The organism is Croceibacterium ferulae (assembly GCF_003660445.1).
GTDB classification, from domain to species: domain Bacteria; phylum Pseudomonadota; class Alphaproteobacteria; order Sphingomonadales; family Sphingomonadaceae; genus Croceibacterium; species Croceibacterium ferulae.
In genome coordinates this window covers 57,672-115,342 of the sequence record NZ_QZVQ01000001.1, presented here as the reverse complement: position 1 = coordinate 115,342, position 57,671 = coordinate 57,672, and the positions used below count along the sequence as shown (strand labels likewise).

Below are 57,671 nucleotides of genomic sequence, written 5' to 3'. Positions count from 1 at the left end.
TGCCCACGATCCGCAACAGCGGCGTCATCCGCGCGACCGCCGCTGGCGCAAACGGTAACGCCACCGCGATCATCGATCGCAGCGGCACGGTGACGCTGCTGGAAAACAGCGGCGGCATCGCGGCGAGCGGCGCGGCGGTCAATTCGGGCCGCAACATCGCCATCGACCTGTCGGCCAACAATGGCGGCGTGACCATCCGCCAGACGCAGGTCGGTGCCGGCTTCAACGCCCCGGTGATCGCCGGCGATGTGCGCCTGGGCGCCGGCAACGACCGGGTGGAGCTGGCCGACGGGTCGCTGGCGGGCACCGTGCAGTTCGGTGGGGGCAACAATGCCCTGGCCCTGTCCGGTGACGCCATCCACGCCGGTGCCGCCAATTTTGGTAGCGGGAACGACACGCTCAGCCTGGCGGGCAGTGCGATCTTCGCCGGATCCGCCGATTTCGGTGGGGGCACGGACGCACTGACGATCGCGGACACGGCGCGCTTCTCCGGTTCGCTGGCCAATGCGGCCAATCTCTCGGTCCGCGTCACCGGCGGCATGCTCGACGTCACCCGGCCGGCGACCATCGCCTCGCTCGACATGGCAGCGGGCAGTACGCTGGGCGTCACGCTCAGCAAGGTGGCGGGCGAGGGCACGGGCCTGACTGTCACCGGCGCGGCGAACTTCGCCAAGGATGCCAGGCTGCAGCTGCGACTGGCCGATGTCGGCAATGCGGAGGGGCGCTACACCGTCCTGCAGGGGGGCAGCCTCAGCGGTGCGGGCGGGCTGGTCACCGACACCAGCCTGATCCCGTTCCTGTTCAAGGCCAGCATCGCCAACGATACAGCCGCCAGCCAGCTGGCGGTGGACATCACCCGGCGCTCCGCCATCGAACTGGGCCTGAACCGGTCGCAGACCAGCGCCTACCCGGCGGTGTTCACCGCCATCGCCGGCGATGACGAGCTGGAGGATGTGTTCCTCGGCATCACCGATGGCGCGCAGTTCCGCTCGACCGTGCGGCAGATGCTGCCGGACCATGCGGGCGGCACGTTCGAAAGCATCAGCCAGGGCACCCGCGCGCTGGCCCGCCAGATCGCCGATCCGCAGAACCCGACCTGGTCCGTCGGCGGGGTCGACGTGATCCTGAACATGTCCGGCTGGAGCACGGAGAAGAGCGAGGGCGTCACCGACGGCTACACCCAGGACGGCCTCGGCTATGGCGCGGGGGCGGAGGTCGACACCGGCTTCGGCGCCTTCGGCCTGGGCGTGAACTGGATCTGGAGCGATTACGACAATGATGCCGGCAGCCAGACCACCGGCAACACCTATGGCGCGGCGGCCTGGTGGCGCGGTGCCTGGGGCGGGTTCCAGGCGCATCTGCGCGGCTCCATCGGCCGGTCGAACTTCGAATCCGAGCGGGCCTTCGCCGGCCAGATCGGCGAGGAGCAGATCGACCGGGAGATCACCGGCGAATGGAACGGTACCGTGGTCGCCGCGAGCGGCGGCCTGTCCTACGAGCTTGGCGGCGGCGCCTTCTTCGTGCGGCCACAGGTCACTGTCGATTACACCCGCCTGAAGGAGGACGGCTATACCGAGACAGGCGGCGGCAGCCTGAACCTGATCGTGGACGACCGCACCAGCGACGAGTTGGGCGTCAATGGCGGCGTCGCCGCCGGGATCGACTTCATGGGCAAGGGCCGAGGCGACGAGACCTGGTTCCGGGTCGAAGGCGAAGGCGGCTGGCGCGAGATCGCCGGCGGGACGCTCGGCTCGACCACGGCGCGCTTCGGCGATGATGGGGAGCGTTTCACCCTGACCCCCGAGCAGATGGAGAGCGGCTGGTATGCCGGCCTGCGCGCCCTGGGGGGCGGCTCCACCTTCGAACTGGCGGGGGAACTCCGCCTTGAAGATCGCCACGATGCCAATGCCGTGGCGCTGCGCGGAACCCTCAAGGTAGGGTTCTGACGCCTACCGGCCGGCAGGACAGCGCATCGACCCCCCAGACCCCCCCGCGCACCGCCGGCCGGCACCTTCGGGCGCCGAGGATCCGAACGGACCTCGGCGCCCTGTCTTTTGCGGGCACCCCGTCAGAGATCGGCCATTCCGTCCGCCACCGCATCGGCGCGCCCGGCGGCGACGAACTGGTCCAGCAGCCATGATGCCGCCGGTCCGGGCGGTGCGTCGCGGCGCCAGATCCCGCAGAAGCGATAGATGCCGGCCTGATGGTCCGGCAGCGCGAGCCGCATCAGCGTGCCTGCGGCCAGATCCGGCTGGACCATCGGCAGCGGCATATTCCCCCAGCCGATGCCTTCGCGAAGCAGGGCGTGCTTGGAACCCAGGTCGGCCAGTCGCCAGATCCGATGGCTGGTGACGGAAAAGCTGCGCCCTTCGGTGAAGCGCGACCGGTCGGTCAGCACCAGCTGCGTATGACCGCGCGCTGCGCCCGGCGGGATCGTTCCCATGCGGGCGAGCGGGTGATCGGGCGCGGCGACCGGCACCATCGGCACCGATCCGGCGGCGCAGCTGTCGATCGCCGCCGCGCCGACCGCCAGCGGACCCGACAGGCCGATCACCGCCGTGCGGTCCAGCACCATGGCGGTCACCGCACCCAGCGCCTCGACATGCAGCCGCAGCGACACCGTGGGGTACTCCCGCGCAAACCCCCGCAGCACACGGCCCAGCCGTTCCGCCGACAGCATCACGTCGACCGCTGCGGACACCTCCGCCTCCAGCCCCTGCAGCAGGCCGCGCGCCTTGGCCCGCAGCGCATCCATTCCTTCGCCCAGCGATCGCGCCTCCGTCAGCACGGCCCGTCCCGCATCGGTCAGCCGGGGCTTGCGGGTGCCCTGCCGCTCGAACAGGGTCAGGCCAAGCTGCGCCTCCAGATTGGCGATGCCATAGCTGATGACGGACACGGCGCGGTTCAGCCGGCGCGCGGCGCCTGCAAAACTGCCCTCGTCCACGATGGCCAGGAAGATCCGCAACTGGTCGAGACTGGGGGTGCCGGGTTCGTCCACTTTTCAACTCCATCGAACAGATGGTCCGAACTTTTCACTCTGCCTTGAACAGCCGGTCAGGTCCATATCACCTGCAACGCCGGTGATCCCTCCGGCCACCAGGAGATGGCACAATGATCGACCTTCGTCCCTTCGACAGTCTCGGCGGCGCAAACCATGGCTGGCTGGATGCCAAGCATCACTTCTCCTTCGCCGACTACCACGATCCTGCACGCGTCCACTGGGGCAATCTGCGCGTCTGGAACGACGACACGATCGCGCCGAAGACCGGCTTCCCGCCGCATCCGCACCGGGACATGGAGATCATCACCTATGTCCGCGAAGGCGCGATCACGCATGAGGACAGCCTGGGCAACAAGGGCCGCACCGAGGCAGGGGACGTGCAGGTAATGAGCGCGGGCACCGGCGTCCGCCATTCGGAATACAACATGGAGGATGTGACCACCCGCATCTTCCAGATCTGGATCATACCCACCAGCACTGGCGATGCCCCGCAGTGGGGTGCCAAGCCGTTCCCCAAGGGCGTGCGTTCGGGCCAGTTCGTGACGCTGGCCAGCGGTTTTGCAGGCGATGACGATGCCCTGCCGATCCGCACGGAAGCGCGCGTGCTGGGCGCCACGCTGAAGGCGGGCGAGACGGCGCAGTACCAGCTGGGCCGGACCCGCAAGGCCTATCTGGTGCCGGCCGCCGGGGCGGTGGAGATCGACGGGGTGCGGGTGAATGCCCGTGATGGTGCCGCCATCAGCGATGTCGAGGTGCTGACCGTCACTGCGCTGGAGGATGCGGAGATCGTGCTGGTCGACGCGGCCTGATCGAAGGCCGGGACAGCCTGCGTGTGCGGCGGATCGGTCCCGCCGCACACGTTGAAGTCAGGCGCCGTCGGCGATGCTGGCGGCCAGGTCGGCCTGGCGAAACGGCTTGACCAGCCGCGGCAGGTCGGCGGCGATGCCATCCGCCTCGGCATAGCCGGACACGATCAGCACGCGTGTGGCGGGCAGACGGGCCAGCACGTCGCGCGCCAGGTCGGTACCGGTCTTGCCGGGCATCAGGTGGTCGGTCACCAGCAGATCGGGTTTCAGCCCGTTCTGCACCAGCTCCCACGCATGTTCCGCCGAGTCCGCTTCCGTGATGTGGTACCCCAGATCGGCGAGCATGTCGGCCGTGCTGGCGCGCACGAATTCCTCGTCATCCACCACCAGCGCGGTTCCGGCCTGCATGGTCGGCGCGGCGTCCTCCACCCGGTCGGCCATTTCGGGGCTGATCGTGGTGGCCGGCAGCCATAGCTGGACATCGGTGCCCAGGCCCGGCCGGCTCTCGATCGTCAACGCCCCGCCCAGCTGCGCGGCCAGGCCGTGGACCATCGACAGGCCAAGTCCGGTGCCCTGACCGATGCCCTTCGTGGAATAGAATGGCTCCACCGCCCGCCGCAGCGTCTCGGCATCCATGCCGATCCCGCTATCCGCGACCGACAGGCGCACATAACGGCCCGGCTTCAGCCCGGTCGGATGGCCGTCCTTCACCTGCACCTGGCGCGCCGTGATGCTCAGCCGGCCGCCATCGGGCATCGCGTCGCGGGCATTCACGCTCAGGTTCAGGATCGCCATTTCCAGCTGGTTCTGGTCCGCCAGCGCGGCGGGCAGGTCGTCGGCCACATCCATGGCGACCCGTGTCTGTGGGCCGGACGTGCTGGCGACCAGATCCGCCATGCCGCCGACCAGCGCAGCGATGTCCACGGCGCGCGGCTGCAGCGGTTGCCGCCGGGCAAAGGCCAGCAGCCGCTGCACCAGCGTCTTGGCCCGCTCGGCCGATTGCAGCGCGCCGCCGATCAGGCGCTGCTCCCGCTCCCCGCCCACGCCCTTGCGTTGCAGGATGTCGAGGCTGCCGATGATCGGCGTCAGCAGATTGTTGAAGTCATGCGCCACGCCGCCCGTCAGGCTGCCCATCGCCTCCATCTTCTGGCTCTGGCGCAACGCCTCCTGCGCGGCGAGCAGCTCCTGCTCCGCGCGCAGGCGTTCGGAAATGTCCTTGGCCAGATAGAACGCGCCGACGATCATGCCATCCTCGTCGCGCATGGGGGTGTAGTTGATCTCCCAGCAGGGCAGGGCGCATTCCGCGCGGCCGAACACCTCCACCGCGGTGAAACGTTCGCCGGTCAGCGCGCGGGCCATCAGCGCCTGCATCGCCTCGCGCTGGCCCGGCTCGAACAGGTCGGCAGCACATCGCCCAGCACGGCATCGAAGCCGTTCGCGCGCCTGAACTCGGCCGCGTGTGCCGGATTGAAGGCGATGATCCGGAACTCGGTATCGAACGCGCAGATGGGGGAGGTGGTCGCCTCGATGATGTCGCGGCTGAAGCGCAGCTCGGCCGTACGCTCCGCCACCTGGTTTTCCAGCTCGTCGTTCAGCTTCAGCAGCAAACGTTCGGACTGCTTGCGCGCGGTGATGTCGTTGAACAGGATGGCGACCTGGTGCTGTCCCGGCGTGCCGATGCGATAGGCGTGCACGTCGAACCAGCGGCCCATGGGGGCGGCGTGGTTTTCGAACCGGGCGGGTTCCCCTGTGGCGGCCACGCGGCCATAGGTGTCGAACCAGTGCTGCTCGAGATCCGGGATCGCCTCCCGCACCCACAGGCCCAGCAGGCCATCCATGCCGGTCTGCCGCTTGAAGGCCGGGTTCATCTCCAGCAGGCGGTAGTCCAATGGGGTGCCGGCAGCATCGAACTTCACTTCGGCGATGGTGAAGCCGGCGTCGACCGCCTCGAACAGCGTGCGGTACCGATCCTCGCTCTCGCGCAGCCGGGCTTCCGCACCGATCCGCTGCACATGCGCCCAACAGCGTTCCACCGCTGCCTCGACCAGTGCGACCTCATCTTCCCGCCAGTCGCGCGGCCGGTCTTGGTGCACGGCCATCATCGCCACCAGCCGCCCATCCTTCACCAGCGGACAGCAGATGATCGCGTCGATGCCGATGGACCGGAACATGTCCTGCCCATCGCCCGCCGCAAGTTCGCGCAGCACGTCGCGCACCACCAGCGTATGCCCGCCATGCATGTTGGCCACGGCCCGCGACCCGAACAGGTCCAGGCTGTAGATCCCGGTGGAACTGGCAATGCCGGGCGCGGTATAATCGTTGCGGATGATGAACCGGTCACTGTCGGCATCGACATCCGCATAGGCGCACCGCGACGCGTCCAGCTGCCGGGCCAGCAGCGCCGCCGCCGCCGCCATCGCTGCCGGTGCGTCGGTTGCATTCTGCAGCCCCTCATCCAGCGTGCGCAGGAAGCGCAGGCGGGCCTCGCTCTGCCGCAGGGCCTGGCTGGCCTGCTTGCGGGTGGTCACGTCGATCGCGGTGCCGACCACGCGCAGGCACCGCCCGTCGGCTGCGAAGATGCCGCGCCCCTTGGCCGCGACCCAGCGGATCAGTCCGTCCTCCTTGCCGATCGTGCGATATTCCACGTCGTACAGGGTGCGCTGGCCCGGGTCGCAGGCGCTGGCAAAGGCGGCGGTGGTGGCGGCGCGGTCGTCCGGATGCACCCCTTCCACGAAATCGCGCATGGATACCGGCACGTCGGCCGAGATACCGAACATCCGCTTCACGACCGGCGGCCAGATCAGCACGTCCTCCAGGATGTCGACATCCCAGAAGCCGACCTCAGCCGCCTCCGTGGCCAACCGCAACCGTTCCTCGCTGATGGCCAGGGCAGCGCGGCTTTGCTGCCGTTCGGTCATGTCCAGCATCGCGCCGATCATCCGCGTGGCACGGCCGTTGCCGCCGCGGATCACATGGCCGCGATCCAGGATGCTGGCATAGCTGCCATCGGCCCGCCGGAACCGGTACTCGTCCGACCAGCTGTCGGCGCCGCCGTCGATCGCTGCATGGATGCTTGTGTCTATCCGGGCGCGGTCATCGGGGTGGATGTGCGCGATCCACCAGTCCCCGGTCGGCTCCACCTCCGCCAGCCGGTACCCGTGGCTTTCCTCCAGCGCGGCATTCCAGGTGACGTGATTGGTTGCGAAGTCCCAGTCCCACACGGCATCGTTCGTCGCCCGCGCGGCAAGGCGGTAACGCTGCTCGATCTGCCGCAGCGCGTCCTGCGAATGGCCGTGCTGCCTGGTGATGGCCGTGAACGCATCGGCACGGTGCGCCTGTTCCGCCAGCGCGCGCCGCAGTTCCAGCTGCGTCATGACCTGCCGGGCCAGCACCTCCAGCACCAGTTGCTGGTGCGGCGTGATGCCATCCGGCCGAGGCGCGCGATCCAGCACGCAGACCGTGCCGACCGGCAGGCCGGCAGGGCTGCGCAGCAGGGCGCCGGCATAGAAACGCAGCCCGTGTGGCGCGGTGACCAGCGGGTTGGACGCGAAGCGTTCGTCCGCCTGCAGATCCGGCACGACGGTCAGGTCACCCCCTTCCAGGGCATGGGCGCAGATCGAGAGTTCGAGCGGAAGCTCGCGCGTGCCGATCCCCCGCTCCGCCTTGAACCACTGCCGGTCGCGCGCGACCAGGTTTATGACCGCGATCGGTGCCGCGAACGTGTCCGTCGCCAGCCGCACAAGATCGTCGAACTCCGCCTCTGCCGAGGTGTCGAGGACGGCATAGGCCTCCAGCGCTGCAACGCGCTCGTCCTCGGACCATGATGGTCCACCGGTGTCGCGGGGAGAAAGTGGCATTGATGGTGTCTCGATCGAAGCGGTGGGGCTGCACTTAGCAGAGGTGGTCCGCTCGCAAACGCTTATCCCGCGCTTTTGGTGTCAGCGCCGGGTCACCCCTCGGCCCAGCGTCGCAGCAGGTTGTGGTACACACCCGTCAGCCGGATCACCGCGGCGTCGCCTTGCCCGTTGGCCGCCGCCAGATCCTGCACCGACCGGTCAAGATCGAACAGAATGGCGCGCGCCGCATCGTCGCGGATCATGGACTGGATCCAGAAGAAGCTCGCCACCCGCCGTCCGCGCGTGACCGGCTCCACCCGGTGCAGCGAGGAGGAGGGGTAGAGCACCGCATGGCCGGCCGGCAGCTTCACCTGCTGGACGCCGAAATTGGTCTCCACGGTCAGCTCGCCGCCCTCGTAGCTGGCGGGGTCTTCCAGGAACACGGTCATCGACAGGTCGGACCGTACGCGCAGGCCGGTGCCGGCATGGATGCGGATGGCATTGTCCACATGCGTGCCGAACAGCTGCCCGCCTTCATAGGCGTTGAACAGGGGCGGGAAGATCACCTGCGGCAGGGCGGCGGCGATGAACAGCGGATTTGCGCCCAGCGCCCCCAGCACGATCTGCCCGGCCTGCTGCGCCGCCGCGCTGCCTTCGGGCAGCTGGCAGTTCTTCTTGGCCAGGGCGGATTGCGGGCCGGAGGTGACGTTGCCGTCGACCCATTCGCCCGCGTCCATCAGAGCGCGGACCTGCGCCAGCCGCGCCGCATCCAGCAGATCGGGGATCGCGATCAGCATGGCGGATCAGGTCAGCTGGAACGGAATGGCGACCACGCCCCGCACCTTTACCGGTGTGCCAGCCTGCACCGTCGGCTCCCATCGCCAGCGCCGCACCGCGCTCAGCGCCGCATCGTCCAGCCGTTCGAAGCCGCTGCTGCGGTGCACGGCGATCGTCTCCACCGAACCGTCCGTGTCCAGCGTCAGCAACAGCTCCACCGTCCCCTGTTCGCGCCGGCGGCGGCTCTGCACCGGGTAGCGGGGCGGCGGGGCTGACAGGATGCGGGCGCCGAGATCGCCGCTCTGCGCCGCCGCCGGCTGCGCGGGCGGGGCGGGGGCGGGTTCCGCCGGCTGGGCGGCAGGCGCGGCGGGTGCCGCCTGCGGCACCGCTGCCGGCTGCGCCATGGCCGGGGCGATGGCGATCGCCGGTCGGACCACCGCCACCGGCACCCTCGGCGGGAGAATGGCGGTTTCCAGCCGGCGCGGCTGCGTGGGGGAGGGCGGCGGGACCTGCTCCGGCTCCGGCTGCTCCGCCTTGCTGCCGGGGGTCAGGTTCACCGCGACGATGCGGGCACTCTCCTGATGCGTGGCCCGGATGCCCAAGCCCAGCAAGGCCAGCGCGAAGACGACATGGACCGCCGCCGTCGCGCCTATGGCCGCGAGGCGAGGGCGGGGACTGCTGCCATACCTTGCCGGAGGTGGCAGCGGCCCCCAATCTGCCCCGCAGGCCATGCTATCGGTGCGTTGCAGCAGCATGGCCCACCTTCTCGATGCAAACGGTGCGAAGCTCAAGCACTAACATGCAATCACCTCGCAATAGTAATTGAGTGCATCAATAGCTGTAGCTCAGCGTCAGCACCGCGGACCGGCCTTCGCCCGGCGTGGCCCAGCCATTGTTGCGGATGCCGGTGAAGTACCGCTCCTCGAACACGTTCTGCACATTCAGCTGCGCCGCCAGCCCATTGTCCATGGTGTAGGCAAGATAGAACCGGTGCGTCATCCAGTCGTCGGACCTGATGAACGGCGTCGCCGTGTTCGTCAGCAGGAAGCTGCCCTGATAGGTGAAGCCGTATCCCACCTGGAGGCCGAAGGGCAGGGTATAGGTGGTGAACAGGCTGCCGGAATGTTCGGGCGTGTTGGTCAGCGGGTTGCCCGCCTGCAGGTCGGTCAGCGGGCAGGTCACGGCATTGCCGCCGGTCGGCGGGGTATAGCTGGTGCCCGGGTTGGCCAGGCAGTAATTGGAGACCGACTGCAGCACCTGGCTGTCCAGATAGGTGTAGTTGGCGAACACCGTCCATTCCGGCGTGATCCGCCCCGCCGCGCCCAGCGCCACGCCGTTCACCCGGTTGCGGCCGTCATTCACCTGCAGATTGCCGATCGCCGGATCGTTGCTGGTGACGGGATAGTTGGTGCGTTCGTTGCGGAACAGGGCGGCGGTCAGCTGCAGCCCGGCATCGAACAGGTCCACCTTGCCGCCGATCTCGTAATTGACCGCTTCCTGCGGGTTTACACCGCACGGCTCCGCGCCGATCAGGATCTGCTCCGCATTCGCTGCGCCGCAGCCCCCGCGCACGGAGGCGGAGGTTGGCGTGCGGCTGTTGCCATAGGCGGCGTACAGGCTGGCATTCGGCACCGGCTTGAAGACCGCGCCGATGCGATAGCTGAACAGATTGTCCTCGCTCTCCTGCACCGCGCCCGGCGTGATGGCGCCAGCGGTGCTGACGGTATCGCTGCGGAAGCGTGCGTCGTTCCGTTCCCAGCGGATGCCGCCATTGATCTCGAACTGTTCGCCCAGTTCGACCGCGTCGAACAGGTAGAGCGCCACATTGCTGGTGGTGCCTCGCTGCCGGCCGGTGCGCACGAAGTTCACCGGGCCGCCATAGATCGCATCCGGATCGGCGATGTTGATCGGCGGCAGCGCCGGGTTGGGCGTGACGCCGCCGGGATTGCGCAGCGAGTTGCCGTTGTCGAGCCGGTAATCCTCGCTGGTATAGGCAAGGCCAAGCGTCACATTGTGCTGCACTCCGCCCGTGTCGAACGAGGCCATCAGGTCCAGCTGGTTGTGCAGCAGTTCCGTTTCGGTGAACCGGGTCGTGCCGCGCGGGCCGGAGGGGTAGTAGGTGCCGGGGATCTGGCCCGCCTCGCAGGCCGCGCCCGTCGGCAGGCTACCGCTGGCCAGGCAATAGGCGCCCTGGGGCGGATTGACGACGATGTCGGCATCGATGTGGCTGAGGCGGAACAGGTTGCGCACCGACAGCACGTCGCTGAACTGGTGCTCCACGATCGCCGTGGCCAGGTCGATCGTCTGGTCCTGGCGGTCGACATCCCTGTAGCCGTAATAACCCCCGTAATCGGCGCCCGGCAGCAGGCCGCCCAGCGCGCTGTAATAGGGCACGCCATAGACGGGCGTATTCTCGTCCTCCTGGTGCTGGTACAGCAGCGTCAGGCTGGTCGGGCCGTCGATCCCGAAGGTGACGGACGGGGCGACGCCCCACCGCTCCGCGCTTTCGAAATCGCGATCGGCGAACTCGTTGTGGTGCACCATCGCGTTCAGCCGGACGGCGATGTTCTCGGCCACCCGCACATTGCTGTCGATCGTGCCGCGATAATATTCATCGGTGCCGATGCCGCCGGACACGATCGTCAGATCGTCGGCGCGCGGCCGCTTGGTGATCAGGTTGATCGTGCCGCCGATCGAGCCCGACCCGGCATAGACCGAATTGGCCCCGTTCACGACCTCGATCTGTTCCAGATTGAACGTGTCGGACCGGTTGTACTGCGCGCTGTCACGCACGCCGTCGATCTGCAGGTCGTTGTTGGCGCTCTGCCCCCGCAGGTTGATGCTGTCGCCATAGCCGCCGCCACCTTCGCCCGCGCCGAAGGTGATGCCGGGGATGGTGGTCAGCGCCTCACGCAGCGTCAGCAGGTTCTGCTGGCGCAGGGTGGTGTTGCTCAGCACCGTGATGGTCTGCGGAATGTCGAGCAGCGGCTGCGTGTATTTGGGGGATTCCGCTTCTTCCACCTTCACGACCTCGTCATCGATGGCGGTGCTGGTGACTGTGGCGGAGCCGAGACGCTGCGGCTGTTCGCCTTGCTGCGCCTGTGCGCCAGTGCTGAAGGCGAAGGCGCTGACGCAGCCGAGCGCCAGGTATGACGGGATAGTTCGTATTGCAGACATGAGACCCCCAAGCAAAGCTGAAGGCGCGCTACTACGAGTGACTCGCAACTGCAACAGTGTTTCTGCGAGTGGCTCGCATTATTTCCGGACAAGAGAAAGGGCGCGGAACCTGCTGGTCCCGCGCCCTTTCGAAAGGTCCGGCGATGAAGCCTGGCGCTTACTGCACGGCTTCTTCCCCGTTGGTCGGAATCTCGTCCTCGTCGTCGCTCGGCAGTTCGCCCAGCTCGCGGTTGGGATCGTAGGCTTCGGTGAAGCCTTCGCCCTCGCCACGATCTTCCTCGAACATGCGGGCCATGACGTCGACGCCCTGGCTCTGCAGTTCGGCCTCATCCGCCGAACGCGCCACGTTGACCTTCACCGTCACGCGCACTTCAGGGTGCAAGGCGATCGTGATGTCGAACATGCCCAGCGTCTTGATGGGCGTCGGCATCACGACCTGGCGCTTGTCCACATCGTGACCCTGTTCCACCAGCGCCACGGCGATGTCGCGGGCGCTGACCGAACCGTACAGCTGGCCGGAATTTGACGATGCGCGGATCAGGACCACCTGGGCCCCGTCCACGGTCTGGCCGAACTTCTCGGCCTCGCCACGGCGTTCCGCGTTCTCGGTCACCAGCCGTTCCCGGTTGGCTTCGAACACGCGCTTGTTGTTGTCGTTGGCGCGCAGCGCCTTCTTCTGCGGCAGCAGGAAGTTGCGGGCGTAGCCGTCCTTGACGGTCACGACGTCGCCGATGGCGCCGAGCTTCTCGATCCGTTCGAGCAGGATGATATCCATGGTCGTCCGCTCCTTACTTCACGACATAGGGCAGCAGGCCCAGATGGCGGGCGCGCTTGATCGCCTTGGCCAGCTCGCGCTGCTTCTTGCCGCTGACGGCAGTGATACGGCTGGGCACGATCTTGCCACGCTCGGACATGAAGCCTTGCAGCAGGCGCGTGTCCTTGTAGTCGATCGCGGGGGCGTCCTTGGCCGAGAACGGGCAGGACTTGCGGCGGCGGAAAAACGGACGGGCCATCAGTTGCTATCCCCACGGCGCTTGCGGTCGCGCTCGACCTTGCGCAGCTGCGCAGACGGGCCTTCCTCGTGCTCTTCAACGGCGATGGTGATCCAGCGGATCACGTCTTCGTTGATGCGGTTCTGGCGCTCCAGTTCCATGACCATGGCGCCCGGACCCTCGAGGTTGAGGAGCACGAAATGCGCCTTGCGGTTACGGTCGATCTTGTATGCCAGGGACTTCAGGCCCCAGCTCTCGGTCTTGACGACCTTGCCCTCGTTCGCTTCCACGATCTCCGTGATCGAGGCGGCGAGCGCATCGACCTGAGCCTGGCTCAGATCCTGACGCGCGAGGAACACATGCTCGTAAAGAGCCATGTCAACGCTTCCTTTCACTTCCTGCCGATCGCTGGCTGTCCGCCATGCGCGTGACACGCGCTGGCATCGGCCCCTCCGGCTTTCTGCTGACCCATCGCGGCGCGGTTCGCCGGCGCGGGAAGCGGCGGCCTTAGCCGAACGCGGCCACAATGCAAGCGCGCTGATCCGCTCGCTCCCGGCCGGCGATCTGCTACGCACCGGCTTTCGCGAATCTGTGACGGAGAATGCCTGTGCCCGGTGGATTGGTCGCCTTGCTGGACGATGTGGCGGTGATCGCCAGAGTTGCGGCCTCCTCCCTGGACGATGTGGGCGTGGCCGCGGCCAAGGCGGGCAGCAAGGCGGCGGGCGTGGTGATCGACGATGCGGCGGTGACCCCGTCCTACGTCACCGGCTTCACGCCTGATCGCGAACTGCCGGTGATCGCGCGCATCGCCAAGGGCAGCCTGATCAACAAGCTGGTGTTCCTGCTGCCCGGCGCCCTGCTGCTGAGCGAGCTGCTGCCCGCCGCGATCACCTGGCTGCTGCTGGCTGGCGGGCTCTACCTCGCTTACGAGGGCGCCGAGAAAGTGATGGAGAAGCTGGGCGGCGCCAAGCATGGCGAGACGCTGGAGGATCCTATCGAGGATCCCGTCGCCTTCGAGAAGGCCCGGGTGAGCGGCGCGGTGCGCACCGACCTGATCCTGTCGGCGGAGATCATGGCGATCGCCCTGGCCGAGGTGGCGGACCAGACGCTGGTGACCCGCGGGGTCACGCTGGCGCTGGTGGGGATCGTGATCACGGTGGTGGTCTATGGCGTGGTGGCGCTGATCGTGAAGATGGATGATGTCGGGCTGCACCTGACCAAGCGGGACAGTGCCGGCGCACAGAGCCTGGGCCGCGGGCTGCTGCTGGCCATGCCGCGGGTGCTGGTGGCGCTGTCGGTCATCGGCACGATCGCCATGCTGTGGGTCGGCGGCGGGATCGTTTTGCATTCGGGCGAGGTGCTGGGCATTCCCGGTCCGGCGCACCTGGCGCATGATGCGGAGCACTGGCTGGCGGCGCATGGCGGCGCGGGTGGCGGCGTGCTCGGCTGGCTTGGCTATGCCGGCATTTCCGCAATCGTCGGCCTGGTACTGGGCACGGTCATCGCGCTGTTCCTGCACAAGGTGCTGAAGGTGGGCGCGCACTGAGGCGCGCCCGCCCGGGTCAATTATACCGGCGCAGCAGCCCCGCCAGCTTGCCCTGCACCAGCACATCGCCGGCGGGGTAGAGCTGCGGGTCGTAGGCGGCGTTGGCGGGGTCGAGCCGGACCATACCGCCCTTCTCGCGCCAGAGATATTTCAGCGTCGCTTCCTCCCCCCGGATCAGGGCGACCACGATCTCCCCGTCGCGCGCATCGTCGGTGCGCTTCACCAGGGCGTAGTCGCCATCCAGGATGCCGGCCTCCACCATGGAATCGCCGGACACCTCCAGCGCATAATGCTCGCCCGCGCCGAGCAGGGCAGCGGGGACGGGCAGGACCTGGTGGTCCTCCATCGCCTCGATCGGGAGGCCGGCGGCGATGCGGCCGTGCAGGGGCACCTCCACCACATCATTGGCCGGCGGCGGCACGAGGCGCGGGGTGCGCGCGGACACCACATCCTTGGCCGGAGCGCGATCGTTTGCCGCGACAACAGGGGGGGTGACACGGGTGACATTGTCCGGCTGCCGCAGAACTTCCAGCGCGCGCGCCCGGTTGGGCAGGCGGCGGATGAACTGGCGTTCCTCCAGCGCGGAGATCAGGCGGTGCACGCCGGACTTGCTGCGCAGGTCCAGGGCTTCCTTCATCTCCTCGAACGAAGGCGAGATGCCGGTCGCCTCCAGCCGCTGCTGGATGAACTGGAGCAGTTCGTGCTGCTTGGCGGTGAGCATCGGGCGCCTTTCCCACATTTGACCGGCCGTTTCGTGAACGGATAAGGAACAAGTAGGCAACTCGCGCCGCATCGTCAAGCGAGCAGGTGCACCGCCACCATCTCGCCCGCACGGGCGGCCACGCTGCCGGCCGGCCGGCGGATCAGCGCGTCGCTGCCGGCCAGGGACAGCAGCGCGCTGCTGTCCTGTTCGGACGCGGGCAGCACGCCAGCGTCGGTCAGCCGGGCACGGACGAACTCCGTCCGGGTGCCCGCCGCCGGCAGCGGCGCGGCGAGCGGCAGGTGCAGGCTGCGCGGCAGCGGATCGGCTGCCCCGGCCAGCGCACGCAGCAGCGGCAGCAGGAACAGCACGGCGGTGACGTAGCTCGACACCGGATTGCCCGGCAGGCCGATGATCCACTGGGGGCCGCGCCGCGCGACCAGCAGCGGCTTGCCCGGGCGGATCGCCACGCGCCAGAAGGCGATCTGCGCACCCCAGGCTTCCAGCGCCGGGCGGATCAGGTCGTGATCGCCGACGGAGGCACCGCCACTGGTGACCAGCACGTCGGCATCCTCCGCCCCGGCCAGGGCCGCGGCCAGCGCCTCCAGCGTATCCGCCACCGGCCCGATGCGGGTGATCGCGCCGGCATGGGGCGCGGCCATGGCGGCGAGCATGGCGCCGTTGCTGGCTGGGATCTGGTGCGGGGCGCAGGCGGCAGGGTCGCGGGCCAGTTCGTCCCCGCTGTCGAGCACCGCCAGCCGCGGCAGGCGGCCGACGGGCAGGGTGGCGTGACCGGCGGAGAGCGCCAGCGCGATCTGGCCGGCGCCGATCCTGGTGCCGGCGGGCAGCAGCGGGGTACCGGCGGCGAAGTCGAACCCGGCGCGGCGGATATGGCGGGGGCTGCACGCCCCGTCGGCCAGCAGGGTCAGGCTGTCGCCATCACGTGCGGCCTCCTCCTGCAGCAGCACGGCGCTGGCATCGGCGGGCAGCAGCGCGCCGGTGGCGATGCGCACGGCCTGCCCCGGCGCAAGCGGACCACCGAACGGGCGGCCCGCGGCGCTGCGGCCGATCACGGACCACGGCCCGGCGAGATCGTCACCGCGCATGGCATAGCCATCCATGGCGGACAGATCGGCGGCGGGCTGGGTGCGGCGAGCCACCAGCGGGGCGGCCAGGTGGCGGCCCGCGGCAGCTTCGGTGGCGACCTCTTCCATATTCAGCGGAGTGACGCCGGAAAGCAGCCGGTGCTGCGCCTCCTCCAGCGGGATCGGCGGGGTCATGCGGGCATGTCCGGGGCCGCGCGCCAGTGGCCGCTCTTGCCGCCGGTCTTCTCCAGCAGGCGGACCCCGTCGATCACCATGCCCTTGTCGATCGCTTTCGCCATGTCGTAGATCGTCAGCAGGGCGATCGAGGCGGCGGTCATCGCCTCCATCTCCACGCCCGTCCTGCCGGTGAGCGAGGCGCGGGCGGTGACCGCCAGCGTGCAGTCATCGACGAAGGCGAAGTCCACGCTGACACTATCCAGCGCCAGCGGATGGCATAGCGGGATCAGCTCGCCCGTGCGCTTGGCCGCCATGATGCCGGCGATGCGCGCGGCGGCAAGGACGTCCCCCTTCGGCCCGCTACCGTCGCGAATGGCGGCCAGCGCCTCTGTCGACATGCGAATGCGGCCGGTGGCGGTGGCGGAGCGTGCGGTCTGCGCCTTGCCGCCGACATCGACCATCCGCGCGGCGCCGGTCTCGTCCAGATGGGTGAGGCCGGTCATCGGACGACCCCGCCGGCATTGGGGGGTGACACAGGTGACACTGTGCAGGGAGTTGCTTGAACACGGAGGAGAAGCTGTGGCGTTGCCCCCGTCCTGCTGGCCGGATTCCGGTCGCCGGCTGGATATCGTACCGGGGCGAAGTTGACACAACTGACACTGTTCACGCGGCGGGTGGACGGGGCCGGGAAGAGGGCACCTGTGCGGCGGTGCAGAGGGGCGGCAGGGAGGCGGGAAGGCGAGATCATCCCGGCTTCATGGCACAGGGCAGCGGTGTAGGACAGGCCCGGGCCGAGCGGGAAGTCGGGAAGGGCGGATGGGTCGCGTTCACGCTTGTCGTTCGTCCGGCGCTGGTTGTGCGAGCACTTGCGCAAGGGCGCCAAATGCGGCCTGGCGGAGATCGTCTTGCGACAGGGTGAGGGTCAGCGATCCCGGTGGCCGTGAAGGGTGGAGAGCGGACATTGCGACGAAGCGCAAGTAAGCTAAGACAGTGACGTGGATGATGAAGCGCACCTGCTAGACAAGTACAAGCAAGCCCTTCAGGGTATCTCGGTTTCGCACGCTTGGCGTGGACATGGATCTGCAATCTTTCTTGAGTTTGGCAAGCTGACGCCGAAGCTCCGAGAGGATGGAACAACCGGCAATCCCGACGGGGAACTCTCGTTGATGATCGAGTGGAGCTGGCGGATTGAAGAAGCAGACTACATCGCTTGCGGGAGTAGCAGCGAGGAAAAGGTCTGGAGACCTTGGCTAGCGAAACTGATCGGTAAGGTAGTGCTGGATGTGACTTTATTTGGGCGGCTACCGGAACTTATGCTAACGCTTACCGATGATCTTTATCTTTCTTCCTTCATGACCGCCGAAGGTCATCCCGAGTGGGCCTTGATAGATCATCGGAACGGAGGGCTGCCAGCACTTGTAAGCTTGCACGGTCGCATAGGATCTGAAGACGAACTTTCCCCTTAGTCACGAATGCGCAGAGAAAGCGCGCTAGTGTCTGCTATGGGGCGAACTGTTCGTCAGGGGGCGCCCGGGTGATTGTGCCGGGCCTAAGTGGCCGCCGCATCGCATCTGCTGCCCGTTTGTCCGACCTCGACGATCGCGCATGAGTGGCCCGCACTGCGCTGAATGGCCGTGCAAGACAGCTTTGATCTGCATGTGATCAAAGCCCGCTGCCGAGTTGCCGCATTTGACCTGGAGAGCCGATGCGGCAACACAACCGGACATGTCGCCCAAGCGGCCTTCGCCCCAACTGACGCGAAAAGCTGGCGGGCCCGCGCTGCTATGGGTCAAGTCGTCGGCGGCGCCGTATTACATAGGTTTCAGTCCTCCGTTCCAGCATCTGCCGAACCATCTTCCTTGTCTGGAGATTTCTTCTTGGAAGATGAGGGCTTGCCCCGGCCGTTATTGCCGCCGCCGCGACCGGTTCCGGTGCTGCCGACTGCGCCATCGCCGCCTTTGGTGGTGACTGCGCCCGGGTTACCGCCTGCACCCTTTACTGCCATGTTCATTCTCCTCTGTTCAGATGCAAAGACTCCCTTGCTTCGATGCGAACCTGCCCATCGGGTTCGAGTTCCGAAGAACATGGAGTAACCCAATAGAAAAGGTGAGCGCTTTGCGAGGCGCACAGGTCATCTCAATCGGTTGGCACATCGGCTAATAACAAATGACATCATGAAGCCGCCCGCTGGACCATGATTTGCAGAATGACTGTTATCATAGATTAACTATGTTCGATAAATATCAACTTAGGAACGGGTGCAATCAGCCACCGTTCGCCAGAAAGATCTGGCTTAAAGGGAGGAATGCATTGTCCCCTCGTCCTGTGACCACGAAGGAGCTGGCGTTTCAGGAGGGCGGCGATCGCCGACAGGCACTGCTGGCGCTGCTTCGGGAACTCGACGCAACAGGATACGAATTTGTCACCGCGACGCCGAGCACGCATGCCCGCGTGATCTCCCGCCCCGATCGGCATCTGGCAAGGTCGCTGCGCGACGTACTTGGCTGGAGCCTGCCGTTCACCACGAACATCGTTGCCGCCGAAATCCTCCACCTGATGGATGCAGCCGGGGTGATCGAGCAGCGGAGCGACGGCCTGTTGTCGAGCAGCGTGCGGGTGTCCTCTGCCAGGGGCACCTTGTTTCTGCATTCGGCATACCCGACGGTGGAGCAGGACGCGGTGTTCTTCGGTCCGGACAGCCACCGCTTTGCCGACCTGATCGTGGCCCGCTCGCCCGCTCTGGCGCCGGGCGCCCGCATCCTCGATTATGCGGCAGGCACCGGGGTCGGCGGCATCACGGCTGCAACATCGCAGCCGCAGGCCCAGCTGACCCTTGCGGACATCAATCCCAAGGCGTTGTTCCTGGCGTCCATCAATGCGGAACATGCCGGCTTGCAGGCCCAGACCATACAGGCGACCACCCCCGCCGATCTGCCGGACACCTTCGACCTGATCGTGACGCATCCACCCTTCATGATCGATACCGAAAGCCGGGCCTATCGCGATGGCGGCGACCTCTACGGCGCCCGGCTGTCGCTTGACTGGGTGGTGGCCGGCGCCAGGAAGCTGGCGCCCGGCGGCCGGCTGATCCTGCATACCGGCGTGTCGATCGTGGACGGCCAGGATGTGCTGCGCCCGCATCTGGAGCAGGCGCTGCCGGGGCTCGGCTGCTCCTTGTGGTACCATGAACTGGACCCCGACATCTTCGGCGATGAACTCGACAAGCCCGCTTATGCCGATGTCGAACGGATCGCGGCGGTCGGTGCGTGCGTGACAAGGATCGACGAACGGTGAGCCCCGGGACCAGGCGCCTTTGACCGGTCTGTCCGCCCGCATCCCTTTTCGCGCTGATCCTCGGCCTGGTTGCCGGAGCGCTTCTTGCAGGCAGCGCCGCGGATGCGTCGATCCTGCTTGTCGCCAGCCCGGTGGGCAAGCTGTGGCTTGATGCCCTGACGATGACGGTCGTGCCGCTGGTGTTTTCGTTGCTGGTGACGGGCGTGATATCGGCGGCGGACAGCGCGGCCGGCGGACGAGCGGCACCACGGGCGCTGACGTTGTTCGTGGTCCTGCTGCCGGCGGTCTGCCTGTTCAGCGCCCTGCTGACGCCGCTGGCGCTGGAGGTCTGGCCGGTACCTGCAGGCGCGGTTTCGTTGCAGCTTGCAGGCGGGGAGAGCCCGGTCATCGCATCCGCCGCAGACTGGCTGGAGAACATCATTCCCGCCAACCCGCTGAAGGCCGCCGCCGACACCGCGATGGTGCCGCTGGTCCTGTTCGCGCTGCTGTTCGGACTGGCCGCAAGCCGGATCGAGCCGGAGCTGCGGGCCAGCATCCAGACCTTTTTCCGGGCGATCGTCCAGGCGATGCTCAAAATCGTGCACTGGGTGCTGCTGGTGGCGCCGCTTGGCGTGTTCGCCCTGGCGTATGCGGTCGGATCACGGACCGGCATGGGCGCGGCAGGCACGCTGCTGCACTACGTGGCGTTCGTGGCGAGCGCCTGCATCATCACGGCCCTGCTTGCCTGTGTGATCGCGGCCCTGGCCGGGCGGATGTCGCCGCTGGCTTTCGCCCGCGCCGCGCTTCCGGCGCAGGTGGTGGCGGCCAGTACCCAGTCATCGCTCGCCTCGCTTCCTGCCATGATCGAGGCGGCCGGCCCGTTGCAGGTGGACCGCCAGGTCGCCGGCGTGGTGCTGCCGCTGGCCGTTGCGATCTTCCGCGCTGCCAGCGCCGCCGCCAATGTCACGGTGGCGGTCTACCTGGCGCAGCTGCATGGCATGTCACTGACCGCTGCCGACCTGATCGCCGGCGCGTTCGTGGCCGCGGCCGTCAGCATCGCGGCCGTCGGCCTGCCCGCGCAGGTCTCGTTCTTCGCGATCATCGGACCGGTCTGCCTCGCGATGGGCGTGCCGATCCAGCTGCTGCCGCTGCTGCTGGCGGTGGAGACCATTCCGGACATCTTCCGCACGATCGGCGATGTCACGGCGGATCTGGCGGTCGTGCGGCTGGTGGCGGGTCGGCCGAAGGCGGAAGCTCAGCCGGTCCGCAGCTGAGGGAGGACGTGGCTGCCGAATGCGTCGATGAAGGCGGCCTGGTTGCTGCCGACATTGTGCAGGATCAGCGCGTCCAGTCCGGCCTCGGCATATTCGTTCAGCCAGGCGGCGTGGCGCTGCAGGTCGGTGGACACCCGTACCGAGCGGTCGAGGTCCTCGGGCCCGAGCAGCCGCGCCACTTCGTCGAATTGCGCAGGCGTGGGGATTTCCCACACGACCTGCCCCTGCACCAAGTTGGTGCCCCATTGCCGGAACGCGTCCTCGCGCATCTCCGGCTCCGAGGGGCCCCATGCCAGCTTCGCCTGCGCCAGCACCGGCTTGCCGTCGCCACCGCCTTCGCGGAATGCCGCGATGATCGCGCGCAGCTGGGCAGGTGGCCCGCCGGCCACGGTGATCATGCCGTCTGCCCAGCTCCCCAGCCAGCGCGCAGTCCCGGGCGTGGTCGCCGCGCCGATTGCCAAGGGTGGCCGCCCGGGTCTGGTATAGAGCTTCGCTTCCTGAACGGTGACCCGCCCCAGATGGGTCACCGTCTCGCCAGCCCACAGCGCCCGCATGATGGCGACGCATTCCTGCAGCAGGGCCTGACGCTCCTGCTTCTGTGGCCAGGGTTGCCCGGTAATGGCTTCGTTCAGCCGCTGCCCCGTGCCGACGGCCATCGACAGCCGGTCCGGGTACATGGTCGCCAGCGTGGCGCCAGCCTGTGCCAGGATGGCGGGATGGTAGCGATAGCCGGGTGCCGAAACGGTGCAGAAGGGGATATGCGTGCGCTCCATCGCCGCGCCCAGCCACGACCAGACGAAGCCCGACTGCCCCTGCTGCTCGCCCCATGGATGAAAGTGGTCCGAGGCTGTCGCGCAGGTGAAGCCGGCCTGCTCGGCCTGCACGACCCGGTCCAGCAATTCGCGCGGGCCGAACTGTTCATGCGAGCAATGATAGCCGTAGCGCGTCATCGGCCGGCCGGCCCGGTCACGCCCGGTTGTTCGAGGTGCGGCTCGGTCCAGAACGGGACGCCGGGCGTGCCCGCAGCCTCGCCCGCACAATCCACCTGGATGCCACCATCACAGACCGTCACCCGGACAGCCCCGCCGAACGTAGCAAGATCGATCTCGAAGGCACATCCGGGCATGACCTTGGCATCGCCTGCCGCAAGGTCGCCGATGATCTGCAAGGACCTGGAACCTTCGTTCCGCAACAGCAGGACACGTGACGGGTGCCCTTCCGGACCAGAAGCGAAAGGCTTGGTGGCGGTGTCGTTCACGACCTTGATCAAGTTACGGGTCTCCGCGGACTATGCTTGCGAAAGCGGCCGCGGACAGATGCCGCTGCCACCTTCTTCAATGCGGCAGGTGCCTGCATGTTCCTACGCCCCGTATTAAGTGATGATCTTGGCCGACATGCTGATAGATGTTATAAATACATGTTCTGTCCAACCGACCACATGACATTTGATCATTTAGAAACCACCTTGTGGGGGGTGGGTTAGGACGTTTCCTTTGGCGCAGTATTACACCGAGAACTCTCATGACCGAAACCGTGCTAGAACCGCACGACTTCAAGGAGCCGGCGATCACTTTGACCGGCCCTGTCGATCAAGTGATGTATTCGAACTTTCGCGACCAGTTGAGTTACTCCCCAGACACCGGCCTGTGTGTCGTCGAGCTGTCGACATTGGGCGGCGATCCGGAAATCGCCCGCCTGATGGGGGAGGATGTGCGCTTCAACAGCGATCTCTACCCCAACCGACGAATAGTTTTTCTAGGAAAAGCAGCGATCTACTCGGCCGGGACGACCTTCATGAGCTTCTTCGCCCGAAGCAACCGCTATCTCACCCGCGGAACCCGGCTGATGGTCCATGAGCGGCTGATGTCGTCCTCGCTCCAGCTGGATGGCCCGCTCACCACCTGCATCGCCTCGGTCCAGGCCAAGCTGAACGAGCTGGAGGCGTCCATCGCCATCCAGAACGAAGGGTTTGCCTCCCTTGTGCTCGGGTCGCAGGTCTCGCTGGAGGACGTGCTTCGCCGCGCGACCTCCAACTGGTACGTGGAAGCCAACGAAGCTGCCGAGCTCGGGCTGATCGAGGCAGTGATCTAGATGCCGCGATCCGCCATGCCTGTATCCGGCCATTCCCCATCCCCTGAAGCGCATGGCCGGAGCTGAACAATGTGCCGCTTGCCTCAACCGCTGCCGCAGCCTGATCCCGTCATCGCGCCGCAGGACACCGACTATCCTGGTGTGATCACGCTGACGGTCGACGCGACGGACACCGAACGCCGCATCTTCAACGCGTGCGAGACGATCCCGGTGGAGCGGGGAGGGCCATTGTGCCTGCTCTACCCGCAATGGTTGCCCGGCTATCATGCCCCGCAGGCGCAGATCGAGCTGGTTGCCGGGTTCAGCTTCACCGCGGCGGGCCAGGATCTTGCGTGGCGGCGGCACCCAACCGAAGTCTATGCCCTGTTCGTCGATGTGCCGGACGGTTGCGCCGAGATCGAGGCCCGCTTCCAGTTCCTTTCGCCGACCAGCACATCGCAAGGGCGCGTCGTCGTCGCACCTGACCTGCTGAACCTGGAATGGAACATGGTCGTGCTGTACCCTGCCGGGCACTTCGCGCGCCGCATCCAGGTGAGGCCGACCTTGCAGCTGCCGGACGGATGGCAGGCGGGCTGCGCCTTGGAGCTGGCGAACCGGACTGGCGGCACCTGGGAGTTCGAGACCGTGCCGCTGGACATCCTGGTCGACTCACCGGTTTTTGCGGGCAGGCATTTCCGCCGGATCGACCTGGACGAGGGCGGCACAGTGCGACTGAACATCGTCGCGGACGAACCCGAGCAACTCGCAGCGACGGAGGAGCAGATCGCGCCGCATCGCGAACTCGTCCGGCAGGCGGATCGGCTGTTCGGCGCGAGGCATTTCGACCATTTCGACGTGCTGCTGGCGTTAAGCGATCAGATCGCCGGCAAGGGCGTCGAGCATCACCGGTCATGCGAGGCGGTGAGTGTGCCCGATTATTTCACCGGCTGGGATGCGAGCTTCGTGCGCCGGGACACGATCCCGCATGAGTACATCCACAGCTGGAACGGCAAGTACCGGCGGGGCGCGGACTCCTGGACCCCGTCCTTCGACCAGCCGATCCGCAACAGCCTGATGTGGGTCTATGAAGGGCAGACCCAGTACTGGGACCGGGTGCTCTCCGCCCGATCGGGACTGTGGCAGAGCGACCATGCCCTGCAGGCGCTCGCCCATATGGCAGCGACCCAGGATGTGCGGGAAGGAAGCCGCTGGCGGCCGGTCAGCGATACCACGCGCGACCCGATCATCGCGGCACGCACCGCGCTGCCGTGGCCCAGCTGGCAGCGAAGCGAGGATTATTATGTCGAAGGCGCGCTGATCTGGCTGGATGTCGATACCCGCATCCGCGAAGCCACTGGCGAGGAGCGATCGCTGGACGACTTCGCCCGTGTCTTCTTCGGGCAGGATGATGGTGACCAGATCACCAGCACCTACACCTTCGAGGATGTGGTCGGCACGCTGAACAGCCTGGCGCCCTTCGACTGGGCTGCGTTCTTCGACGACAAGCTCCATCGCACGACCGGCGTGGCCCCGCTTGCCGGCATCGAGCGTGGAGGGTACCGGCTCGTCTATCAGGACAGCCCGAGTGCATATGAAGGCGGTATGGAGGCTGTCTACGGCAGCACCAATCTGCTGTTCTCGATCGGGCTGTCCCTGTCCTCGGACGGCACGATCAACGAGGTGCTGTGGGGAAGCCCGGCCTTCGACGCGGCCCTGATTGCCGGCGCCCGGATCCTGGGCGTGAACGGGAGCACCTACAACTCTGGCGAGATCAAGCGGGCGGTTGGCCGCACGTCGGAAGGGCAGCCGCTCAACTTGCTGGTGAAGGCGGGCAAGCGGCAGCGGGAGGTACAACTGGCTTATGCAGGGGGGCACCGGTACCCGCACCTCGAACCAGTCGAGGGAACGCTGCGGCGCCTCGACGAGATCCTGCGGCCGCTATAGGGATTGCTGTGCCGGCACCGACACAAGCGGGTGGTGAGCTCCTCCGGATGCGATGGTGGTTCCATGACCCGGGCGGCGTTGCCGACGCGATTGTATGGGTTGCGCTGCATCCGTCCACGCCCGGCGGCTGTGACCTGCATCAGGAACGCCTCAAGAGCTCGCTCGCTGTAGCGACGTGGGCACTCATGTCCGAGGAGAAGGCCGATGTCCGACGACAATCTTGCAACTCTCTATCGTATGGTACTGCCCGATCATACCTGTCCATTTGGCATCCGCGCCAAGCAGATGCTGGAGGAGGGTGGCTTCCAGGTCGACGACATGATCCTGCGCTCTCGCGAGGAGGTGGACGCGTTTGAGGAAGAGCAGGGTGTTGAAACCACCCCGCAGATCTTCATCAGTGGCAAGCGTGTCGGCGGCAGCGATGATCTCGAGCGCTACCTGCGACAGCGTTGAACGGGTGACGCGTCGAGCATCTCGCGGCGATGCTCGACTGGTTCGTGGCGGCACCTGTCCTTCAGCACCGACCAGCATAGAGGTCCCCTTGCGGTGTGCCGATCAGTCACCGGACCTGGAGTGCAACATCTAGTTTAGCTTCGGAGCAATCGGGGGCGTGAACGCGTTAGCGGCAACATCATGGGAGGCGTTCATGCAGCTGACGATCAATGGAACCGCACACGACCTCACCGGCGCGGCATGCGGGTGCGCAGCATCCGCTGACCGTAAACAGGTTGCCGGCAGGGCTGCCCTGACCCTGAAGGTGGTGGGAAGCCTGCTCCGCGCAGTTCCCCGCGGCTTGCACGGCCAGCGTGCCCCGGCGAACGGAGATCACGCAAGATCATGACGAAATCCATCGGCAGTGCGATCCGGGCCAACATCGTTCTGTTCGGAGCGCTGTTTGCCAATATCGGCATCGCTGTTGCCAAGTTCGTGGCGGCCGGGCTGACCGGATCCTCCTCCATGCTGTCGGAGGGGTTCCACTCGCTGGTGGACAGCGCCAACCAGATCCTGCTGCTCTACGGCCAGCGCCGCGCCCGCCAGCCACCCGACGCGCAGCATCCGTTTGGCTATGGACGGGAGCTGTATTTCTGGGCCTTCGTCGTCGCTATCCTGATCTTCGCGCTCGGCTCCGGCATCTCGATCTACGAAGGCTGGCAGCACATCGCCGCGCCAGAGCCACTGAGCGATCCCACCGTGAACTATGTGGTGCTGGGGATCGCCTTCCTGATGGAAGGTACCTCCTTCGGCATCGCGGTGCGGGAATTCGCCGCGAACAGGGGCAGGGCCGGCTGGTGGCAGGCCATAAAGGCATCAAAGGACCCGGCCAGCTTCGTCGTCCTGTTCGAGGACTCCGCCGCGCTTGCCGGGTTGGTCGTGGCCGGGATCGGCATCTGGGCAAGCCATGCCCTTGGCGACCCGCGCATCGACGGATTGGCCTCCATCGTCATTGGCAGCATACTTGCCGGCGTAGCAATCCTGCTGGCGCGCGAGGCGAAGGGCCTTCTGATCGGCGAGAGCGCGGATCTGCAGGTGACCAACCGCGTCAGGTCGATGGTCGCCGCCCGGCCCGAGGTGTCGAGCGTCAACCATGTGCGCACGATCCACACCGCGCCCAATGCGGTTTTCGTGGCCATCAGCGCCGATTTCGCCGATCGCCTGACCATGGGCGAAGGCGAGGCGTTGATCGAACAGATAGAGGATGAACTGCGTGGCGAGTTCCCGCAGCTCTCCTCGATCTACCTGCGGCCGGAGAAGCGCGAGAACGCCGTCGTGACTTGGCCGGGGCAGCCGACGCCGAGCTGACCTGCTTCGGTCTGCTTGGTTCACGGTCGGAGGGCGAGTAGTCTGGTGATCCCGTCAAGGACTGCCAGATCATCCCGATTGCCGATATCCGCTATACCGTACCGAGTTCCAGCTGCGGTTCGAGGATGTCCGGGCCATCCGCATGGACGGTGACCGGAATGGATTTGGCTGCCGGGGTCTTGCTGCCGGCAGCATAATGCCACACCGGCATCAGCACGTTACACTCAGGGTAATAACCGCCGATGCAGCCGATCGGAATGTCGTAGGCAACCACCAGCATATTTGACAGGTGACGGTCGACACCGTCATCCGCCACCGTTCTCAAGGTGACCGCCTGACCAACCTTCAGCCCGCGCCGGTCGATGTCCGACCGGTTCATCAGGACCACCTGCCGGGCGTTGTTGATGCCTCGAAAACGATCATCATACCCGTACACCGTAGTATTGAACTGGTCGTTGCTGCGCAGCGTCATCAGCCGCAGCACGTCATGCCCGACGGCAGGCATGTCCAGATCCTCTTCCAGCGCGGTTGGCGTCACGAAGTTGGCGCGGCCGGTATCCGTGTGCCAGTCGCGCTTCTTCGCGGGCAATGGTCGCTGGAAGCCGCCGGGTTCCCACATGCGACGCTCATAGTCCCAGAACGTATCCGGCAGCGTTTCGCCGATCTCGCGCCGGATCTCCGCATAATCGTTCATGTAGTCGTCCCAGCGCATCTTCGGGTTGGGGTCGAGCACGCGCTTGGCCAATTCGCAGATCAGTCGCATTTCGCTGATCAGGTGCGGCGAGGCCGGCGTGCGCAGACCGCGATTGCCATGGATGCAGCCCGAAGTGTCCTCCATCGACAGCACCTGCTGGCCAGCCGCCGTCTCGTCGATCTCCAGCCGCCCGATCACCGGCAGGATGTAGCTGATCTCGCCCGGCAGCAGCGCACTGCGGTTGAGCTTGGTAATGACGTTCACGGTCAGCCGCAGCGTGCGCCAGGCCGGCTCCATCTGGCCGTGGTCCGGGATCGCCCGAACGAAGTTGCCGCCCAGCATGATGAACGCCTCGACCTCGCCCTTGAGCACGGCCTCGCAGGTTTCCACGGTGTTGTAGCCGGGCTCGCGGGGCGGTTCGAAGCCGAACTGCTCTCCCAGCCGGTCCAGGGGAAACAGCTCCGGCTTCTCGGTCACCCCCATCGTCCGCTGTCCCTGGACGTTGGAATGGCCGCGCACGGGGCAAATGCCGGCGCCCTCGCGCCCGATATTTCCGCGCATCAACAGAAGGTTCACCAGCAGCCGGATCGTTTCCACGCCCGCCTGGTGCTGGGTCAGGCCCATGCCATAGATGGCGATGGCGGACTTCGCGCGGCCATAGACCAGCGCGGTCGCCTCCATGTCAGCGCGGTGAAGACCCGAGCGGCGCTCCAGCTCGTCCCAGTCCTGCGCGCGCGCCCAGTTGGCGAACTGGTCGAAGCCGTGCGTGTGCTCGGCGATGAACGCCTCGTCCAGCACGGGTTCGCCACCTGTGGCGAGAGCCTCGTCGTGCATTGCCAGCACCGCCTTGCAGATGCCGGTCAGCGCGGCGAGATCGCCGCCGGCCTTGACCTGGTGATATTGCGAGCTGATCCGCGTGGCCTTGCCCGTCAGCATCTCGGTCGGCGATTGCGGGTTGAGGAAGCGCTCCAGCCCACGTTCGCGCAAGGGATTGTAAGTGATGATCGGCACGCCGCGGCGGCTCGCTTCCTGGAGCGGGTGCAGCATGCGCGGCGAGTTGCTGCCGGGATTCTGGCCGAAGAACATGATGCAGTCGGTTTTGGCAAAGTCCCCCAGATCGACCGATCCGACCGCCTGTCCGATGCTCTGCGGCAGCGCCACCGAGGTCGTCTCGTGGCACATGTTGGAGCTGTCGGGCAGGTTGTTGTTGCCGTAGGCGCGGGCAAGCAGCTGATACAGGTAGCTGGCCTCGTTCGAGAGCCGGCCCGAGCTGTAGAAGACGGTGCCCTTCTGCTTGTTCTTTACCGCGCGCAACTCGCGGGCGATCTCGTCCATCGCATGGCCCCAGGAAACCGGCACGTATTTGTCTGTGGCCGCATCGTAGCGGAGCGGATGGGTGAGGCGCCCGGGCTGCTCCAGATTGTAGTCGTCGTGCTCGCGCAGTTCGGTAACGGTATGCTGGGCGAAGAATTCCGGGGTGCAGCGATGCGCGGTGAGCTCCCAGGCGACCGCCTTGACCCCGTTCTCGCAATATTCGAGCGGCAGGGGACTTGCCGGTTTGACCCACGCACAGCTGTTGCACTGATAACCGTCAACCTTGTTGTGGCGGGTGAGCGCCACCGGCGCGCTGGCCAGCACGCCCTCACGGCGCAGGATGTTGCCGACCGAGCGGGCGGAACCCCAGCCGCCGGCCGGCAGGCGATAGGGCTTGTACTCGGGCTTTTTCAACGGCCTAACTCCACGTGATCTCGCGAGGAGAAACACCCCCGAGAACACAAGGTTGCACGGGAGAGGCAATCCAGCGAATTGTTCGGTTTGCTGAGTTGCGGGAGCTTTCGATGGTTGTTGACCGGGATTACATGCTGAAGCAGCAGAGCGGCCCGTCGCCACCGAAGCTGTTCCTGGACACGAAGGTGGTCCCCGCTGTGGTCAACGCGCTAGGAAGTGTGGAGGTAGGCCTCGCCCGTGCCTCGGCGCGCACGGGCGTTAGTGCAACAGGGATCCTCGCCGGCGCTGGAGCGCTGGGTTTCGTCGGGATCGCGTGCCTGCTGATCCGTGGGAGATCGGGTCCCCTCTAGCGCGTGCCGCTGCCGCCGGTCGACTGCCATGATCGGGGACGATCATCCGGAACGTTCAACGCGGTCCGCGTGCTGTCCTGGTGATTACAGCGCGTCCGTCAGATGTTGGCGCTGCTTCTGATCGCGAGCGCGATACCGGCCCAGTCAACGTCCGGGCCTTCCGTGGCGATGACGCTGCGAAGATGGTCGCGAACGATCCCGAGCAGTGGCATCGGCACTTCGAACGCGGTGGCAGCGGCGTCGACGAGCGTCATGTCCTTCAATCCCAGCGGCGCCGCAAATCCGGCGGGCCGGAAGCGATCCTCGACCAGGATCTCGCCGTAGGTCTGGTAGACCGGCGCGCCGAACAGCGTCCCCGTAAGCACCTCCAGCAGAATGCTGCGATCGACTCCGCCTTTCTCGGCCAGCGTCATCGCCTCCGCCATCGCTTCTACCGCAGCCATGATCATGAAATTGCCGCTCAGCTTGACCAGGTTCGCGGCGGATGGCTTGTCGCCGATCCGGAATGTGCGTTGGCCGATGGCGGCGAACACCGGTTCGCAGCGATCCAGCGCTGCCCCCGCGCCCGCCGCGACAACGAACAGCTTGCCAGCCGCCGCCGCTAGTGGACGGCCGAATACGGGTGCCGACAGGTAGCCGCCGGTGCCGCTCTCCGCCGCCAGCCGGTCGGCCAGGGCAACGCTGATCGTGCTGTGTCCGACGTGCAGTGCAGGGGCGCCGGCGATGCCGCCATCGCCGAACACCACGCCTTCCACCGCGCGGTCATCGGCGAGCATGGTCATGACGAGATCGCCCTGGGCGGCGTCGACCGGCCACTCCGCCCGGGCCGCACCTGCAGCGACCAGCGCATCGGCCTTTTCCGGTGAACGGTTCCAGACGGTCACCTGATGGCCCGCCTTTACCAGATTTGCCGCCATGGCGCTGCCCATCTGGCCCAGACCGATGAACCCGATCCTCATGCCCCTTCCTCCATGTAGCGGGCGAACTCGGCCGCGTGGCCGGGGTGCCAGCGCGACAGGGCGGGGCGGTTCTCGATGATGTCGGCTGCTGCCCAGGCGATGCGTCGTGCATCCTGCTCCGGTGTCGTCTCGTTATCGGGGCACAGGATGTAGAAATCGCCGCGCACGACACGCTCCAGCATGAGGTCGACGACCTGTTCCGGCGTCCAGGCGCCCGCCGGCTTTTCTGGTCGCGGGGAGGTCATGCCGGTGTAGGTGAAGCCGGGATCAGCAGGTGCGCGGTGACGCGCCCTCCGGTACGTTCGCGCAGGCTGTGGGCCAGGCCCTCGGTCAGCGCCTTCACGCCTGCCTTGCTGACATTGTATGCGGTGTTGCCCGGTGGCTGGGTGATGCCTTGCTTGGATCCAGTGTTGATCACCAGGCCCGGCGCATCGCCCTCGACCATAGCCGTTGCGAAGCCTTCTATCCCGTGCAGCACGCCCATGAGGTTGACGCCGATGACGCGCTGCCATGCCTCCAGCCCTGCGAACACGTCGCCACCCTGGCCGATGCCGGCGTTGTTCATCAGCACCGAAGCCCCGCCGATCTGCCCGGCCAGTTCGTGCATTGCGGCCGCATTCGCAACGTCCACAGCGTAGGCAGTTGCACCATCAATCGCGGCGGCTGCCGCCTCGAGCGCGTCACCTGGCCGATCGAGCAGAGCGATCCGCATGCCACGCCCAGCGAGTGCCCGTGCCGCCGCCCGTCCGATACCGCTGGCACCGCCGGTAATGACGGCGAGATTGCCGGGCGCGATCGCCGCGAAAGAGGGCGTACTCATCGGTTGACGCTCTCCATGGAAGGAGCGGGATAGCGTGTGCCGCTTGCCGCGCCGGGAGGCAGCACTTCGTCGATCCGCGCCAGATCGGTTGCGCTCAGCTCTACATCCAACGCGCCGAGGTTGTCTTCCAGATAGCGGCGTCGCTTGGTTCCGGGGATCGGCACGACGTCATCGCCCTGCGCCAGCACCCAGGCAAGGGCGAGTTGCGCCGGCGTGCAGCCCTTGTCGGCCGCCATGGTTCCAATCTCGCGCACGAGATCGAGGTTGCGCCCGAACGCTTCGCCCTGGAAGCGGGGATGGTTGCGCCGTGTATCGTCTGCGGCGAGATCGTCGGGCGTTTTGATCTGCCCGGTCAGGAACCCGCGCCCGAGCGGGCTGTACGGCACGAAGCCGATGCCAAGCTCGCGCACCGTGGGCAGGATCGTGTCCTCGGGATCGCGGGTCCACAGCGAATATTCGGTCTGCAGCGCGGTGATCGGGTGGACGGCATGCGCCCGGCGGATGGTATCCGGCGCCGCCTCCGACAGGCCGAGATACTTGACCTTGCCGGCGGTCACGAGCTCGGCCATCGCGCCGACGGTCTCCTCGATCGGGACGTCGGGATCGACCCGGTGCTGGTAGTAGAGGTCGATCACATCGAGGCCGGTGCGCCGCAAGCTGGCCTCGCAGGCCTGGCGAACATAGTCCGGCCTGCCGCTGATGCCGCGCGCATCTCCGTTGGGGCCGCGGACAATGCCGAACTTGGTCGCGACAACCACCCATTCCCGCCGGTCGCGCACGACGCGCCCGACCAGCTCCTCATTGGCGCCGACACCATACATGTCGGCCGTATCGAGGAAGGTCACCCCGCGATCGACCGCGAGGTTGATCGTGGCGACCGACTCCGCCTCGTCGCGGCCCGCATAGAAGTCGGACATGCCCATGCAGCCAAGCCCCAATGTCGAGACTTCCAGGCCCTGCTGGCCGAGCTTGCGAGTTTTCATGGGACGTCTCCGTTCTGGTGGGTGCCCGTTCAATGATCGAGGCAAGCTGAGGTTGCCATCATCGGCAGCGCGCAGGCACCTTGAACACCATGGGCGTCGTACCCTTGTACGGGCTTGCTAGATCGAGAGATCGAACTGGACCCAGAACTTGTCCGTATCAGTCGCAAAGTTGTCCGCCTCATAATGGGCGTAGCGGATAGAGAACAGCTTGGGTCCATGCTTGAGCGTGGCCAGCATGTCGATTTCCGATCCGTAATGGCGATGCGCCCGGTCGCTGGTGAAGTCATGCCAGGTGGCGTTCAGGGCAAGGCTGCCGAGTTGGCCGAACTGTGGCACCGCATAGCCAAGGGTAGCGTAGCCATCACGCAAGCCATCGGCGGGCGTGGTGACGAACTTGCCGGTCCAGCCGTTGAACTTGAACGCGGAGGAGAGCGGCGCCTGCACGCTGGTGAGCGCCACCCCGCTATCAGCGCCCAGTATCTCGTACCCTCCCAGCGCCGAGAAGCCGCTGGCCGACGCGCTCAGTTCGCCCAGCCAGTAATCCGCACCGTAGCGATTGGGATTACGACGGTAGTCGCGCTGTCTGGCCCAGCTGGCGACATAGCCCAGCTTGATCGCCCCGACCGGAGCGCTGCCGGCGAACCGCACGCCATAGGTCTGGCTGGACAGCCGCTGGTTCTGCACCGCCGCTTCGTCCTGATCGACGAGATAGGCGAAGCCGGTCAGCGTGCCGACCTTCGTGCCGTAGTTCGCCAGCGCGAACAGATTGTCCCCACCGATCGCGGTCGGCCGCGCACCGAACCCGTCGCGCCCGTTCACCGTCCGCACGTTCCAGCTGTACGTCGCATCGACCGACAGCCCCATTGGCTGGCCGGGGTTCACCCGCACGGCATCGAAGGTCTGCTCGCTCTGGCGCCAGGGCGCGGTACCGACAAACCTTTCATCCGCCAGTGCGATACGCTGGCGCCCGGCCGTGGCCGCAATAGCTGATCGCGCATAGCGGATCTGCGCCCGGTTAAGCTCGATGTTCTCGGGATCGGCCACGATCGGGTAGCTTGCGCGCCCGTTCAGCCCGTCATTGTAGCGGTCGATCGGCGCCACCACGGCCTCCGCCTCCACCAGCGCCGACCATCCCGCAATCCGCGCTGTCAGGCTTGGGCGAACCCGCACGGTCAGGGCATCGGCCTTGCGAGGCGACCCGTCCTGCTCGACATGCTCGTAACGGGCGCGCAGCTCCACCGCCGGATCGAGGACTATGGTCTGTGCCTGGCACTCCCCCGCGGCAATCAGCGCGAGGGTGCCGACCAACGCCGTTCTCATCTATCGTACCTCGTATGGTCGGGTTCAGGCGTGGCGATGCGCGATGCCGGGGACAGCGTCCTCGTCATCATCCACCTCGTTGAGCTGCCCCAGTTCGCCGGCTGCTCGGGCCTTCCGGCCATAGACACGCTCGAACAAAGGCGAGGCCATCAATGTCGTCACGATCGCCATGACTACCAGCATGGAGAACAGTGCCGGCCCGATGATGCCCTTCTGCAATCCGATATTGATGATGATGAGCTCCATCAGCCCCCGTGCGTTCATCAGCGTACCGACGGCCATGGAGGTTGCATTGTCCTGCCCCGTGGCGCGGGCCGCCGCCCAGCAGGCTAGCCCCTTGGCGGCGACCGAGCCGATCAGGATCACGATGGCGATGCCGGCCAGCGACAGGCTGTTGACCATGGTCAGCTGCGTATTCAGGCCCGAGAAGGTGAAGAACATCGGCACCAGCAGCGCGGTGGTGAACGGTTCGACCTGCTTCCTGATCTCGCGCGTCAACAGCCCGCGCGGCATCGCCACACCCAGCAGAAAGCCGCCGAACACCGAATGCAGACCGGCAGCATCCATCACCCAGGCGCTCAGCCCGAACAGCATGATAACGACCGCCAGGATCTGCGGTGTGACCTTGCCCTCCCGATCTGCCCAGGTGGCTAGCGGTGCCAGCAGCCGGGGACCGAACAAGATCATGATTCCGGCGAACAAGCCGCCGCCGACAATGGCCTTGATCGCAACCTCCGGACCGCCGCCGAAGCTCGCCAGCACGATCGCCAGCACTGTCCAGGCGCCGGCATCATCGATCGCACCGGCCGACAGGGCCAGTGATCCCAGCGGTGTCTTGGTAAGGCCGCGCTCCTGGATGATGCGCGCCAGCACCGGAAAGGCCGTGATCGAGATGCAGGCTCCCATGAACAGCATGGCCTGAACGTTGGTGATCCCCTCGCCGAACAGACCGAGGCTCAGCAGCCATGGTGTAAGCGCGAGCGCCACCAGGAAGGGCGCGGCCATGCCGGAGAGGGAGACTGCAATCGCGCTCCGGGCGTTCAGCCGGAAGTGGTCGGTGCGAAAGCCCAGGCCCACCAGGAACATGTAGAGCCCAACGCCAAGCTGCGCGCAGACATACAGGATCGGCTTCGCATCGGCCGGGAAAATCATAGCCTGGACGTCGGGCGCAAGGAGCCCGAACAACGATGGCCCGAGAATGACGCCGGCGATCATCTCGCCGATGACTTGCGGCTGATCGAAGAACCGCTTCATGATCCAGCCCATCGCCCGACAAGCCGCCACGATGACGAATACCTGCAAGAAGAATGCTACGCTGAGCTCCGATAGAGCCATATGTCCCCTCCCATGTACGACAGCCCGGCCGATCAGTTGCGGATCGTGCTAGCGGTAGCGCTACCGTAGGCGGAGGAAACCTCAGATGGACGCCTATTTCAATAGCGAATTATGGTTCGGATCATCTGCTGCTCTTTGTCGCGCAGGACCTTGGACGTTGTGGGCAGTCTTAAGCCGCGGATTGTCCGAGTAGCAGGAACGAGGCAGGTGGCGGACGACGACAGGGAAGCGCGCGGCATCCGGCGTACACCTGGCGGAAGCCCTGAACCGGCGGCGCCTTGTCGACGTTGGTCGCCGTGCTTTCAATTGGCGCAATTTGCTACTTCACGAACAGGTCGGCTGATCGCTTCCCCCGGCTGCAATCGATCTGACTTGCCGTGAGCACCCGGTAAACCGACATGAACGATTGTCCGGAGTTGGGGAGCATAAGGGGGCTCTGAATATCCGACCTGGCATCTTGGATGATGTGACGCCGGGTTGTTTCCACAGCGCCACAGGCGATCTTCGCATACCATGTCGTGTCTGGCTTCGGCGAAGGGTATGATGGGCTCAGCACTGATCGTGTGCAGCCGGGCGGCAGGGTGGCGATCGTGGTCAAGGCCGGACGCCGCCGCTACTGCGACACGCGCGGTCAACGAGATCATGTTATGCTATCCTGCCGCCGCAGCATCTCGGCTAATCCACAGCGACGACGTTGTCGTCGGCGTTGCGGTCGATGTACTTGTTGTAAGGGTCGATCCCGGCGAACGAGGGCCGCCCGGCCGAGATGATCCGGATCTGCTGCTGCCCGGTGGCGACCGGCCGGCGTTCCATCGCGATCACGTTCTCCTCGCTGAACGCGCCGATGCCGGGGCGGGCGGTGAACAAGCCGATGTCGATGCTGTCGGACAGCTGCGCCTTCGTCTCGTGACCGGTGCCGTCGGCATAGGTCTTGCTCGCATCGACCGTCAGCACGGTTTCATATCGCCCGTCGGGCAGGCGGGTGACGACCGCCGTGCTCGCCTTGAGGTCGTAGATGGTGATACGGGTCAGCAGGTCGTCGACCAGATGGAGTTCGGCAGCATTGCGGGCAAGGCTGCGGAAACCGTCGACGAGGTCGGTCGAGGCCGCATAGGGCGCGCCCTTGAACCGGTAGCGATCGAGCAGGCCGCGCAGCATGGTGTTGACGCGGCCCTCGCCAAGCCGGTCCTGGAGCAGGTACATGACCACCGCGCCCTTGCGATAGTGGATGTACGGCTGGTCCTCGACCCGGTTGAGCGGCAGTTCCTCGATCGCCTCCCCCCCGCGGGCAGACAGGTAATTGTCGAGCTCGTACTTGAGGAAGCGGCGGATCTTGTCCTCGCCATACAGGTGCTTCATCACCATTAGGGCCGAATATTGCGCCATCGTCTCGACCAGCAACGTGCCGCCTTGCTGGTCCGCGCTGATGAGCTGGTGCGCCCAGTACTGGTGGCCCAGTTCGTGCGCAGTGACATAGGTGACGTAGTCGATCGCATCCGGGTCGCGCGTGTCGGCGATGAAGCCGATCGCCTCCGAATAGGGGATCGTGCCGGCGAACGCCTGGGCAAAGCTGGCATAGCCCGGGAATTCGACGATGCGGGCATAGTCGAACTGATAAGGGCCGAATGCGCGCTCGAAATAGGACAGCGACGGTTTCATTGCCGAGAGCATCCGGTCGACGTTCCAGCCGTGGCCGGGGTGGTGATAGACCTGGAGCTGGACGTCCCCAAGGCGATCTTCCCTGACCGCGTAATCGGCCGACTGGACCGAGAAGAAGGCCAGGATCGGCGCGGTCGAGACGAAGCGCGCGCTGCGGCGTCCGTCCGACACGGTGTCCGACACGCGCCGCCCGGGGGCGATCGGCGTCTGCTGGGCATCGGTGGCTACGGTGATGTCAGATCGGACCCAATCGGCATCCCCGACATAGTTGCGCTGCCGTGCCGAAACGTCCTCCAGCTTGGCCATGCGCAGTTCGGCAGGAAGCCCCAGCCTGCGGCGGACGACCCGGTCCCGGAGAAGCGACGCGCGGTTCATTCCGATCTGCGGCGTGAACTCCGAATTGTTCAGGAAGGTGCCGTTGGCAATCAGCCGAGTGTCGTCGCCGCTGGCACGAAATCCCTGTTGCTCGCGACTGGTGACGAAGCTGATGGTGCCGGTCGCGCCGGGCGCGAGCGGCCGGTCGAAGCGGTAGATCCGGTATTGCAGCGCATCGTCCCGCATGGCGAGCCGGGCACCGGGCACCGCCACCGCGCCCAGCCTGGTCTGGAGGTCGGGCAGCCGGAGGTGAAGCTCTTCCAGCGGTGCGCCGGTGTCGTTGACGTAGTGGTAGAGCCCGGTCACCGCCAATCGCCGGTCACGGGGGAAGATGCGCACGTCGAGCTTGACGTCGGTGAGCGAGGGCTGCGCCAGCGTCTCGTATCTGAGATACTTGCGCTCGTAGGCGGCTTGCTGCTCCTCGACATCCTCGCGCGTGAGATAGGTGTTGCGGACATTGGTGTTGTAGAAGGCCCAGACGCCCGTGGCGGCAAAGACGACCAGTGCGGCAGCAAAGACGACGCCGGGCGTGCCGCGCATCCGCGCGGGAAGCCGGGCGAGGCGCGGGCGCAGCCGCGTCTCGGTTCCGCGCCGCCACAGCAGATGCGCCAGCACCGCCAGCATCAGCGCGAAGGCGCTCCAGTAAAGGCGGAACCACCAGGCGCCGGGGCCACCAACCTGCGCGCCGTTCATGTCGGACAGTTGCGCCGATGGACCGCGGGCATACTGGTAGAGCGGGTGTTCCCAGCCAAGATTGGACAGCACGAGCGTGGCGACCAGATAAACCACCATGATGCCCCAGCCGATATATTTGTTCGGGCTGAGCGCCTGGACGAAGACGGCGAGGATCGCGATCAGCGCCATGTCGACGGTGCCAGGCAGGAGATACCACAAGAGGTACTTGCCGGGCGCCAGATCGCCGCCACCATTGACCAGCTGGAACAGCATGGCGAAGACCATCGCCGCCGTCAGCGTCGCCATCAGCACCAGCGTCACCGCCAGGGCCTTAGGCACCAGATAGGCCCAGTTGGGCAGTGAGGTCGCATCCACGATCTCGTGCATCTTGCGTTCGCGGTCGCGCCAGACGAGCTCGCCGGAATAGAAGATCGCGATGATGATCGGGATGATCCCGAAGCTGCCGTCGAGGATGGCGATGATCGAAAAGGTCAGCGGTCGCGCCGCCGTGCCGTAGAGTTCGCTGCCCAGGATCAGCGATGCGCCGGCGTTGAACAGCCCGATGAGCAGCAGCACGGCAAATGCAGGCGACTTGAACACCTGCGCCACTTCCAGCCGGGTACGGCTCCACAACCGGGCGCCCGCGGCGGCCTGCGGGGTGGCGGGCGGCAGCTGGTCGACCACCGTCGGCCGGATCGCCGACTGTCGCGCTGAACGCTTCTGTTCGCGGCGGATGCGGCGGCGCGATGCGCCGCGCTGGGTAAAGGTGAAGCGGAGGTAGGCGAAAACAAGCGCAAGCGCGCCGATGCCGAGGCCGACCAGCCGGTTGACCAGCAGCGTACCCGTAAAGGTTGGCACGGCGATGTTCGCTTCCGCCGCGGTCCAGTACTGGACCGCGTTGCTGAAGGCGGCGACGCCGAACGGTTCGATATAGCCAGTGAGGTCGCGCAGTTCGGGCTGGTTCCGTGCGACCGAGACCAGGACGAGGTAGAGAACGAGAAAGACAACAACGCCCAGATAGCTGTACATCATCGAGCGTGTCGTGGTCGCGACGGCGAAGAAGATTGCCGCAGTCAGGAACAGGTTGGGCAATGCCAGCAGAAAATAGGCATAGGCATAGGTCGACAGCCGGTTCGGCCCGAGCGTGTCGGGGTCGACCCACGGCATCCAGCTGCCGATCCAGATTGCCAGCGGAATTGCCAGAAAGGCGACGGCAGCGGCCAGGAAGGCGCCGGTAAATCGGCCGAACAGATAGTCGAACTTGGCAACGCGGGTCGAACGGACCATCGGGCCGAAACCGGATTCATCGTCGCGCACGATCACGTTGGCGACGAACGCGGTCGTGACGAACATGAAGAACAGCGAGAAGACCAGGTGGATCTGGACGATGGCCTGGGCGGAGTTCTTCCACACATTGCCGCCGCTGCCGATGGTGATCGTTTCGGACGCGACCGCGCCAAAGGTCAACAGGAAGAACAGCACCGCGACGACCCAGAACACCGGGCTGGTGAGCTGGTAGCGCAGTTCGAAGCGGGCGATCTTGCCGAACATGGGCGCCGTCTCCCCGCTCAGGCCGAGACAGCGGCGGGAACGCTCGCCGCCGCCGGGCGCCGGGTGCGCGCGAGGGTGGCGAAATACACGTCCTCCAGACCGCCGGGGACCGCCGCGAACCCGTCACCGGGATCGGTGGGGGACAGGATATGGATGATCGTGCGGCCGGCGAACAGGCGCGTCGAGATGACCTCGTGTTCCAGGCGTGCTGCCTCCAGTTGGTCGCGGGCGATCGCCTTTGCCCACACGGTGCCGCGCGCCTGTGCGATCAGGTCGAGCGGTGCGCCCTCCAGCCGGATACGGCCACCGGCCAGAACCGCCATGCGGGGGCATAGATCGGCCACATCCTCGACGATGTGGGTGGACAGGATCACGACGACGTTCTCGCCGATCTCCGCCAGGAGGTTGAGGAAGCGGTTGCGCTCCTCCGGGTCGAGGCCGGCGGTGGGTTCGTCGACGATGATCAGCCGCGGATTGCCGATCAGCGCCTGAGCGATTCCGAAACGCTGGCGCATGCCGCCGGAAAAGCCGGCGATCGCCTTCTTGCGGACGTCCCACAGATTGACCTGGTTCAGCAGCGTCTCGACCGTCGCCTTGCGGTCGGACGCGGTGGCCACGCCCTTGAGGACGGCCATGTGGTCGAGCATGTCGTAGGCTGTGACGCGCGGATAGACGCCGAAATCCTGCGGCAGGTAACCCAGCGTCTCGCGCAGCGCCTCGGGATGGGAGATGACATCGATCTCGCCAAAGCGGATGCTGCCGGAGGTCGGCGTCTGCAGCGTGGCGACCGTACGCATCAGCGTCGACTTGCCAGCACCGTTGGGGCCCAGCAGCCCGTACATGCCGGTCGGGATCGACAGGTTCACGTCGTCCAAAGCCCTGGTGCCGTTGGCATAGATGTGGCTGAGATTCGCAAGCTCGAGCATCCGTTCCCCCCAGAAAACCGTGGTGCTGAAACAAACCTAGCGGACTGTCTTGCCTAACTAAAGCACCAATAAGGCTTCCACGAAAAGCTTCTGCGAGACGCACCTGGCGTGATCCTGTGTCCCTGAACCGCTTTGAATAACAGGTGGTTGAGCCCCTTCCAGTTACTCATATGTCGTCCTGAGCGAGCCCGGGCCCGCATTCAGCAACTCGTGCCCGCAAATAGGCGAGAACTGTCGGGATGCGGAGCGCCAAGGAAGACCGACCGCCGAATGGCTGACGCCGCTCCCCGCCAGCTGCACTGACGCCGGGGATGATATGGGGTCCAAAACGCTGCTGGCCGCGATCTCTACTTCGATCGCTTCGGAATTCGACAGAATAGGGATTCGGCGCCCACTCTCCGGTTCGCCCTTGCGCGGACAGACACGTCGAGGCACGGCATTTGTTTATACAGGTCGAAGAGGCAACGAGATGGTCATGAACAAGTCTTCGCGGCATGCGATCGGGATGGCACTTGCCTTGGCCGCGCAGCCCATCCTCGCGCAGGAGAGCCCGACTACGATGGCCAATGAGGCGACGTCCTCCACACCTGCCGAAAGCGGGAACGACCCGTTCATCTGGCTGGAGGAAACCCGCAGCGTTCCTGCATTGTCTTGGGTGCGTTCGGAGAATGAGCGGGTCGATCAGACGCTGGGCACCGACCCGCGCTTTGCCGCGCTCAAGGCGGAAGCTCTTGCCATTCTCGATAGCGAAGACCGCATCCCCTTTGTCAGCTTCACACCCTTCGGGCTGCTGAACTTCTGGCAGGATGCGCGCAATCCCAAGGGGCTGCTGCGCCTGACCACGCTCGAAAGTTACCGGACCGACAATCCGCAATGGGAAACGGTTCTCGATATCGACCAGCTGGCGCGCGACGAAGGGCGTGAATGGGTGTATCACGGCATGAGCTGCCTGCCCCCTGACGGGCGGCGCTGCATGGTGGGCCTGTCCGACGGCGGCAAGGACGCGGACGAACTGCGCGAATTCGACATGGAAACGCGAAGCTTCGTAGAGGGCGGGTTCCTTCTTCCCGAAAGCCAGGGCGATGCCAGCTGGATCGACGACGATACGCTGCTTGTCAGCCGCGACTTCGGTGAAGGCACGCTGACCGAAAGCCTGTACCCCTACACGACCCGGCTGTGGAAGCGCGGCACGCCGATCGCCGATGCGCCCGAGCTGTTCCGCGGCGAGCCGACGGATGTCTCGGCAGGCGCGAACCTTCTGCGCGACTCCAGCGGCACGATCCAGGCGCGCACCGCCTACCGGGGACTCTCCTTCCACGAACGCGCCTATTATCTCCAGCGCGGCGACGAATGGGTGCGACTGGAAATGCCGGAGAAGTCGGCCCTGTTCGGCATCGTCGACGGGCACATCCTGTTCAGCACGGACGTGCCGTGGACCACCGGCGGCAGCACCTTCCCGGCCGACTCCCTTGTAGCGGCCGATCTGGAGGAGTGGAAAGCGGACCCGAATGGTGCTGCCAAATCCCTGGTATGGGCACCGGGCGAACGCCAGACCAAGCAGGGCGCAGCGATCACCGCCAATTCGATGTTCGTCAATCTGCTCGACAATGTGCGGGGGCAGGTGCTCCGCTTCGATTACGAAGATGGCGCATGGGTGAGCCGGCGCGTCCCGCTTCCCGAAAACGCCACCGTCAACGTCTCTGCGTCCGACGACGAGAGCGACCAGATCCTGTATTCGGTGACGGATTTCCTCACCCCCACCACGCTATATTACTCGGATGGCAGCTCTGTGCCCGAGATCATCAAGACCAGTCCTGCACGCTTCGATGCGGCGGGGCTGGAGGTCGAGCAGTTCGAGGCGACGAGCAGCGACGGGACGCAGATCCCCTACTTCCTCGTCAAGCCGAAGGGCATGGTCATGGACGGGACCACCGCGACCCTGCTGTCGGGCTATGGCGGGTTCCAGGTTCCGCGACTGCCCGGCTATCTCGGCACCACCGGCAAGCTGTGGCTGGAGCGGGGTGGCGCCTATGTGCTGGGCAATATGCGCGGCGGCGGCGAGTTCGGGCCCGAATGGCACCAGACCGCCATCCGTGAGAACAAGCAGCGCACCTGGGACGATTTCATCGCGATCGCAGAGGATCTTGTCGCCCGCGGCATCACCAGCCCCGAACATCTGGGTATCCAGGGTGGCAGCCAAGGCGGATTGCTGGTCGGCACCGCCTTCACCCAGCGCCCTGACCTGTTCAATGCCGCTATCGTGCAGATCCCGCTATTCGACATGCTGCGCTATCACGAGATCGGCCGCGGCGCCTCCTGGATCGGGGAATATGGCGACCCGCGCATCGCGGAACAGCGCGGCTGGATCGAACCCTACTCGCCCTATCAGAAGCTGGCGGAGGAGACCGACTTCCCCACGCCTTTCTTCATCACCAGCACCGCCGATGACCGCACGCATCCCGCCCATGGGCGCAAGGCAGCGGCGCGGATGAGCCAGATGGGACAGGCCTACTACTACTACGAGGACATGACCGGCGGCCATTCAGGCGGCGTGGACAATGATCAACGCGCCAAGCTGCTCGCGCTGCAGAACGTCTACCTCCTGCAGCAATTGATGGGCGGAAGCGGACTCCATGAGGAGGAGCAGGCTCGGCCATAGCACCCGCATCTGGCCGCCGGATGCGGGTAGATCAGTGCGGATGCACATAGATACGCATCGAACATGGATGGGCTATGCCGATAAAGGGGGCCGGGCGCGTCGTGCGACCAATGTATCGCGGCGGTACGAGCAAGGTCCACGTCCGGGTCAAATCACGGCGGACGCTCTTCCGGCTTTATGTTCAAGAGCTCTCTGTCTGCGACTGTCCATCACCGGCTGGGACACAAAGTCTGAACCACCGTCTGCTTACCGGATCCCGCGGACCGGCGCTGTACGTCCGAGATGAGGTCCACGGCACATAGACTGCCCGGATGACGGTGCAGCTGATCGGCTTGGCGCTAATTCATAATCCCGCAGGCTGACCAGGTCGCCCCATTGCCTTCAGGCTCTTGCCTTGACCGGCAAGCGGAACGGCGCGCCAAGCCGGTTGAAGGCGTTCATTGCCGCAATCGCCAAGGTAAGGTCGACCAGATCTCTGGGCGCGAACGCTGCGGCGGCGGCGGCGTAGGCCTCGTCCGACGCGTGAGTTTCGCTCACCAGCGTCACCTCCTCCGCCCACGCCAGCGCCGCGCGGTACTGGTCGGGGAACAGGTGGGGCACTTCCGCCCATACCGGCACGAGCGTCACCTTGTCGGCCGCCATCGTCTTGAGCAGGTCGCGCGTATGCAGGTCGATGCAATGTGCGCAGCCATTGATCTGCGATACACGCAGGAAGACGAGGTGGATCAGCTCCTCCGGCAAATCGGTATCGTGAGTGATGTAGTGGTGGATGCCGGACAGCGCCTTCGCGCCAGCGGGTGCCACTTCGAACCAGTTCAGACGTGCAGTCGTGGTCATGGTGTAATCCTCGGCCAGGCGCCAACCAGCGGCGCTACCTGGCATGACGAGGCGCCGGGCTCGGGTGTGACATCGAAGGAACGATGCCGAAGCGGGTGAGCCGACACCGCACGCTCCCGTTTGTCAAACCCATGTCACACCGCGCCAGGCCACCTCGTCATGGAAGCGAGCCTGCTGCTCACTCACAAGGAGAAATCGCCATGACGCCCCGCATCGACAATCCGCAAAACCTGTTCCCCGCCGGCCTGAAGGCGATGGTCGCGCTGGAGACGGCGCTGCACCAGACCGGGCTCGATCCGGTGCTGCTGGAACTGGTCAAGCTACGTGCCTCGCAGATCAATGGCTGCGCGCATTGCATCCACATGCACACCACCGCATTGCGCAGACGGGGCGTGGAGGAGATGAAGCTGTACCTGCTGACGGCCTGGCGGGAGTCCAGCCTGTTCACCCCGCGCGAGCGAGCGGCGATCGGCTGGGCCGAAGCGCTGACCCGCGTGGCCGAGACGGGTGCGCCGGATGCGGAGTACACGGATCTCGCCTTCGAGTTCACGGAAGAGGAGCAGGTGCAGCTGACCTACGCTATCGGCGCGATCAATGTGTGGAACCGGCTGCAGGTCGGCTTCCGTACCGGGCATCCGGTGGACGCCCGTGAAGCCGCCTGAACAGCACTTGGCCACGTTCGAGGCGCAGCGGCCCCGGCTGCTGCGCATCGCCTACCGCATGCTCGGCTCCGTCAGCGAGGCCGAGGATGTGATGCAGGAGGCGTGGCTGCGCTGGGCGCGGGTGACGGACGGCGTCGATACACCCGCCGCCTATCTGACCCGCATCGTTACGCGACTGTGCCTGGACCAGCTGAAATCCGCCCGTAGCCGGCGCGAGGTCTATGTCGGCCCTTGGCTGCCGGAACCGCTGATGGGCAGCACGGACGAGGAGGCGGTTGCCGACGATGTCACGCTGACCCTGATGATGGCGATGGAGCGGTTGTCTCCGCTCGAGCGTGCCGCCTTCCTGCTGCACGATGTGTTTGACATGCCCCTGGCGGAAGTCGCCGCCACGCTGGGGCGAGAGCCGGCGGCAGTGCGGCAACTCGCCTCGCGCGCCCGCCGCCATGTGCAGGATGAGCGGCCCCGGTTCAGCATGCCGGCCGAAGAGGCGGAGCGGATCGCCCGTGCATTCTACGTCGCCAGCACCAGCGGGGATGTGACGGCACTCACCGGCATCCTGGCGAACGAGGTGGCGATCCACTCCGATGGTGGGGGCAAGGTGATCGCCTTCCTTAACGTCGTCCGCGGCATCGATCGAGTGTTCCGCTTGTTCCAACGGGTCGCGCGCAAGCCCGCCTACCAGCCGCGCCTGCTCCGGCCGGTGACAATCGACGGACTGCCCGGCTTCGTCAGCATAGATCGCGGCCACGTGCTTCAGACCACAGCCCTGGATGTCCACGACGGAAAGATCGCCGCCATCTACATCGTGCGCAATCCCGACAAGCTGCGGCATGTCGCCGCGCTGTTTGCGGCCGACATCCAGCCGCGCGACGCGACCCGTCCGAGCTGAGTAAGCCTGAAGTGAAGTGACCGCTGACCTGCAGTTGGCCGCCCTGTCGCGCCGGGTAAGGGCTGTCGACGCGGCAGCTGAACAAACGTCCGAAGCTGAGAAGCGCAGGCTGTCAAGACGTCCGGGCTGAGGTCGAGCCGCTCGCCAGTATACCCCAGCTACTCTCCGCTGTCTTGCCGGCGACTGGCGAGGAAATCATCAACGGACGCGCCCGGCAGATTGGCATACTTGCTGGCGAGAGCCTGAGCATGCCTGATGAGATCAGGTGTCAACATGTGGCCCTGAACGGCTATACCGGCGCCGCAGCCTACTGCGCTGGCTCGCGAGTGCAGCAGATCGGAGGCCTGGAAGCTGATTAACCTGCCCGTCAATCAAGCAAACACCTGCTGGCACAAGACCAGACGGGCCGGATGGCCATGACCAGAAAGCGGCTTCGGGGTGCGCCACGTCCGATCCCGAATGTACAAGTCGCTCTGCCACATCAGATGAGCCAGCGTCCGCTTAGGTCCGGGGTGAATTCGAAAGCGGGCCGATCGCTTTCCGCCCAATCTGAGCCTCCCCGGCACTCGGCGCGCCATGGCAGCAGTCACGAAGCGAGGTGAAAGAATGTCCGCTCTTGAGGAGTGGACGAGCAGCATGCCTCCGATACGGGCCGTCAGTGTTCGGTAAGTGCGACTGCCTCGAAATCGAAGCCCTTCCACCCATGCCGCTTCGCCGCTTGTTTGGTCAGCGCCTCCTTGCTCGCGGCGTCCGTCGCGGAGGTGGCATGACCCCAGAACATCTCGGTCTTGCCGCCGGGCAGATGCGCGACGATGCGCCAATAATGCGTGAACGGCGCTGCGGTGGGGCCAATCGTCTTGACGTACCCGTCGGCCATCGTTGCGGTCAGGTAGCGCTTCTTCCTCGCCATCCTCGCGCGATAGCGCAGCGGCGATGGGAGCGGGAGAGGGGGCCTGCCTCAATTTTCCCCAAGACGACCGATCCTGTAAGGTCCGGATCTGGTTGCCAGCGTCCGTCCTTTCCAGCTCAGCCGCACCAACCCGTCGCGGACCAGCCCGTCGACCGCAGCATGGACCGCAGGCATCGCGCTGCGCCAGTTCGCCGAGATCGCGCGCGCCACCTCGCTCGGGCAGATCGTCGCCTCCGGCGCGCGGCACGCGAGCAAGGACAATGTCGTGGTCCGTGGATCAGTCATCGGATTTATCTCGGCACCGTACGCCACTTGGTCAAGCCACGAGAGAAGCTGCCTGCCTTATTGCAGGTCCAGGGTGTGACGTAATTCAATCAATATCTTGGCTGGCGTCAGACCAGCATGAATGAGCTTCCGCTTACGGGGGACGCAGGTGCTGCGTCGAACGTCCACAAAGAAGTCCAATCGTCGTGATTGGTCATTTGTTCTGACTCGGGCGGTCGGCATTTCATGCGCCCGATTGTGGATGTCCAACGCAACTTTCACGATCGTCGAAAGCTGCCCTTCGTCACCCGCCTGCAGTACGCGTCAGGAACGACATGGCCTGCAGAAAAGCCGCTCACGTCCACACGGCGATCAGCGATCTTTACGGATCCTTTATGCTTGGCGGCCCGATTGCCCCGCGCAATCTGATGCCGGTCGGCGCCATCTGACCCCTGCAATGGAGGTCGGTGATGTCGTTTGAACTTTGGCTGGGCGCTGCGGTCGCAGCGCTGGTGTTGGCATATCTTGTCGCGGTGCTCGCGCACCCTGAACGGTTCTGATCGGGGGCGCGCAGATGACCCTTGCCGGCTGGACCCTGATCGGTCTGTTTCTCGCCATGATCATCGCGCTGGCCCGGCCGGCCGGCGCGGTGCTGTTCCGCCTCTATGACGATCGCCCCTTGCACGGCGAAGCATTGCTGCACCGGCTGCTCGGCAGCGACCGGGCGGAACAGGGCTGGCTCGCCTATGCCGCCGCGGTGGTGGCGTTCAACCTGGCCGGGATCGCGTTGCTGTTCGCGATCCTGAAGCTGCAGGGCGTGCTGCCGCTGAACCCGCAGGGGCTGCCGGCGGTGGACAGCTGGCTGGCGTTCAACACCGCGGTCAGCTTCGTCACCAACACCAACTGGCAGAACTATGGCGGGGAGACGACCCTGTCGCATTTCAGCCAGATGGCCGGGCTGACGGTGCAGAACTTCCTGTCCGCCGCCACAGGCATCGCGGTCGCATTCGCCTTCATCCGTGCGCTGGCCCGGTCGGGCGTGGCCACCTTGGGCAATTTCTGGGTCGATGTGTCGCGCATCGCGCTGTGGCTGCTGCTGCCGGTCTGCATCGTGCTGACGCTGGCCTATGTGGCGATGGGCGTGCCGCAAACGCTGGCCGGGTCGGTCACCGCCACCACGCTGGAGGGCGCGGAGCAGACCATCGCGGTCGGTCCAGTGGCGTCGCAGCTGGCGATCAAGATGCTGGGCACCAATGGCGGCGGCTTCTTCAACGTCAATTCGGCGCATCCGCTCGAGAACCCCTCGGCGCTGTCGAACCTGCTGCAGATGCTGACCATCTTCGTGGGGGGTGCCGGGCTGACGCTGACCTTTGGCCGTGCCGTGGGCAATTTGCGGCAGGGCTGGACCATCCTGGCGGCCATGCTGGTGCTGTTCGTGGCGGGCGTGACGCTGCTCTACTGGGCGGAGGCCGCGGGCAATCCGCTGCTGGGCCTCGCCACCAACATGGAGGGCAAGGAGGTGCGCTTCGGCATCGCAGCCACGGCCCTGTTTGCCGCCGTCACCACCGCGGCATCCTGCGGTGCGGTGATCGGCATGCACGACAGCTTCATGCCCCTGGGTGGGCTGGTCACGCTGTTCAACATGCAGCTGAGCGAGGTGATCGTGGGCGGCGTGGGGGCGGGCTTCTACGGCATTCTGATCTACGCGATCCTGGCCGTGTTCATCGCCGGGCTGATGGTCGGCCGCACGCCCGAATATGTCGGCAAGAAGATCGAGGCGCGGGAGATGACGCTGGCGGTGATCGCCATCGCCATCCTGCCGCTGATGATCCTGGGCCTGACGGCCATCGCCAGCGTCACGGCGGCGGGTCTTGCCGGGCCACTGGCCGCGGGCCCGCACGGCTTCACGGAGATCCTGTATGCCTACAGCAGCGCGGTGGCGAACAATGGTTCGGCCTTCGGGGGCTTGAGTGGCAACACGCCGTTCTACAACGCTACGCTGGCGTTGGGCATGTTCGTGGGCCGTTTCGGCGTGATCCTGCCGGCACTGGCGATCGCCGGCGGTCTGGCGGCCAAGCGGCGCCAGCCGGTCGGGCCGGGCTCCTTCCCCACCACCGGCGCGCTGTGGATCGGCCTGCTGACCGCGATCATCCTGATCGTCGGCGGCCTGACCTTCCTGCCCGCACTCGCCCTCGGCCCCATAGCCGACCAGGCGCAGATCGCCGCCGGCATGACCCTGTGAAAGCCAGTCCCATGACTCAGCCGCGATCCCTGTTCACCGGCCCCTTGTTGGCCACCGCTGCGCGCGATGCCGTGGCCAAGCTGAACCCGGCGGTGCTGATCCGCAATCCGGTGATGTTCGTCACCGCCATTGTCGCGACCCTGTCCACGGTGCTGTGGATCGGCGGGCTAGCCGGGGGAACCGGCAATCCGGTCTTCGAAGGCCAGCTGGTGTTCTGGCTGTGGCTGACCGTGCTGTTCGGCAATTTCGCCGAAGCCATCGCCGAAGGGCGTGGCAAGGCGCAGGCGGCCAGCCTGCGGGCGACCAAGGCGGACCTCACCGCCAAGCGGCTGGCCGTACTGGACGGGGACTGGCAACAGGTGCCCGCGCACGAACTGGCGGTCGGCGATCTGGTGCTGGTCGACAGCGGCGACCTGATCCCCGCTGATGGCGAGGTGGTGGCCGGCGTCGCATCGGTGAACGAAGCCGCGATCACAGGCGAATCCGCGCCCGTGATCCGCGAAGGCGGCGGCGACCGTTCCGCCGTGACCGCCGGCACCCGGGTCATCGCCGACCGGATCACCGTGCGTGTCACCGCCGGCGCCGGGCAGGGCTTCCTGGACCGCATGATCGCGCTGGTCGAAGGGGCAAGCCGGCAGAAGACCCCGAACGAGATCGCACTGACCATCCTGCTGGCCGGGCTGACCCTGATCTTCCTGACCGCGGTTGGCACGTTGCCCGCCTTTGCCACCTATGCCGGCGGCAGCATCGCGGTGCCGGTGCTGGTGGCGCTGTTCGTGACGCTGATCCCGACCACCATTTCCGGGCTGCTGTCTGCCATCGGCATCGCCGGCATGGACCGGCTGGTGCGTTTCAACGTGCTGGCGAAGTCCGGCCGCGCGGTGGAGGCGGCGGGCGACATCGACACGCTGCTGCTGGACAAGACCGGCACCATCACTGTCGGCGACCGGCAGGCAACCGCCTTCGGCCCGCTGCCCGGCATCGCCGACCACGAACTCATCGCCGCCGCCCGCCTCGCCAGCCTGGCGGACGAGACGCCGGAGGGCCGCTCCATCGTGGTGCTGGCGGACAGCCTGCTGCCCGGCGGCGAGGGCATGCCGGCCGGGGCGGAGCCGATCGCCTTCACTTCGCAGACGCGCGTGTCGGGCGTGCAGATCGGTGACCGCGCACTGGTAAAAGGGGCGACGGACGCCATCCTGCGGCGCCTGCCCGACGCCGCCGGCGCCGATGCGCTGCGCCGCGCGGCCGAGGATATCGCTCGCACGGGCGGCACTCCGCTGGCGGTGGCAGACGGCACGCGGCTGCTGGGCGTGGTCCACCTGAAGGACATCGTGAAGGCCGGCATCCGCGAACGCTTCGGCGAACTGCGCCGCGTGGGCATCCGCACGGTGATGATCACCGGTGACAATCCGCTGACCGCCGCCAGCATCGCGGCCGAGAGCGGCGTGGACGATTTCCTGGCGGAGGCCACGCCGGAGGACAAGCTGGACCTGATCCGCCGCGAACAGGCGGGCGGCAAGCTGGTGGCGATGTGCGGCGACGGCACCAATGACGCGCCCGCGCTGGCGCAGTCCAATGTCGGCGTCGCCATGAACACCGGCACGCAGGCCGCGCGGGAAGCCGGCAACATGGTCGACCTGGACAGCGACCCGACCAAGCTGATCGAGATCGTGGGGCTGGGGAAACAGATGCTGATGACCCGCGGCGCGCTGACCACCTTCTCCATCGCCAACGATGTCGCCAAGTATTTCGCGGTCCTGCCGGCGATCTTCGTGGCGCTGTATCCGGGCCTGGGCGCACTGAACCTGATGCGGCTGGGCAGCCCGGAAAGCGCGATCCTGTCCGCGATCATCTTCAACGCGATCATTATCCCGCTGCTGGTGCCGTTGGCGCTGCGCGGCGTGAACTACCGCGCCGGCGATGCGGGCACGCTGCTGGCGCGCAACCTGGCTGTCTACGGCCTGGGCGGCCTGGTCGCGCCCTTCGTGGGCATCAAGCTGATCGACATGGCCGTCACCACCCTCAACCTCGCCTGAAGGGCACCCCGACATGCTGCATGAACTACGCCTAGCGATCCGCCCCGCTGTCAGCCTGCTTCTGCTGCTGACGCTGGTGACCGGAATTGGCTATCCCCTGCTGATGACCGGCGTGGCCCAGCTGGTCTTCCCCGGGCAGGCCAATGGCAGCCTGATCCGGCAGGATGGCCGGGTGATCGGCTCCAGCCTGATCGGGCAGAGCTTCACCAGCCCCGGATATTTCCACGGCCGCCCGTCGGCCGCTGGTGACGGCTACGACGCCGCCTCTTCTGCCGCCTCCAATCTCGCACCCGGCTCCGCCGACCTAGCCGCCCGCATTGCGGAAGCCAGGGCCAGCGAAGGACTGACCAGCATGGCTCCACCTGCGGACCTGGTCACGACTAGCGCCTCGGGGCTCGACCCCCATGTCAGCCCCGAGGCGGCCTTTGTGCAGGCGCCGCGCATTGCCGCTGCCCGTGGCGTGGCGCAGGCGGAGGTGGAGGCGCTGATCCGCGCCGCGATCGAGGAACCGCTGCTGGGATTCCTGGGCGAAAGGCGGGTCAATGCGCTCGCGCTCAATCGACAACTGGATCGGATTGCGGCAGCACCGCCCACATGACGTCGGCCACCCCGCGCCCCAGCCCAGAAGCGCTGCTGAAGGCCGCGCGACAGGCGGGGCGTGGGCGGCTGAAGATCATCCTTGGCGCCGCGCCCGGGGTCGGCAAGACCTACGAGATGCTGCTGGAAGGGGCGGAGGCGGCACGCGCCGGGCGGGACGTGGTGGTCGGCGTGGTGGAAACGCATGGCCGGGCGGACACCGCCGCGCTGGTCACCGGGCTGGAGGTGCTGCCGCGCCGGACCATTGCTCACGGCGCGCACAGCCTGGCGGAGTTCGACCTCGATGCCATGCTCGCCCGCCGGCCGCAGGTGGCGTTGGTGGACGAATATGCCCACAGTAATGCGCCGGGCAGCCGTCACCCCAAGCGCTGGCAGGATGTGGAGGAGCTGCGCGACGCCGGGATCGATGTCATCACCACGCTCAACATCCAGCATCTGGAAAGCCTGAACGACGTCGTCGCCGGCTTCACCCGCGTCCGCGTGCGCGAGACAGTGCCCGATGCGCTGCTTGACGATGCCGAGATCGAAGTCGTCGACCTGCCGCCGGACGAGCTGATCGTCCGGCTCCAGGATGGCAAGGTCTACCTCCCGGAGGAAGCGACCCGCGCGCTCACGCACTTCTTCTCGAAGTCCAACCTGTCCGCCCTGCGCGAACTGGCACTGCGCCGTGCGGCCATGGCGGTGGACCGGCAGATGCTGGACCATGTGCGGCTGGCGGGGGAGCCGGGGCTTTGGGCGGCGGGCGAGCGCGTGGTGGTGGCTGTGGGCGACCAGCCGGGGGCCGACGCGCTGGTGCGCAGCGCCAAGCGGCTGGCCGACGCGTTGCACGCGCCGTGGACCGCGCTGACGATCGAGACGTCGCGCAGCGCCCGCCTGCCGGACGCGACGCGCGCGCGCATCGCCGATGCGCTGAAGCTCGCGGGCACGCTGGGCGCCACGCTGACCACCGTCTCCGCCGCCAGCGTGGTGGAGGGCGTCTGCGCCCATCTGGCGGAATCGCGCGCGACGGCGGTGGTGATCGGCAAGACCCGCCGCAGCTGGTGGTTCGAGCTGCGGCACCGTTCGGTGGTGGATCAGTTGGTGCGGATGAACGATGCCGTGGCCGTGCATGTGGTCCCGCTGCCCGCGGCGGCCACGCAGGACCGCACCGGCCTGCCATTGCCAACGATCGGCAGCACGGGGGCCGCGCTGCTGATGATCGCGCTGACCACAATGGCCGGCCTGCTGCTGCAACCGTGGCTGGGGCCGAACGCGATCGACCTGCTCTACCTGGTCCCGGTGGTCGCCGCCGCCACCCTGCTGGGCCTGCGGGCATCGCTGGTCGCCAGTGTCAGCGGGGCGCTGGCGTACAACTTCTTCTTCCTGCCGCCGATCCGCACGCTCAGCATCGCGGAGCCGCAGAACGTGCTGACCTTTGTCATCCTGGCCGGCGTCGGCATCACCGCCGCGCAGCTGGCCGGGCGATTGCGCCAGCAGGCGAATGTCGGCGCGCGCAGTGCGACGGAGAACGCCGCGCTCGCCGCCTTTGGCCAGCGGCTGGCCAGCGTGGCGGACGAAGGCGGCACGGCGGCGGTCACCTGCAGCGAGATCGCCAATCTGCTGGATCTGAGCACCGTGCTGCTGCTGCGCCGCGAGGGGCGCTTGCATGTCGCCGGCTCCGCTCCCGGGCAAGCGGTGCTCGGCCCGCTCGACATAACGGCGGCCGAATGGGCGTGGGACCGGGGCGAGCCCGCCGGGCGCGACACCGCCACGCTGACCGCCAGCGATTGGCAGTTCCACCCGCTCGCCACCTCGCTGGGCGTGCTGGCGGTGCTGGGGATCAGCCATGACGGACGCGGCGACCCGCTGCCCGCCAGCCGCCGCGTGCTGTTCGCCACCCTGCTGGGGCAGGCGGCGCTGGCGCATGAACGGTTGCAGCTGGAAGGAAAGGCGCGCGAGATGGCGGCGCTGAAGCAGCGGGACGACCTGCGCGCCACGCTGATCTCCTCTCTCGGCCACGACCTCAAGACCCCGCTGACCAGCGTGCTGGCCGCCGCCGACGCACTGGCGCATGATGTGCCCGGCAACCCTGCGGCCGCCACGCTGAAGGCGGAAGGCCGCCGCCTGGCCCGCCTGTTCGACGATCTGGTGGAGATGACCCGGATAGAAGCCGGCGCGCTGGCGATCCGGCCCGAACCGATCGACCTGACCGATGCGGTGGCCGCCGCGGTGCACGATCTCGGCCCGGCGCTGGCCACCCATCCCATCCGGCTGGACGTGCCCGTCACCCTGCCGCTGGTGATGGCCGACCCCGGCATGCTGCATCACATGCTGATCAACCTCATCGACAATGCCGCCAAATACTCGCCCGCCGGCGCGCCGATCACGGTCGCCGCGCGGCGGGATCCGCAGCGGCTGGTCCTGTCAGTTCTGGATGCCGGGTCTGGCCTGCCGCCAGGATCGCCGGCCGAACTGTTCCGCCGCTTCGCTCGCGGGCAGGGCAGCGACGGCACCGGCGGCACGGGGCTGGGGCTGGCCATAGTGCAGGGTTTCGCCGATGCGATGGGCCTGGTCGTGCGCGCCGCCCCGCGTAGCGATGGCACAGGCTCGTGCTTCGCCGTCGAATGGCCCGAAGCCCTGATCCGCCGCCTGCAGGACCACGCAGTATGACCCCGTCCGTTCTGATCGTGGATGACGAACCTGCCATTCGTCGGCTGGTACGGGCCGCGTTGGAGCGGGCGGGCCACCCTTGCGCTGAGGCGGGCACCGCGGCGGAGGCGCTGGTCATGGCGGCCCGGCCCGGCTGCGAGCTGGTGCTGCTCGACCTGGGTCTGCCCGACCGCGACGGGCTGGAGTTGATCGGGCTGATCAAGGCGCTGGACCGCTCCGTGCTGGTGCTGACCGCCCGCGATGCCACGGCGGAAAAGGTCGCCGCACTGGACCTGGGGGCGGACGACTACGTCACCAAGCCGTTCGATACGGACGAGCTGCTCGCCCGCATCCGTGTGGCGCTGCGCCATCGCACCGGCAGCGATCCCGCCGGGCGGCTGCAGGCCGGGCCGGTGGTGCTGGACAGGGCGGCGCACCGGGTGATGCTACGCGGGGCACCGGTGCACCTGACACCGAAGGAGTTTACGCTTTTGGCTGAATTGCTGCGCCACGCGGGCAGGGTGCTGACGCACCGTCACCTGCTGGCGGCGGTCTGGGGCGAAGCGCATAGTGCCGACATCGAATATCTGCGCGTCGCCATGCGCGCTCTCCGCAGCAAGCTGGAGGATGATCCCGCCCGGCCCGCACTGCTGATCAACGAGCCTGGAATCGGCTACCGCATAGTGGGATGATGGCAGTTACGTCTCGGCAGCCGGCTGCTCCCACAACTCCACCGGGTTGCCCTCCGGATCGTGTACGCGGGCAAAGCGGCCCACTCCATCCATGGTCTCCTCCCGCTCTACCGCGATCCCGGCGGTGCGCAGGCTTGCCAACAACCCGTCAAGGTCGCTGACGCGCAGATTGATCATGGCGCTGCGATCGGCGGTGAAATAGTCGCTGTCGGCCTTGAATGGCTGGAACACCACGGGACCGCCCTCGGCTTGCCAGACCCATTCGCTGCCGGGGTCGGAGATTGCCTGTCCGCGCACCAGCCCGGCACCGACGCCAAGATGCCGCCGATACCAGACCTCAAGTGCCGCGGGATCACGGGCGCGGAAGAAGTAGCCGCCAAAGCCCAGCACCGGCATATCATGCCTCTCCCAACCACATAGTCGCCGAATGATGCACCCGCGCGCGATGTCGGGCAAGCGCTACCGGCCGTCTCGAGCCGGAAGTGCATGAGGTTCAGGGACTACGTATGCTTTCGGTTTAACGCTAATGCGCCATTTACCATTGGGAAAGCAGCGCTCGCTAGCCGGATTGGGTCGGCTACGGTGCTCATTACCTCGCAAAGCGGTGAAGCTTCGGCAGCCGGGATCTGTTCTCGGGGGTTATTCAATGAAGCTTTATTCGCGCCTGCTCATCGGGGCGTCCACGCTAGCGACGTCTTTGGTCCCGCTTGGGGCTCATGCGCAGGATAGCACGCCCACGGTGGTGGATGGCAACGGCTCCAAGGGAGAGATCGTCCATTCAGGCGCATCGCGGAGCGTCGGCAACTCCGACCGGACCACCACCTTCACCAACTACTACACCGAAGGCGGGGCGGGCAGCGGCGGCGGTGCGGGCCTGGGCGGCGTGTTCTTCGTGGACCAGGGCGCCAGCCTGACGCTGCGCAACGTGGAGCTGATCGGTAACACCGTGAAGGGCGGCGAAGGCGGCAGCCTCGCGACGGTTTCGCTTTCCGACATCACCATCAACCTGCCATCGCTGGAGCTCGACGCCAGCGCGATCACCGCAATCGGCGTGGCGCCGACCGTGACCCGGAACGACCAGAACCAGCTGGTCATCACCGGTGCCACCATGTCGAACGCCAATCCGCTGATCGGCGCCGGAGCAAGCGTGAGCTTTGGCGGCGCCGCGGCAGGCGGCAAGATTTCCGCCATTGATGGAACCAGCGTCACCTTCGCCGAGCAGATCGTTATCGAAGCCTCGGCCATCAACGCTGCGACGATCGACACGGCAGCATATGGCCCGGCAGGAGGACCGGCCACCGGCGATACCTTGATCAGCCTTTCCGGCACCCTTGATGCGCAGAAGGTGCAGAACGGCATGACGCTGTTCGGCAATGGCATCGCAGCCGGAACGACAATCACGAAGGTGACCTATGACGCGGACAACAAGGCCACCGCGATCGAACTGAGCAACGGCACGACTGCGCCGGTCAGCGACCTGCAGGTCGTTGGCATCAACCAGTTCGATGCAACGCGCTTCTCGGTAGCAGACAGCAACAGCATCAAGCCGATCGGCACGCTGGCCGGGCTGACTGAAGGCATGACAGTAAGCGGCGATGGCTTCCCTGTGGGCACCACGATCACGAATATCGCCAGCGACGGGACCATCACCTTCTCCAATGCGGTGAAGCCCGGATCCGGCTTCGTTGCCAGCTTGCAGGGCGCGGTCGTCGGTTCGCAGACGATCACCCTGGGGGCGGCCCGCAATGACCTGGCCAAGGGGATGGAGGTGAGCGGATCGGGCATTCCGGCGGGTACCCGGATCGTCGCGATCGAAGGCGCCAGAATTACCCTCAGCAACGCGGTCACGGCCGCCGCCGCGGCGGCGATCGCGGACAACACCTTTGTCGCCTCGTTCAGCAAGGTGATCTCCGGCGCGGGCAACACCCTGACGGTGGCAAGCACAGAAGGGCTGAAGGTGGGCGCGCTGCTGTCGGGCGGCGGGGTGCCTGCATTCGCGGTGATCACCGGCATCGACGCGGAGGCCGGCACCGTCACCTACCGGATCGATCCGGGCGCGGCGGAACTCGCCAATGGCGGCGCCATGAACGGTCTGGTCACCAGTGCCTTCGGCGCCAATGGCGATAACGGCCTGAATGGCAGCAACTTCAACCCGTTGATGAACGATGGCGAGGGGGAATCGGGCACCAACGGCTACGAGGGCGGCAATTCGCTGACCGGTGCCGGCGGGGCCGGCGGCAACGGTGGCAGCGGATCGTCGGGCGTGGGGACCAATACGGCCCTTGCCCTGTCGATCGTGATGGCCACCAAGTCGGCCATCGCCTCCACGGCGGAGGCGGCTGCCGCTTCGTCGCCGTTCACATTCCCGATCGCCGTGGCGAAGGGTGTCGCGATCGCGCTGGACTGGGCTGATGTCGCCTACAATGGGATCCTGCTGGGCAAGTGGATCTACGATCTCAACCAGGGCCAGAAGGCATTCGGCGGTGATGGCGGCTCCGGCGGCGATGGCGGCAATGGCGGCACCTTCTTCGGCGGCGGCGCCGGCGGCGCGGGCGGCAATGGTGGTGACGGCGCGAAGTCCAAGACCGATGGTGGCGAGGGCGGCGCCGGTGGTACGGGCGGCGCGGGCGGCTTCGGCGCGGGCGGCGGCGCGGGCGGCACGGGCGGCGCGGGCGGCGCTACCGGCGCGGCCAAGGACGGCGACGCCGGTGCGGGGGGCTCCGCCGGCTTTGGCGCCGGTGTCGGTTCGGATGGCGACGGCGCGAATGGCGGCGGCGGTTCCGGGTTCGGTGGCGCGATCTTCGTGCGCAGCGGCGGCACGCTGGTGATCGCGGGCAATTCGCTGTTCCAGAACAACGCCTCGCTGGCGGGCTCCTCCAACAATGGCGGTTCTGCCGGCAAGGCGATCGGCAGCGACCTGTTCATGATGAAGGGCAGCAATGTCACGCTGACGCCGGGGGCGGGCAACACGATCCGCTTCGAAGGTACCATCGCGGATGACAGCTCCGCCAGCTATGCCGGCGCGGCCTACGCGGCGGGCGCGGGCGCCGGCCTGCAGATCACCGGCGGCGGACTGGTGCAGCTGCTGGGCCAGAACACCTATAGCGGCACCACCTATGTCGGCGGCGCCACGCTGCAGGCGGTCGATGGCGTCGGCCTGAACGTCAACAGCCACCTGACCTTCAACGGCGCGGGTACGATCGGCAACCTGTCGGCGGAGAATGCCGGCGTGTGGCTGGCCGGCGGCACTGTTGTCCGGCGTGTCGGCGGCTTGCCGCACCAGCTGAGCTGGGACGGCAGCGGCGGTTTCGCGGCGGTCGATGCCAAGGGGCTGGTGCTGAACTTCGGATCGCTGAACGGCGCGCCGGGGCAGAACCTGACCTGGGGCCAGAATGGCTTCGTGAAGGACGGCTCGACGC

48 protein-coding genes (2 of these 48 cut by a window edge) are annotated in these 57,671 nt (G+C 66.5%); 20 read left to right on the top strand and 28 right to left on the bottom strand.

The annotated features are described in order from the left end of the window. A protein-coding gene (locus D5S08_RS00475; RefSeq protein ID WP_121114442.1) for an autotransporter outer membrane beta-barrel domain-containing protein crosses the window boundary here: on the top strand, positions 1 to 1,946 show its 3' portion. The gene continues 1,255 nt to the left of window position 1, outside the view; the window shows 1,946 of its 3,201 coding nt (coding positions 1,256-3,201); its start codon lies beyond the left edge, outside the window; the stop codon is at positions 1,944 to 1,946. Between the two features lie 122 nt (positions 1,947 to 2,068). Here D5S08_RS00475 and D5S08_RS00470 read toward each other — a convergent pair whose 3' ends face one another. Beyond that, complete coding sequence (locus tag D5S08_RS00470; protein WP_121114440.1) at positions 2,069 to 2,998, bottom strand: LysR family transcriptional regulator; 930 nt, start codon at positions 2,996 to 2,998, stop codon at positions 2,069 to 2,071. A 113-nt stretch (positions 2,999 to 3,111) separates the two neighbouring features. Here D5S08_RS00470 and D5S08_RS00465 point away from each other — a divergent pair, with 113 nt between their 5' ends. Further along, positions 3,112 to 3,810: a pirin family protein gene (locus D5S08_RS00465; RefSeq protein WP_121114438.1), complete on the top strand. Its 699-nt coding sequence runs from the start codon at positions 3,112 to 3,114 to the stop codon at positions 3,808 to 3,810. Positions 3,811 to 3,867: 57 nt separating this feature from the next. On the opposite strand, the gene D5S08_RS00460 is transcribed toward D5S08_RS00465, so the two are convergent. The 8 genes from D5S08_RS00460 to rpsF all read right to left on the bottom strand — a co-directional run bounded on the left by D5S08_RS00460 (position 3,868) and on the right by rpsF (position 12,966). Continuing rightward, positions 3,868 to 5,178: an ATP-binding protein gene (locus D5S08_RS00460; RefSeq protein ID WP_121114436.1), complete on the bottom strand. Its 1,311-nt coding sequence runs from the start codon at positions 5,176 to 5,178 to the stop codon at positions 3,868 to 3,870. Further along, positions 5,166 to 7,664 (bottom strand): PAS domain-containing protein, encoded by a 2,499-nt coding sequence (locus D5S08_RS17055; protein WP_121114434.1) that lies wholly within the window; start codon positions 7,662 to 7,664, stop codon positions 5,166 to 5,168. The genes D5S08_RS00460 and D5S08_RS17055 overlap by 13 nt, the downstream gene beginning before the upstream one ends. A gap of 92 nt (positions 7,665 to 7,756) precedes the next feature. Then, positions 7,757 to 8,440: a Fe2+-dependent dioxygenase gene (locus tag D5S08_RS00450; RefSeq protein ID WP_121114432.1), complete on the bottom strand. Its 684-nt coding sequence runs from the start codon at positions 8,438 to 8,440 to the stop codon at positions 7,757 to 7,759. Between the two features lie 6 nt (positions 8,441 to 8,446). Then, complete coding sequence (locus D5S08_RS00445; RefSeq protein ID WP_121114430.1) at positions 8,447 to 9,175, bottom strand: energy transducer TonB; 729 nt, start codon at positions 9,173 to 9,175, stop codon at positions 8,447 to 8,449. A 76-nt stretch (positions 9,176 to 9,251) separates the two neighbouring features. After that, on the bottom strand, positions 9,252 to 11,597 hold the full coding sequence (locus D5S08_RS00440; RefSeq protein WP_121114428.1) for a TonB-dependent receptor: 2,346 nt from the start codon (positions 11,595 to 11,597) through the stop codon (positions 9,252 to 9,254). A 157-nt stretch (positions 11,598 to 11,754) separates the two neighbouring features. After that, complete coding sequence (gene rplI, locus D5S08_RS00435; protein ID WP_121114426.1) at positions 11,755 to 12,372, bottom strand: 50S ribosomal protein L9; 618 nt, start codon at positions 12,370 to 12,372, stop codon at positions 11,755 to 11,757. 13 nt (positions 12,373 to 12,385) lie between these two features. Next, on the bottom strand, positions 12,386 to 12,610 hold the full coding sequence (gene rpsR / locus D5S08_RS00430) for a 30S ribosomal protein S18 (RefSeq protein WP_039094270.1): 225 nt from the start codon (positions 12,608 to 12,610) through the stop codon (positions 12,386 to 12,388). Then, on the bottom strand, positions 12,610 to 12,966 hold the full coding sequence (rpsF, locus tag D5S08_RS00425; RefSeq protein ID WP_039094272.1) for a 30S ribosomal protein S6: 357 nt from the start codon (positions 12,964 to 12,966) through the stop codon (positions 12,610 to 12,612). The genes rpsR and rpsF overlap by 1 nt, the downstream gene beginning before the upstream one ends. Before the next feature lie 230 nt (positions 12,967 to 13,196). Here rpsF and D5S08_RS00420 point away from each other — a divergent pair, with 230 nt between their 5' ends. Beyond that, positions 13,197 to 14,135, top strand: coding sequence for a DUF808 domain-containing protein (locus D5S08_RS00420; protein ID WP_121114539.1), 939 nt, complete (start codon positions 13,197 to 13,199; stop codon positions 14,133 to 14,135). 16 nt (positions 14,136 to 14,151) lie between these two features. Here the strand turns inward: D5S08_RS00420 and lexA are convergent, their stop codons facing one another. The 3 genes from lexA to moaC all read right to left on the bottom strand — a co-directional run bounded on the left by lexA (position 14,152) and on the right by moaC (position 16,600). Further along, a complete protein-coding gene (gene lexA / locus D5S08_RS00415; RefSeq protein ID WP_121114424.1) occupies positions 14,152 to 14,856 on the bottom strand; it encodes a transcriptional repressor LexA in 705 nt (234 codons plus the stop codon). Positions 14,857 to 14,930: 74 nt separating this feature from the next. Then, entirely contained in the window at positions 14,931 to 16,115 is a 1,185-nt protein-coding gene (locus D5S08_RS00410) for a molybdopterin molybdotransferase MoeA (protein WP_121114422.1), read from the bottom strand. After that, positions 16,112 to 16,600, bottom strand: coding sequence for a cyclic pyranopterin monophosphate synthase MoaC (moaC, locus tag D5S08_RS00405; RefSeq protein ID WP_121114420.1), 489 nt, complete (start codon positions 16,598 to 16,600; stop codon positions 16,112 to 16,114). The genes D5S08_RS00410 and moaC overlap by 4 nt, the downstream gene beginning before the upstream one ends. 492 nt (positions 16,601 to 17,092) lie before the next feature. Between moaC and D5S08_RS16310 the strand changes: the two genes are divergently transcribed. Then, positions 17,093 to 17,563 carry a hypothetical protein gene (locus D5S08_RS16310; RefSeq protein WP_126665459.1) on the top strand — a complete coding sequence of 157 codons (471 nt, stop codon included), beginning with the start codon at positions 17,093 to 17,095 and terminating at the stop codon, positions 17,561 to 17,563. Between the two features lie 356 nt (positions 17,564 to 17,919). Here D5S08_RS16310 and D5S08_RS16305 read toward each other — a convergent pair whose 3' ends face one another. Next, positions 17,920 to 18,102 carry a hypothetical protein gene (locus tag D5S08_RS16305; protein WP_126665458.1) on the bottom strand — a complete coding sequence of 61 codons (183 nt, stop codon included), beginning with the start codon at positions 18,100 to 18,102 and terminating at the stop codon, positions 17,920 to 17,922. 320 nt (positions 18,103 to 18,422) lie between these two features. On the opposite strand from D5S08_RS16305, the gene D5S08_RS00400 reads away from it, so the two are divergent. Both D5S08_RS00400 and D5S08_RS00395 read left to right on the top strand, forming a co-directional pair. Beyond that, positions 18,423 to 19,391: a methyltransferase gene (locus D5S08_RS00400; RefSeq protein ID WP_162301890.1), complete on the top strand. Its 969-nt coding sequence runs from the start codon at positions 18,423 to 18,425 to the stop codon at positions 19,389 to 19,391. 53 nt (positions 19,392 to 19,444) lie between these two features. Then, positions 19,445 to 20,644, top strand: coding sequence for a dicarboxylate/amino acid:cation symporter (locus tag D5S08_RS00395; protein WP_121114416.1), 1,200 nt, complete (start codon positions 19,445 to 19,447; stop codon positions 20,642 to 20,644). On the opposite strand, the gene D5S08_RS00390 is transcribed toward D5S08_RS00395, so the two are convergent. Then, positions 20,626 to 21,594 carry a TIGR03885 family FMN-dependent LLM class oxidoreductase gene (locus tag D5S08_RS00390; protein WP_121114414.1) on the bottom strand — a complete coding sequence of 323 codons (969 nt, stop codon included), beginning with the start codon at positions 21,592 to 21,594 and terminating at the stop codon, positions 20,626 to 20,628. The two genes, D5S08_RS00395 and D5S08_RS00390, sit on opposite strands and share 19 nt — an antisense overlap. Beyond that, the gene (locus D5S08_RS00385; protein ID WP_126665457.1) at positions 21,591 to 21,902 is read right to left on the bottom strand and encodes a hypothetical protein; all 312 of its coding nucleotides are present in this window, start codon (positions 21,900 to 21,902) and stop codon (positions 21,591 to 21,593) included. Before D5S08_RS00385 ends, D5S08_RS00390 begins: the two co-directional genes overlap by 4 nt. Positions 21,903 to 22,165: 263 nt before the next feature. On the opposite strand from D5S08_RS00385, the gene D5S08_RS00380 reads away from it, so the two are divergent. From D5S08_RS00380 to D5S08_RS00365, 4 genes are all read left to right on the top strand, one after another. Beyond that, positions 22,166 to 22,735 carry a peptidase S14 gene (locus D5S08_RS00380; protein ID WP_121114410.1) on the top strand — a complete coding sequence of 190 codons (570 nt, stop codon included), beginning with the start codon at positions 22,166 to 22,168 and terminating at the stop codon, positions 22,733 to 22,735. Positions 22,736 to 22,813: 78 nt separating this feature from the next. Continuing rightward, positions 22,814 to 24,658, top strand: coding sequence for a M61 family metallopeptidase (locus D5S08_RS00375; protein WP_162301889.1), 1,845 nt, complete (start codon positions 22,814 to 22,816; stop codon positions 24,656 to 24,658). A gap of 204 nt (positions 24,659 to 24,862) precedes the next feature. Then, positions 24,863 to 25,111, top strand: coding sequence for a glutaredoxin domain-containing protein (locus tag D5S08_RS00370; RefSeq protein ID WP_121114406.1), 249 nt, complete (start codon positions 24,863 to 24,865; stop codon positions 25,109 to 25,111). A gap of 384 nt (positions 25,112 to 25,495) precedes the next feature. Then, positions 25,496 to 26,458: a cation diffusion facilitator family transporter gene (locus D5S08_RS00365; RefSeq protein ID WP_121114404.1), complete on the top strand. Its 963-nt coding sequence runs from the start codon at positions 25,496 to 25,498 to the stop codon at positions 26,456 to 26,458. Between the two features lie 91 nt (positions 26,459 to 26,549). Here the strand turns inward: D5S08_RS00365 and D5S08_RS00360 are convergent, their stop codons facing one another. From D5S08_RS00360 to D5S08_RS00320, 9 genes are all read right to left on the bottom strand, one after another. Next, positions 26,550 to 28,880 (bottom strand): FdhF/YdeP family oxidoreductase, encoded by a 2,331-nt coding sequence (locus D5S08_RS00360; RefSeq protein WP_121114402.1) that lies wholly within the window; start codon positions 28,878 to 28,880, stop codon positions 26,550 to 26,552. A 448-nt stretch (positions 28,881 to 29,328) separates the two neighbouring features. Further along, positions 29,329 to 30,189, bottom strand: coding sequence for an NAD(P)-dependent oxidoreductase (locus D5S08_RS00350; RefSeq protein WP_121114399.1), 861 nt, complete (start codon positions 30,187 to 30,189; stop codon positions 29,329 to 29,331). Then, complete coding sequence (locus tag D5S08_RS17050; protein ID WP_241557135.1) at positions 30,186 to 30,434, bottom strand: hypothetical protein; 249 nt, start codon at positions 30,432 to 30,434, stop codon at positions 30,186 to 30,188. The genes D5S08_RS00350 and D5S08_RS17050 overlap by 4 nt, the downstream gene beginning before the upstream one ends. Then, the gene (locus D5S08_RS00345; protein WP_241557134.1) at positions 30,431 to 31,009 is read right to left on the bottom strand and encodes an SDR family NAD(P)-dependent oxidoreductase; all 579 of its coding nucleotides are present in this window, start codon (positions 31,007 to 31,009) and stop codon (positions 30,431 to 30,433) included. The genes D5S08_RS17050 and D5S08_RS00345 overlap by 4 nt, the downstream gene beginning before the upstream one ends. After that, positions 31,006 to 31,992 (bottom strand): aldo/keto reductase, encoded by a 987-nt coding sequence (locus D5S08_RS00340; protein WP_121114397.1) that lies wholly within the window; start codon positions 31,990 to 31,992, stop codon positions 31,006 to 31,008. Before D5S08_RS00340 ends, D5S08_RS00345 begins: the two co-directional genes overlap by 4 nt. Before the next feature lie 117 nt (positions 31,993 to 32,109). After that, positions 32,110 to 33,312: an alginate export family protein gene (locus D5S08_RS00335; RefSeq protein ID WP_121114396.1), complete on the bottom strand. Its 1,203-nt coding sequence runs from the start codon at positions 33,310 to 33,312 to the stop codon at positions 32,110 to 32,112. A gap of 24 nt (positions 33,313 to 33,336) precedes the next feature. Next, complete coding sequence (locus D5S08_RS00330; protein WP_421757439.1) at positions 33,337 to 34,578, bottom strand: cation:proton antiporter; 1,242 nt, start codon at positions 34,576 to 34,578, stop codon at positions 33,337 to 33,339. Between the two features lie 744 nt (positions 34,579 to 35,322). Further along, the gene (locus D5S08_RS00325) at positions 35,323 to 38,907 is read right to left on the bottom strand and encodes an ABC transporter permease/M1 family aminopeptidase (RefSeq protein WP_121114392.1); all 3,585 of its coding nucleotides are present in this window, start codon (positions 38,905 to 38,907) and stop codon (positions 35,323 to 35,325) included. Between the two features lie 17 nt (positions 38,908 to 38,924). Further along, a complete protein-coding gene (locus D5S08_RS00320; protein ID WP_121114389.1) occupies positions 38,925 to 39,833 on the bottom strand; it encodes an ABC transporter ATP-binding protein in 909 nt (302 codons plus the stop codon). A 475-nt stretch (positions 39,834 to 40,308) separates the two neighbouring features. Between D5S08_RS00320 and D5S08_RS00315 the strand changes: the two genes are divergently transcribed. Then, entirely contained in the window at positions 40,309 to 42,492 is a 2,184-nt protein-coding gene (locus tag D5S08_RS00315; protein ID WP_121114537.1) for a prolyl oligopeptidase family serine peptidase, read from the top strand. Positions 42,493 to 42,873: 381 nt separating this feature from the next. Here D5S08_RS00315 and D5S08_RS00310 read toward each other — a convergent pair whose 3' ends face one another. Continuing rightward, positions 42,874 to 43,329: a carboxymuconolactone decarboxylase family protein gene (locus tag D5S08_RS00310; protein WP_121114535.1), complete on the bottom strand. Its 456-nt coding sequence runs from the start codon at positions 43,327 to 43,329 to the stop codon at positions 42,874 to 42,876. Between the two features lie 200 nt (positions 43,330 to 43,529). On the opposite strand from D5S08_RS00310, the gene D5S08_RS00305 reads away from it, so the two are divergent. After that, positions 43,530 to 43,991 carry a carboxymuconolactone decarboxylase family protein gene (locus D5S08_RS00305; RefSeq protein ID WP_121114387.1) on the top strand — a complete coding sequence of 154 codons (462 nt, stop codon included), beginning with the start codon at positions 43,530 to 43,532 and terminating at the stop codon, positions 43,989 to 43,991. Beyond that, a complete protein-coding gene (locus tag D5S08_RS00300) occupies positions 43,978 to 44,883 on the top strand; it encodes a sigma-70 family RNA polymerase sigma factor (protein ID WP_277750396.1) in 906 nt (301 codons plus the stop codon). The genes D5S08_RS00305 and D5S08_RS00300 overlap by 14 nt, the downstream gene beginning before the upstream one ends. Before the next feature lie 655 nt (positions 44,884 to 45,538). Here D5S08_RS00300 and D5S08_RS00290 read toward each other — a convergent pair. After that, a complete protein-coding gene (locus tag D5S08_RS00290; protein ID WP_121114383.1) occupies positions 45,539 to 45,793 on the bottom strand; it encodes a hypothetical protein in 255 nt (84 codons plus the stop codon). A 48-nt stretch (positions 45,794 to 45,841) separates the two neighbouring features. Then, a complete protein-coding gene (locus D5S08_RS00285) occupies positions 45,842 to 46,078 on the bottom strand; it encodes a DUF3253 domain-containing protein (protein ID WP_121114381.1) in 237 nt (78 codons plus the stop codon). Positions 46,079 to 46,527: 449 nt separating this feature from the next. On the opposite strand from D5S08_RS00285, the gene D5S08_RS00280 reads away from it, so the two are divergent. From D5S08_RS00280 to D5S08_RS00255, 6 genes are read left to right on the top strand one after another with little or no spacing between them, the layout of a single operon-like run. Beyond that, positions 46,528 to 46,617: a potassium-transporting ATPase subunit F gene (locus D5S08_RS00280; protein WP_121114533.1), complete on the top strand. Its 90-nt coding sequence runs from the start codon at positions 46,528 to 46,530 to the stop codon at positions 46,615 to 46,617. Between the two features lie 14 nt (positions 46,618 to 46,631). Then, positions 46,632 to 48,299: a potassium-transporting ATPase subunit KdpA gene (gene kdpA, locus D5S08_RS00275; protein ID WP_121114379.1), complete on the top strand. Its 1,668-nt coding sequence runs from the start codon at positions 46,632 to 46,634 to the stop codon at positions 48,297 to 48,299. An 11-nt stretch (positions 48,300 to 48,310) separates the two neighbouring features. Further along, a complete protein-coding gene (gene kdpB, locus D5S08_RS00270; RefSeq protein ID WP_121114377.1) occupies positions 48,311 to 50,335 on the top strand; it encodes a potassium-transporting ATPase subunit KdpB in 2,025 nt (674 codons plus the stop codon). A 13-nt stretch (positions 50,336 to 50,348) separates the two neighbouring features. After that, a complete protein-coding gene (gene kdpC / locus D5S08_RS00265) occupies positions 50,349 to 50,933 on the top strand; it encodes a potassium-transporting ATPase subunit KdpC (RefSeq protein ID WP_121114375.1) in 585 nt (194 codons plus the stop codon). Then, positions 50,930 to 53,581, top strand: coding sequence for a sensor histidine kinase (locus tag D5S08_RS00260; protein WP_121114373.1), 2,652 nt, complete (start codon positions 50,930 to 50,932; stop codon positions 53,579 to 53,581). Before kdpC ends, D5S08_RS00260 begins: the two co-directional genes overlap by 4 nt. Continuing rightward, a complete protein-coding gene (locus tag D5S08_RS00255) occupies positions 53,578 to 54,252 on the top strand; it encodes a response regulator (RefSeq protein ID WP_121114371.1) in 675 nt (224 codons plus the stop codon). Before D5S08_RS00260 ends, D5S08_RS00255 begins: the two co-directional genes overlap by 4 nt. A 6-nt stretch (positions 54,253 to 54,258) precedes the next feature. Here the strand turns inward: D5S08_RS00255 and D5S08_RS00250 are convergent, their stop codons facing one another. Further along, positions 54,259 to 54,648, bottom strand: a complete 390-nt coding sequence (locus D5S08_RS00250) for a VOC family protein (RefSeq protein WP_121114369.1) — start codon at positions 54,646 to 54,648, stop codon at positions 54,259 to 54,261. A gap of 343 nt (positions 54,649 to 54,991) precedes the next feature. Here D5S08_RS00250 and D5S08_RS00245 point away from each other — a divergent pair, with 343 nt between their 5' ends. Then, a protein-coding gene (locus tag D5S08_RS00245; RefSeq protein ID WP_121114367.1) for an autotransporter outer membrane beta-barrel domain-containing protein crosses the window boundary here: on the top strand, positions 54,992 to 57,671 show its 5' end (the start). The gene runs 5,123 nt beyond the window's last position; only the first 2,680 of its 7,803 coding nucleotides appear in the window; the start codon lies at positions 54,992 to 54,994; the stop codon falls past the right edge of the window.

Bases quoted from the DNA above. Each gene is read 5' to 3' on its own strand.
- D5S08_RS00440 (WP_121114428.1), bottom strand. From the start codon at position 11,597: ATGTCTGCAATACGAACTATCCCGTCATACCTGGCGCTCGGCTGCGTC.
- D5S08_RS00335 (WP_121114396.1), bottom strand. From the start codon at position 33,312: ATGAGAACGGCGTTGGTCGGCACCCTCGCGCTGATTGCCGCGGGGGAG.
- D5S08_RS17050 (WP_241557135.1), bottom strand. From the start codon at position 30,434: ATGACCTCCCCGCGACCAGAAAAGCCGGCGGGCGCCTGGACGCCGGAA.
- D5S08_RS00445 (WP_121114430.1), bottom strand. From the start codon at position 9,175: ATGCTGCTGCAACGCACCGATAGCATGGCCTGCGGGGCAGATTGGGGG.
- D5S08_RS00410 (WP_121114422.1), bottom strand. From the start codon at position 16,115: ATGACCCCGCCGATCCCGCTGGAGGAGGCGCAGCACCGGCTGCTTTCC.
- kdpB (WP_121114377.1), top strand. From the start codon at position 48,311: ATGACTCAGCCGCGATCCCTGTTCACCGGCCCCTTGTTGGCCACCGCT.
- D5S08_RS00460 (WP_121114436.1), bottom strand. From the start codon at position 5,178: ATGCAGGCGCTGATGGCCCGCGCGCTGACCGGCGAACGTTTCACCGCG.
- D5S08_RS00315 (WP_121114537.1), top strand. From the start codon at position 40,309: ATGAACAAGTCTTCGCGGCATGCGATCGGGATGGCACTTGCCTTGGCC.
- rplI (WP_121114426.1), bottom strand. From the start codon at position 12,372: ATGGATATCATCCTGCTCGAACGGATCGAGAAGCTCGGCGCCATCGGC.
- D5S08_RS00255 (WP_121114371.1), top strand. From the start codon at position 53,578: ATGACCCCGTCCGTTCTGATCGTGGATGACGAACCTGCCATTCGTCGG.
- D5S08_RS17055 (WP_121114434.1), bottom strand. From the start codon at position 7,664: ATGCCACTTTCTCCCCGCGACACCGGTGGACCATCATGGTCCGAGGAC.
- lexA (WP_121114424.1), bottom strand. From the start codon at position 14,856: ATGCTCACCGCCAAGCAGCACGAACTGCTCCAGTTCATCCAGCAGCGG.
- D5S08_RS00345 (WP_241557134.1), bottom strand. From the start codon at position 31,009: ATGAGTACGCCCTCTTTCGCGGCGATCGCGCCCGGCAATCTCGCCGTC.
- D5S08_RS00365 (WP_121114404.1), top strand. From the start codon at position 25,496: ATGACGAAATCCATCGGCAGTGCGATCCGGGCCAACATCGTTCTGTTC.
- D5S08_RS00320 (WP_121114389.1), bottom strand. From the start codon at position 39,833: ATGCTCGAGCTTGCGAATCTCAGCCACATCTATGCCAACGGCACCAGG.
- D5S08_RS00380 (WP_121114410.1), top strand. From the start codon at position 22,166: ATGACCGAAACCGTGCTAGAACCGCACGACTTCAAGGAGCCGGCGATC.
- D5S08_RS00450 (WP_121114432.1), bottom strand. From the start codon at position 8,440: ATGCTGATCGCGATCCCCGATCTGCTGGATGCGGCGCGGCTGGCGCAG.
- D5S08_RS00285 (WP_121114381.1), bottom strand. From the start codon at position 46,078: ATGACTGATCCACGGACCACGACATTGTCCTTGCTCGCGTGCCGCGCG.
- rpsR (WP_039094270.1), bottom strand. From the start codon at position 12,610: ATGGCCCGTCCGTTTTTCCGCCGCCGCAAGTCCTGCCCGTTCTCGGCC.
- rpsF (WP_039094272.1), bottom strand. From the start codon at position 12,966: ATGGCTCTTTACGAGCATGTGTTCCTCGCGCGTCAGGATCTGAGCCAG.
- D5S08_RS00305 (WP_121114387.1), top strand. From the start codon at position 43,530: ATGACGCCCCGCATCGACAATCCGCAAAACCTGTTCCCCGCCGGCCTG.
- D5S08_RS00350 (WP_121114399.1), bottom strand. From the start codon at position 30,189: ATGAGGATCGGGTTCATCGGTCTGGGCCAGATGGGCAGCGCCATGGCG.
- D5S08_RS00310 (WP_121114535.1), bottom strand. From the start codon at position 43,329: ATGACCACGACTGCACGTCTGAACTGGTTCGAAGTGGCACCCGCTGGC.
- D5S08_RS00370 (WP_121114406.1), top strand. From the start codon at position 24,863: ATGTCCGACGACAATCTTGCAACTCTCTATCGTATGGTACTGCCCGAT.
- D5S08_RS00390 (WP_121114414.1), bottom strand. From the start codon at position 21,594: ATGACGCGCTACGGCTATCATTGCTCGCATGAACAGTTCGGCCCGCGC.
- D5S08_RS00340 (WP_121114397.1), bottom strand. From the start codon at position 31,992: ATGAAAACTCGCAAGCTCGGCCAGCAGGGCCTGGAAGTCTCGACATTG.
- D5S08_RS00325 (WP_121114392.1), bottom strand. From the start codon at position 38,907: ATGTTCGGCAAGATCGCCCGCTTCGAACTGCGCTACCAGCTCACCAGC.
- D5S08_RS00250 (WP_121114369.1), bottom strand. From the start codon at position 54,648: ATGCCGGTGCTGGGCTTTGGCGGCTACTTCTTCCGCGCCCGTGATCCC.
- D5S08_RS00260 (WP_121114373.1), top strand. From the start codon at position 50,930: ATGACGTCGGCCACCCCGCGCCCCAGCCCAGAAGCGCTGCTGAAGGCC.
- D5S08_RS16305 (WP_126665458.1), bottom strand. From the start codon at position 18,102: ATGGCAGTAAAGGGTGCAGGCGGTAACCCGGGCGCAGTCACCACCAAA.
- D5S08_RS00280 (WP_121114533.1), top strand. From the start codon at position 46,528: ATGTCGTTTGAACTTTGGCTGGGCGCTGCGGTCGCAGCGCTGGTGTTG.
- kdpA (WP_121114379.1), top strand. From the start codon at position 46,632: ATGACCCTTGCCGGCTGGACCCTGATCGGTCTGTTTCTCGCCATGATC.
- D5S08_RS00290 (WP_121114383.1), bottom strand. From the start codon at position 45,793: ATGGCGAGGAAGAAGCGCTACCTGACCGCAACGATGGCCGACGGGTAC.
- D5S08_RS00330 (WP_421757439.1), bottom strand. From the start codon at position 34,578: ATGGGCTGGATCATGAAGCGGTTCTTCGATCAGCCGCAAGTCATCGGC.
- kdpC (WP_121114375.1), top strand. From the start codon at position 50,349: ATGCTGCATGAACTACGCCTAGCGATCCGCCCCGCTGTCAGCCTGCTT.
- D5S08_RS00465 (WP_121114438.1), top strand. From the start codon at position 3,112: ATGATCGACCTTCGTCCCTTCGACAGTCTCGGCGGCGCAAACCATGGC.
- moaC (WP_121114420.1), bottom strand. From the start codon at position 16,600: ATGACCGGCCTCACCCATCTGGACGAGACCGGCGCCGCGCGGATGGTC.